Below are 41,471 nucleotides of genomic sequence, written 5' to 3'. Positions count from 1 at the left end.
TTCGGACCCATTTCAATGGTCCTTGGTCACCGTTTTCTCTGAAGTCACCACCGCAATCTTGTTTCCAAGGAGCCAGAACCGCATTACAATGCTGTTTTCGGTGCGCTTCGTGAATGAAGCGGTTTAATGCCCGGCAATTATTTAAAATTCAGGTTTTACCAAGGACAGGAAGGATCCTCTGCCGTATTTGCCCGGGAGGCATCCTCTTGATTTGGAGGTATTGTAGCCGAAGCCCGGCGCGATCAAAATGGATTAATTACGCACGGGTATTTGTTGCAGGCACACAATCGCGCCAAACCGGGCGGATCGGACCGACCAGCCTGATCCGCATTATCTCGACTATATAGGGATCTTGATCCACCAAGGGGGACAGTGGTGACTGTCCCCCCGATCAAAATGAAACAGGGCAGGACCCGACGGCCCTGCCCTGATCTGAAATACCCGAACCCGGAGCCGCTTACTCGTACCGGAGCAGCTGGACCCCCTCGTTCCATTTGTTCACGGCCAGGAACTTGCCGTCGCGCGAAACGTAGGGCGCGCCGAACCGGGCGGGGAGGGGTTCCTCCTTCCAGGTCTTGCCGCCGTCGGCCGTGCGCAGGGCCATCATGCCGCTCTTCCCCTCGAGGCCGAGGACGACGACCCCGTGGCCGGCGTCGGTGAAACGTACGGCCGCCTGCGGGATCTCGTTGATGAAGGGGCCGCCCGCGAATCCCTGGATTTTCGGGGCGCTGAGGCCCAGGGGACGCGCGGTCCAGCTCTTGCCCCCGTCCGTCGTGACGTGGAGCACGCCCGCGTCGTCAAGGAGGTACCCTTCCGCGGGGGTGCGGAGCGACACGGCCGCCACCTTGGCCACGCCCTGGGGCAGGGCGAGGGGCTTCCATGTCTGGCCGCCGTCGGCCGTCATTTCGAATTTGTCGCCGAAGCCGAGCCAGCCCGTTTTTGCGTCCGCGAAGGCCATGATGCACCCCATGCCCCCCGCCTTTCCTTCAAGGGTTTTCCAGGTCTTGCCGCCGTCCGTGCTCACGCTGACGGTCTTCATCCCGCACTGCCATACCGTCTGGACATCCACGATGTCCACGAAGTAGAGTCAACCGCCGCTGGTGTCGGCCACCGTCCAGGTCTGGCCGCCGTCGAAGGTGAGGTGCGCCTTGCCGACGTCCCCGGCCCCGCCCGTGAACCCTATCTTCCCGTCGAGGAACGAGGCCATTCTCATCTTCTCCCCGACCTTCGGTTGGGGATCGACCATTTTCCACTCCCCGGCCTGGGCCGAAGGCTGGAAGGCCGCGAGCCCCCCTCCCACGGCCAGGACCGCCGCCAATACGCCCGTCATCAGGCTCCATCGGCCATGTTTCATCTTTGTTTCCCTCCAGAAGTAATTGTTGTTTCATTCCCGGCCGACACGACCCGGCCGGAATGGCGCAGGTCCTTCGGTTCTGACCCTCAATGATGCCAGACTTGATATTACTACAGAACGGGCCGGGCGCGGCCCCGACCCGACTTTTTCGCAAATATCGCCCGCCGGGCTCATGCTTTCCCCCCGCCCGCACGATATGAACCCCGAGGGCGGTCGGCGCCTCCCGGGGGGGAGATCCGTCCGCCGCGCGGGAGTTGTGAGGAAATGGGCACGAGATTCTACCTGGTCGACGACGAACCGGCCGTGGGCCGCGTCGTGAAGGCCGTCCTGGCCCGCGCGGGGATCGACGCGATCCTGGAAACCGACAGCGCCCGGGCGGCGGAGCGCCTCCCGGGCGAGAAGTTCGACGCGGTGTTCCTGGACGTTCACATGCCCGCCCCGGACGGCTTCCAGCTGGCTCGCCTGCAGCGCTCCGGCGGATTCAACATGCACACGCCCATAGTCATGATGACGGGGGACGAGGATCCCGGGGTCATGAACCGCGGGTACGAGGCCGGGGGCAACTTCTTTCTCTTCAAGCCGCTGGACCGGCGCCGGATCCTGCGCTTCGTCAAGGCCTCCGAGGGCTTCATCCTGCGCGAGCAGCGCCGCTTCCGCCGCATCCTGCTCGCCCTCCCGCTCGCCATGGAAACGGAGAACGGAACCGTGCACGCCACGACGGAGGACATCAGCCTGAACGGGCTCCTGGCGCGCGTGTCCCGGCCCGTCCCCGCAGGCAGTGCGGTGCGCCTTTCGGTCTTCCCCCCCGGGACCGACGTCATCACCATCGAAGCCAGGGCCCTGCGGATGGTCGGCAGGGACCGCCTGGCCTGCATCTTCGAGGGGATGAGCCGGGAGGACAACGACGCCCTGCACCGCCTGCTGATCCCCCTCATCCGCTGATCCCGAACTTCCGTCCGGGGGCATTCCGGCCGCAGAATTTGGTGTCGCCGGTTCGTTTTCATAGTAAAATCGTCTCCATCGCGGTATCGCGCCCGAAACCTTCAGCGGGAGAAAGAAGACGGCCATGCCCCATCTCTTTGAAACGGGAATGTCGACCCTGCCCCGCCGCCTGGCGCTCACGAGTATGGGGTGGCTGGCGTTGATCGCTCCCGGGGCCCTCACCTCCTTCGGCGCCCAGGACCCGCCCGGGGAGGCCGGCGCCCAGGCGGAAATCCATTCGATCATGAGCGAGGAGTACGACGCCTTCGAGTCCGCCAGGAGCGAACCGGACCCCGAGCGGCGCGCGGAGCGGCTGTTCGAATTCATCCAGAAGCACCCCGAATCCCCCCTCATCAAGCAGATACGGAACGAGGACTATGACGGCGTCGTGCGCGTCGAACAGGAGTACCGCGCCTACTATACGGTCCTCGGGGAGCCGGACGCGGAAAGGCGGGCGGCCGCGCTGTTCGAATTTCTCGCGCGCAGCCCCGACTCGGGCTTCGCGGCACGGGCCGGGGACGACTTCCTCGCGGCCCTGAGTTCCCTCTACCAGGACGGAAAATACGAGGCGGTGTTCGAGTTGGGGGAGCGGTGGCTCCGGGGTAGCCCTGCGGATGTGAGGGTGTCCTCCTTCGCCGGAAACGCCGCCCTGCAGCTGGGCCGGCACGCGGAGTGCGCCGCGCGACTCGAGCCGGTGTACGAGGCCTCGCCCGCTCCCGCCCTGGCGCGGCAGATCCTGGCCTGTCACCTCGAAGCCGGTCACCGGGAGAAGACGGTCGAATGGGCCGAAAAGACCTTCGCCATGCCCGAGTTCGCCGGCGATTACGCCCTCCGGTATGACCTCGCCACGCGCCTTTACGCCGCCGGCGATCTCGAGCGGGCGGCCCGTTACGCCCGCCTCGCGCTCGAATCGATCGACCGGGCGGCGATGTCCGACGGGGAAAACCGGGACCTCGTGCGCAAACTCGTCCGAGTCTGCCGCCACATCGTGGCCGCCTCCCTGGCCGAAAGGGGGGACCACGCCGCGGCGGTCGCGGAATATGAAAAGGCCCTGGCGTCGGAGAAATACGCGGAAGGGTTTTACGGCATCGGCCTGAGCCTGGACAGCGCGAAGGATATCGAAGGCGCCCTCCCCTACTATGCGGCCGCCGAACTGATGGGGGGCCCCGTCGCGCCCAGGGCGAAGGAACGGCTGGAGATCGTGTACCGGACGCTGCACAACGACTCCCTGGTGGGGATCGACAAGGTCTACCGCAAGGCCCGCTCCCTGCTCGGCGAAACCCCGGAGTAGGCGGCAGGGGGCCTGGGCTGTGTGACGAAACTGGAGGAATACATCCTGATGAAAGCGACGACCAAGGCAACGCCCATGATTGCGGCCGCCCTCCTCTGGACGGGGCTGTCCGCGGCGCAGGAACCGGCCGGGGACGGAGCAAAATCCCGCCGCCCGAACATCCTGCTCGTGATCGCCGACGACGTCGGCATGGACGCCACCACCAACATGTACCCGGGCATGATCGCGGACCTCGTCCGGCGGTACGGTCCGGAGGGCTTCGACCATCCCGATTACGGCAGGATCGACGGCAAACCCGCTTCCACCCCCGTGCTGGACCGCTTCGCCCGGCAGGGGATGCGGTTCGCCAACGTGTGGGCGCACCCTTTCTGCTCCCCCACCCGCGCCGCGGTGCTCACGGGGCTGTTCGCGGCCAAAACCAAGGTGACGACCTACGCCGACGCCCTCTCATCGAAACACACGAGCTTCGTCCGGATGCTCAAGGAACAGGGGGGGTACAGCACCGCCGCCTTCGGCAAGTGGCACATGGCCGGGCTGCCGGGCAAGCCGGTGGACTATCCCGGCATGAAGCCGAAGCAGGCGGGGTTCGACCTTTTCAGGGGGAACCTCCACGCCGCCATCAATTCGTTCTGGGACTACGAGTACCTGGTCCAGGACGCCGCGACCCCGGCGGACCGGTGGCGCTCCGAGCCGATGCCGGTGAAATCGCTCCGCGCGATCGCTCCCACCAACTACGCCCCCGTGGTCAAGGTCGCCGACACCATCGAATGGATCACCGCCCGCGAAAAGGAGGGCCGGCCCTGGTTCGCCTGGCTGGCCTTCAACCTCTCCCATACCACCATCATCCAGCAGCCGAGCGCCATGGCCGTGCCGAACGCCGACACCCTCGACGCGCCGAGCCTCGCGGAGATGAAGGCGTGCGGGGGTACCTTCGGCTCGAACACCGTCGGTTCCTGCAGCGGCGAGGCTCTCAACCGGGCGATGACCAACTCGCTCGACACGGTCTTCGGCCGGCTCCTGGAGGCGGTCGACGCCGTCGCCCCCGGCACCTACGTCATTTTCGTCAGCGACAACGGCACCCCGATGTACGGCCGGCCGCAGCTGGACTTCATCGACAACATGTACATCACGCGCAAGGAGCGCGGCAAGGGGACAGCCTACGAGAGCGGGGCCCGCGTCGCCATGGCCGTCCGGGGACCCTCGATCCCGGCCGGCGGCGAGAGCGCCGAGTTCGTCCACGTGGCCGACCTCTTCTCCACCGTCCTGGCCCTGGCGGGCCTCACCCCGCCCGGGACGGTGTCCGACAGCACGGGCGCCGCGAAGGTGCCGCTCGACGCCGTGTCGCTCGCCCCGATCCTGTTCAACAGGGAGAAAACCGTCCGTGACCCGGACCGGGACTACATCCTCACGGAAACCGAGAATCTCATGACGGGGGGCACCAAAATGGTGGGAGCCCGCAACGCGACCTACAAGGTCGTCTGCACCGGCGGCGCCGACGACTGCCTGTTCTACAACCTGAAGCGCGACCCGCTCGAGGAGTACCCGCTCTCGAGGCCCGCCGGCTGCGCCGATTACGAAAACGGCGGGTGGACGCCGGCCGATCCCGAATGGCACTACTGTCACCTGGCGGGCGTCGTCGCCCGGGATTCCTTCCTGTCGGAGGACATCCGCTGAAATCCTGTGCCTTCCTCCCCACGACGCGCGCGGAGATGCAGGCCCGCGGCTGGGACGCACTCGACGTGCTCCTCGTCACCGGGGACGCCTACGTCGACCACCCCTCCTTCGGGGCGGCCGTCATCGGGCGGGTGCTGGAGGCCGAGGGGTGGCGCGTGGGCGTCGTCGCCCAGCCGGACTGGGCCGACCCGGCGTCGCTCGCCGTCATGGGGCGCCCCGGCCTCTTCTGCGGGGTCACCGCGGGGAACCTCGACTCGATGCTGGCGCACTACACCGCCGCGCGCCGCAGGCGGAAGGAAGACGCCTACACCCCCGGCGGCGCCGTCGGCCGCCGCCCCAACATGGCCACGGTGGTGTACGCGCAGCTGGCGCGGCGGGCGTTTCCGGGAGTCCCGACGGTGCTCGGGGGGATCGAAGCCAGCCTGCGCCGGACGGCGCACTACGACTACTGGCGGGACCAGGTGCGCCCCTCCATCCTCGCCGACGCGAAGGCCGACATCCTGGTGTACGGCATGGGGGAGCGGGCCGTCGTCGAGATCGCCCGCCGCATCGCCCGGGGCCTCCCCCTGGAGGGGATCGCGGGGACGGCCCGGATGCCGGGCGCCCGGGAGTCGGACACCGACCGTTTCGCCGACTGCGTCCTCCTGCCGTCGCTCGAGGAGTGCCGCGCCGACATCCGGAAGGTGCGGGAACTCACGCGGCTGACCGAACGGGAGCAGAACCCCTTCTGCGGCAGGCCGCTCGTGCAGCGGCACGGGGCGCGCGCCGTGCGGATCGAGCCCCCGGCGCCCCCCCTCAACACGGCGGACATGGACCGCGTCTACGGCCTCCCCTTCGCGCGGGCGCCGCACCCCTCCGGCGGGGAACCGATCCCCGCCTTTACGATGATCCGGGATTCGGTGACCGTGGTGCGCGGCTGCGCCGGAGGCTGTTCCTTCTGCGGGCTGGGCCTGCACCAGGGCCGCTTGCTCTCGAGCCGCTCGGAGGAATCGATCCTGGGGGAGGTGCGGATCATGGCGGCCTCCCCCGGTTTCAGCGGCACCGTCACCGACCTGGGGGGGCCGACGGCGAACCTGTACGGCTGCGTCAACGGCGCGGTCGCCGCCTGCCGCGTCTGCCGCCGGGCGAGCTGCCTCTTCCCCTCCCTCTGCCCGCACCTCGAACTCCACCCGGAAGCGGCGATCCGCCTCATGCGGCGGGTGGAGGAGGTCGCGGGGGTGCGGCACGTGTTCATCCAGTCGGGCATCCGGATGGACGTGGCCCTCCGAAGCCCGGAATATGTCCGGGAACTGGCGCGCCATCACGTGTCGGGCCATCTGAAGGTGGCCCCGGAGCACCTGCACCCCCGGGTCCTCCGGAAAATGCGCAAGCCGGGCCCGGAGACCTTCCACGCCTTCCGCGAGGCGTTCGAGGCCGAAAGCCGCGCGGCGGGGCGCCGGCAGTACCTGGTGCCCTACTTCATCTCCAATTTCCCCGGTTCGACGGAGAGGGAGATGGAAGCCGTCGAACATTTTGTCCGCCGGGAGGGGTGGAAGCTGCAACAGGTCCAGGATTTCATCCCGCTGCCGATGACGCCGGCCGCCGCCGTTTACGCGGCCGGTCTCGATTACGAAACCGGCGAGCCGGTCCCGGTGGTGCGGGGACTGGCCGGACGGCGCGCGCAGATGCGGCAGCTGCGGCCGCGCAATCCCGGGCGCAGGCGCGGCCGGCCTCCTCACTCCTCCGGGTAGGCGTAGTCGAGGCCGAGGCGCTGGAACCAGCTTTTTTCCAGCTTCTTGATCTCCGCCAGGAGGCCGGGCGCAAGCGGCGGCGGGGTATGCCCGAGGAGCCCGAGCGTTTTCTCCCGCAGGAGCTCCTCGCTGTGGCGCACGGGGGCGGCCGGTGCGGCCTTCGCCCCCCGGCTCCGGTCGAGAACCGAGGGCGCCCAGAAGTCCCGGAAATGCTCGAAGGTGTGCTCCTCGGCGAAATAGCTCCCCCCCGGCCCCACCTTCCCGACCAGGTCCAGGGCGAGGGTCTCGTCGCTGACCTCCAGCCCCTGCGTCATCGCCCCCGTCATCCCGATCAGCTCGTCGGTGAGGACCATCAGCTCGGGCGAGATCATGGTCGCGTGGTCCATCAGGCCCACGTCGTGGACCATGTTGGCGCCCGAGAGAACCGAAGCCAGGCACTGCTGCGCCGCCTCGATGCCGGCCTGGAGCCCGAGGACCTTGGCGTCGGTGCAGCCGGCCGTCCCCAGCATGGGCAGGTCGTAGTGGTGCGCCAGTTCCGTGGCGGCGATCACGAGGAGATTGAGTTCCGGGGAGCCGTAGGGGTAGATCGTGGTCTTCATGTCGATGACGTTCGGCATGCCGCCGTAGACCACGGGGGCGCCCGCCCTCTTGAGCTGGATGATGGCGAGGTGGCTCAGGACCTCGGCGTTCATCACGGCCAGGGTCCCGGCGAAGGTGGCGGGGGCGGTGGCTCCCGCCATCGGCATCGAGTAGACCACGTTGGGGACCCCGTGCTCCGCCAGGAGCAGGCTCTTCTCCAGCGCGTCCCGGCCGTGGACCAGCGGGCTGATCGGCTCCACCGACCCGAAGAAGAAGGGGCGGCGGCGCAGCTCGTCGGCGCCCCCGGCCACGAGGGCGCACACCTCGAGCTGGTCCCGCAGGCTCTGGAGGTTGGCCATGGAGGACCCGAGCGGCTTATCGCTGTTTTCGAGCTGGATCATGAAGGACACCTTCCCCGCCAGGACCGCGGGGAGCCCCTGGGGGTAACCCGCCCACATGCTCGTGAAGGACCACGCCAGGTTGGGGAGCGCGTCGATGAGGCGGGCATTGGCCACCACGTCCGAAATCCGGCAGGGGCGCCTCCGCCCGTCCCGGGGGTCCAGGATGTCGGGCTGGTCCGGGGTCCCGCCGAAGGTGCAGCGGCTGCCCGAAAGGGTGACGTAGGGGGTGCCGTCGCGCTTGTGGAGCACGATGGCGCCCGGCGCGCTCGCCAGGGCCTTCTCGATCACGTCCCCGGGGATGCGGACCTTTCGGGGATCGGACACGTCCGCTCCGGCGCCGTCGAGGAGTTCCAGGGCCTCCGGGCAGTCGACCGTCACGCCGACGCGGGACAGGATCTCGAGCGTCGCCTCGTGGATACGCTCGAGCTGCCCGTCATCCAGGCGGCGAAATGTGGGAGGGGTGAGTTCCAGGGTGTAGCCTTCCATCGGTGTCCTTTCTTTTGGGGGAATTGGTCCATGCAGGTCGTTGCCCCGGGTCAGGACACCGGCCGAGAATCATTTAGTATACTAAATATTTCTACACAAAGCAAATCCTGCCGCCAATCGATGGCCGTCATCCAGGTTTCCATGGGAGAACGGTCTGAGGGAAACAGTCCGGGTTCGGCTGCGGGAGGCTGGAATTGCGGCTTTCGCCCACTTGCGGCGACAGCAACGCCGGGCGCTAAAATTTCCCCCACCAGCGGGCAAGGAAACTGAATGCACCGAAAAAGCCGGAGCCTCCCTCCGGAATCCAGTGGGGCACGCTCCAGACGCTCGCATAGAGAACAACCACGGCGATGGGCACCTTCGGCAGGAACACCTTTTCCCTGCGGGATTCGGTCAGGAGCACGATGCCGGCCAGCGTGAACCCTGCATGAATCCACCGCCCCCAGTCGGTGGCGAAGACAAACAGCGGCACAAGCGGGATCATGCATGCCAGAAGCCACAGGCTCAGGCGCCTCGGTTTACGGGCCAGAAACAGGGGGACGAGGGCGGCCGTTAGGGGGAAAAGGTACAGCAGCAGGTACCGGGGCAGGGGAATGACGACCCGGTCCCAGGCATGCTCGGAATCCAGGGCAAGCCAGCGGATGGCCCCGCCGCAGATCTCCGGGTTCAAGCCCCTCCCCTGCAGCGAGAGGCAGATCTCCTGTGCCGTCCGTTCCGTTCCGCGGAAGGCGGCGGAGAACAGGAGCCCCGCCGCCGCGAGCGCCAGGAAGCCCGCGAGGTACATCTTCCCGGCGGCTCTCTCCCCCGGGTTGGCCTGCAGGAACCTCCAGAGGAGACAGACGAAGAACAGGACGCAGAGCGAGACCAGTTCATGGGAGAACACCCCGAGTGCATAGCATCCGAGCGATGCCGCGGCATACGGGTGACGCAGCCGGCCCTTCATGGATCCGAGGGCCAGGAGGCTGAACGAAAGAAATACCAGGATCTCCTTCCTGAAGCCCGCCTCCATGTCATAGAGAGGAAACAGGAGGATGAATGCCGGGGAAAAGAGCAACGCCAGCCAGCCGGCGCTCCGGCGCTCGGAGAAAAAGAGCCGCAGAACGAGAACGGCGACGGTGGAGTGAACCAGCACCTGGAGCCAGAACGTACTCCAGAGGAGCGGGAACCCCAGCCCCGACAGGCCGTGGAGGAGCTGTCCCGTCAGTCCGCGCCGGACCCACCCCCCCTCGAAATTGATCAGCCAATCGGCCGTCTTCCATTCGTGTCCACCGCGCCCGACCTGAACACCGTAATGGGCGCAGACCGCCACGAGGCACAGGCCGGCCAGGGCCACGATCGCCGGCCGCCAGGCGTTCACCTCAAGGTCCCGGCCAGCGAAAGGGCGGGAACAAAGGGCGCGCATCAGGTGTCCCCTTCCATCGGAATCATCCGGGGTGGACGTCATCCCCGGTAGATGATCACTGCGAACGTCACGATCCATCCCAGCAGCGCGGCTTTCATGCAGGGATCCCCGTAGAGCAACTCCGTCGGGTCCGCGCTTTCCTTCCTGATGCAGGTCAGATGCAGGTAGCGCAGGATGCCCAGCAGCACGAAGACGGTTGTCAGATAAAGCCTTTCGCTCTGAAACCTCTGGGCGGCCCCCGATGAAACCGCATAGACGCTGTAGGCGACCAGGAGGATGAGGGCCAGCGCAGCCGTGGCGGCATCGACGAAAGGTCTGTAGCTGCCGGCCGCCCGGCGCGTCACGAGGCCGGATCCGGTCAGCAGAAGCACATCTTCCCTGCGCTTGCCGACCGCCAGGAACAGGACCAGCAGGAACGACAGGGCAACGATCCAACGCGAGATCTCGACTCCGCCGACAACCCCCCCGACATATATGCGGATCACGTAGCCGAAGGCCACGATGATGACGTCCAGTACGGGAATGTGTTTCAGTCCCAGGCTGTAGGCGAGATTCATCAGCAGGTACAGCCCGATCAGGAGGAACGAGGGAGGTCTGAGCTGGAAAGCCAGGACCAGGCCGAAACCGCCCAGGAGCGCCGCCGCGGCAGCGGCCGCCCTCACCGACACCAGATCGGCGGCCAGTGGCCGGTCCCGCTTCACTGGATGACGACGATCCATCTTCCTGTCCCGTGCGTCATTGACGATATAGGCGGCGCTGGCGACAAGACAGAACGCCGTGAAGGCGATGCCCGTGCCCGCCAGGAGCCCGGGATCCATTATGCGGCCGGCAAAGAACGCGGGCAGGAACACGAAGAGATTCTTCACCCATTGCCGGGGCCGCAGAAGCCTGAGCAGGCCGCTATACCTCCGGATAGGACTCAAAATGCCTTCCCCACTTCGTGTTCCTTGCATGAATCCGCTGCAGCCTCTTCCCTCTCAGGGGCCACCAAAGATAGTCGTGGTAGAGGTAGGAGCCGAAGATCAGGGTGTAGACCAGCGGCGTGCGGACGAGGATTTTCTGGAGCGCCTTCAAGGGCCCGAACCAGATGGCGTCTCCCACCCTGCTCGCCATGTTGTCGCCCACCGAGAAGCCGAAATTCGCCTCGGCGATGTCATGCCCGAGGACGTCGATCTCCTCCATTTTTCCCGTTCCCCAGCCGCTTTCATCCGCCAGGCGGATATAGTCGATGGCCATCGGGTCGAACCCCATCATCCTTGCGGCGACCGCATCGATGGCGGCCGAGTCGGCGCTCGCCAACATGAAATCCTTTTCCACCGGGACCATGGTCCTGGGACCGGGGCCGTTGCCGCAGAGCGTGGCGTCCATGACCGAAAAAATGCCTGAATGGATTTCCTTCTGGATGGCCAGCAGGTCCGCGAGGGTTTGATGGATCCAGCTGTGGGTATAATGCCGCTTCGTGTTCAGGAGCCCGCCGAACGCGTTCTTCATGGCCCCGGTGGTGGTCGTGTAGATGTGGGTTTTGAGCGTGGGCAGATGAAGGATGTTTTTCCCCACGAAATATTCGGGGATCCTGATCCCCTCCGGGTATATCCGGTGCAGTACGCGCATCGGGGCGTTTGGGGTGTAGCGTATCCAGGAAATGTCACGCGGGTCGAAATTGAAGAGTTCTTTGACGCCATATTTCCGGTAGATCGGTGTGAGCCGGTTCAGCCGCCCCCCTTTGTGCGGGTTGGTGACAACGGTGTCGTTATGGACCGCCACGATATCGCGATATCCGGCATCCCTCAAAGCCCGGATCACGCCCTCCAGCTGCCAGGGTGTGGTGTTTGCGCTCAGGAAGGGCAGATGCCAGGTGATGTTGTCCTTCAGAATGGTCGCGCGATCGCGCGGCAGGGCCTCCCGGAACCCGGCCAGTTCCATCAGACGCTGGATATCCTGCATCACCCGCTGGGGCGAAGTCTTGACGACGGCTACGCTGGATCTGCTCATATTCCCCCGGGGTGACGATTTAAAAACGATCCCCGTCGCTCCCCGTCATGGCCGCCACCTTGTAACATTCGGCCAGGGTGGGATAGTTGAAGACGGTCTCGAGGAAGTAGTCGCGGCCCCCGCCGAAGGCGAGCACGGCCTGCCCGATGTGGACGAGTTCGGCCGCCCCCTCCCCGAGGATGTGGACCCCGAGGAGGCGCCCGGTCCCGCGGTGGAAGAGGAGCTTCATCAGGCCGCGGGTGTCGCCCACGATGTTCGAGCGCGCGATCTCCCCGAAGCGCGCCAGGCCGGTCTCATAGGGAACCCCCTCGGCCTTCAGCTGCGCCTCGGTCGCCCCCACGGTGGACATTTCGGGGATCGTGTAGATGCCGGAGGGGAGCGGCCGCGCCATCGGCGGGGCGGGTGCCCCGAGGGCGCAGCAGGCGGCCCGACGCCCCTGTTCCATCGACACGGAGGCCAGGCTCGGGAACCCGATGACGTCCCCGGCGGCGAAGATGCCGGGAGTGCGGGTCCTGAAATGGTCGTCGACCCCGATCCTCCCCCGGGCGTCCGCCTCGAGTCCCGCCTTTTCCAGGCCGAGGCCCTCGACGTTCCCCTGCCGCCCCACCGCGTAGAGCAGCATCTCCGCCTCGAGCGCCCCCCCTCCCAGTTCCACGCGCACCCCGCCGGGCGCCCTCTCGATCCGGCCCTCCTCCCCCAGCCGGAGCGAAACCCCCAGTTCGCCCAGGTGGGCCCTGAGCCCCTCCACGATGTCCCGGTCGAGGAAATCGAGCAGGCCCTCCCGCTTATCCACCAGCACGGTGCTGATGCCCAGGACCGCCGTCATGCAGGCATACTCCACCCCCACCACCCCGGCCCCCATGACGATGATCGAGCGCGGCAGGGAGGGGATGGAGAGGAAGCTCTCGGAGTCCACCACGGCGGCGCCGTCGAACGGGACCGACGCGGGGCGCGCGGGGGTGGAACCGGAGGCGACGAGGATGGAGTCCGCCCGGACCTCGTCCGTATCGGCGCACCCCTCCAGGCCCAGCCGGCGGCTGTCGAGGAAAAACGCCTCCCCCCGGAGCACCTCCACGCCGCTGCGGCGCAGCTGCCGGTCGAAGACCCCGCTCTCCAGTTCGACCACCTGGTAGGTCCTCCGGCGCAGGTCTTCGGCCGTAATCGTCTCCTTGACCGTATACCCGGCGCCGTAAAAGCCGCGCTGGCGGTACCCGGTGAGGTGCAGCACCGCCTCGCGCATCGCCTTGCTGGGAATGGTCCCGGTGTTGACGCACTCGCCGCCGGCGGCGTACCGCTTCTCCACGATCGCCACCCGCGCGCCCAGCCGCCGGGCCTGGATCGCCGCGGAGTGCCCCGCGGGGCCGCTGCCGATGACGGCGAGATCATAGTGTCGGGTCATGCGTCCTCCGGATCGAACCGGTCCCGTCGACCGGGAACCTCAGAGCAGCTTAATGCATGGGAGGGGGAAAGAAAAGGCGAAGGCGCCCGCGGGCGGCCGGAGGGCTCAGAGGCCCTTCCGCCGGTGGACGATCAGGCGCGGGTTTTCGGACCGCCACCGGTAGTAGCCCTTGACCTCCTCGAGCGTCATGAGGGTCCAGGGCGACAGGGCCGAAATCCCGTTCTTGCTGAACACCAGGTTGTCCGCGATCTGCACGACGGCGTGGAAGAAGTCGCCCGACTCGTCGACGAAGGCGATGATGTCCCCCAGTTCCAGCTCCCCCTCGACGATGAAGTAGTCCTCCCGGAGGGTCCGGAGGGCGACGGCGTCGTCGAGAAAACGGTCGTCGGGCCGGGACGAGAAGAAGTTGAGCGCCGTCCAGAGGCAGTTGGCGACCGTGGGGCGGTCCAGGTCCGCCACCGACAGCTGCGGGTAGCTGTAAAGGCGGTCGCGGGCGAACGGGGGGAGGAGGTGGACCACGTCCACCGTCTCGCTCTCCCCGCGGGAGATCGATTCCAGCAAGGGCCTGATTTCGGTGCGCCGCCCCCCGCGCCCCCAGTACTCGACGAGCGCGTCGAGATCGCCCGGCGCCCCCACCGAAAGGCCAGCCAGGACCGTCCGCTGCCGGAACAGCCCCTTGCCCAGCCGCCGCAGCTCCTCTTCACCGATCTCCGCGCGCACCAGTTCGATGTCGGAGAAGAGCATGTAGTCGCCGTCGCGGTAGACCAGGGGCTCCACCAGGCCCCGGGTGCGCCCGTCGATCATCGCGCCGCCGAGCCACTCCTCCAGGCTCGCCCCCCGGAACCGGAAAGCCTGCACCTGGTCTGGATTGAATCCGTTGCCGGCCAGCAAGTGGTAGAGTCGGCCGCGCAGCCCCGGCTCGAGTCCCCGAACCCAGGCCGGGTCGGGCAGGAGGAGCACCCCGCCGGTGCGCCGCTCGGTCCTCATCTTTCCCCGCAGCCGGTCGGCGTCTTCCCCGGGCACCCCCACCGCCCGCAGGAGAGCGACGGCCCCGTCGGCGTCCGTCCCGGGGAAGAACCAGGCGGGGTGCGGCGAAAATCCCCAGTCGGTGAACACCAGTTCCATGGGAGGGGCGATGACGATGGGGAGGAGGGTCAGTTTCCCCCATCGCCCCACGCGTCTTTCCTGCGCCGGGTCCGGGGGGCGGCCTTCGGCCGGCGCCTCCGGCTTGAGGAGGAAGGCGGCCACCGCGAGCCAGGGCGCGACCAGGATGACGAGCAGGGAGATGAACCACGGTCTCGGGATGGCCAGGTACGTCACCGCGCTCCTGGCGGACCCCGCCCTCTCCGCCTCGGCGGCGGCGCCTCCCCCGCCCCGCAATGTGCCCATGGGTCTTTTGATCTTCACGTTCATTAGATACTGTGCCCGCCGGCGGATGTTACGGAATTTGATCGAAAACTATGGGGGTAGTTGCCGGTCCCGGCCCGCACGGGGATCCTGCCGGGGATGAACCTATTGTCTATCCGCGGCATCAGGGATATAAACAGATTAGGGGATGTTTCTGTCCCGCGGCTGGGCGGGGCGATTGGGTGGACAGCGCCTGATGACGGATCTTGCCATATACGGGTTTGGAGCGTTCGGCCGCGAACTGGCCGCGATCGTCCGCTCGATCAACGAGGCGGCGCCCCGGTGGAACGTCATCGGCTATTTCGACGACGGCGTGCCCGAGGGCCGATCCAACCGCTACGGCGGCGTCATCGGCGGCCTCGGGGCCCTGAACCGTCATGAAAGGCCGCTGGCCGTGGTCATGGCGATCGCGTCCCCGGACACGGTGCGCGCCCTGGTTTCGAAAATCACCAACCCCCTGGTCCATTTCCCCAACCTGGTCGCCCCCACCGTGCTCTTTTTCGACCGGGAGAGCGTCGGGATGGGCCGGGGCAACATCCTGGGCCACAACTGCCGCATCAGCTGCGACGTCGAGCTCGGCGACTTCAACCTCCTCAACGGGGAGGTCTCCCTGGGCCACGACGTGAAAACAGGGAGCTTCAACGTGATGCAGCCCGATGTGCGCCTCTCGGGCGCGGTGACTGTCGGGGACGGCAATTTTTTCGGCGCCCGCGCCCTGGTGCTCCAGGGGGTGGCCATCGGCCGCGGCACCCGGATCGGGACCGGGAGCGTGGTGATACGCAGGACGCGCGACGGGGTGACCTATTTCGGAAACCCGGCCAGAATCATGAAGAATCTTTGACCTTTTTGGATGGGATCCCATGAAGCAGAAATTCATCGAACGGTTCAGGGAAAGCCTGCAGCTCGAAGACCGCGACATCCACATGGACGACGAATTCCGCGAATACGAGGAGTGGGATTCGCTCGCCTACCTGTCGCTGATCGCGATGCTGGACGAGGATTACGACCTGCGGCTCGAGGAAGCCGAGTTCCGCGAGCTGCGCACCGTGGGGCAGGTGTACGGCGCGGCGACCGGGGCATAATGGCGTACCTGGACTTCACGGGAGCCGGCATCACCGCGCTGGCCGCGGCGGTCCCGCGCACCGTCATCGACAACTACCGGTACACGGGGCACTTCCCGGCCGCCGATGTCAGGGAGATCGTGGACAAGATCGGCGTGCGCGAGCGGCGGTTCGCGGATCCGTCGACGACGGCGTCCGATCTCTGCTTCGCCGCGGCCGAAAGGCTGCTGGCCGACAACCGGGTCGACCGGGAGGAGATCGACCTGCTGGTCTTCATCTCCCAGACCCCCGATTACCGCATGCCCGCCACCTCCGTCCTGCTTCAGGACCGCCTCGGCCTCCCCCGGTCGACCCTCGCCTTCGACATCAACCTGGGGTGCTCCGCCTTCCTCTACGGCATGGCGGTGGCCTATTCGCTGATGCTCGCCTCCGGGCTGCGAAGGGGCCTGGTCCTCGACGGGGAAACCCGTTCGAAGGTCTATTCCCCCAAAGACCGCACTACGGCCTTCCTGTTCGGGGACGCCGGCGCCGCCGCCCTCGTCGAGCGGGACACCAGGTTCGGCGCGTCCCACTTCTCGCTCCACTCGGACGGGTCGCGCGGCGACCTCATCAGGATCGACGCCGGGGGATACCGCCGCCCGAGTTCGGCCGAAACCGTCAGGGAGCGGGTGGTGGACGGGCACGGGAACGTCCGCAGCGAGGAACAGGGGTACATGCACGGGGCGGACGTGTTCACCTTCGTCAACCGCGAGGTGCCGCGCGACATCCGCGCCCTCCTGGCGCGCACGGGGCGCGGCCTGGACGGGTTCGATTACATCGTCCTGCACCAGGCCAACAGCTTCATCAACGCGCACGTGGCCCGCAGGCTCGGGCTCGACCCGGAAAAGGTCCCGTCCACCATCGGGAAGTACGGCAACACCTCCTCGGTCTCCCTCCCGCTGACCATCGTCAGCGAGCTCCGGGGCCGGATGGACGGGCACCGGCTGCTGCTGATGAGCGCGTTCGGGGTGGGGATGACCTGGGGGTCGGCCATCGTCCCCTTCGTGGACTGCCGGATCAGCGAGATGGTGGAAGTATGAACCCCTTCGGCCTCGAGGGAAAACGGGTCGTCGTCAGCGGGGCGTCCTCCGGGATCGGCCGGCAATGCGCCCTCGCCTGCGCCGCCATGGGGGCCTCGGTCGCCCTCATCGGCCGCGACCGGGAACGGCTCGGCCGGACGCTCGCCTCGATGGACCCCGCGGGCGGCCATCGCCTCTTCGCCGCCGATCTGACCGATGAAGCCGCGGTCGTCGCCCTCGCGCGCGCCCTCGGCGAAACGTGCGGCCGGGTGCACGGCCTGGTCCACTGCGCCGGCGCCTCCGCCACCCTCCCCCTGCGTTCGACGACACGGGCGCGGATCGACGCGCTGTTTCACGTCAACGTCTACTCGGCCCTCTATCTCACCCGGGAGATCGCGAGGGCCGGCTCCTTCGCCGCGGAAGGTGGCAGCGTCCTGTTCATCTCCTCGGTGATGGGAAGCCGCGGCGAAACGGGAAAAACCCTCTACTCCATGACGAAGGGGGCGCTGCTGGCCGGGGCGCGCTCGCTGGCCTGCGAGCTGGCCCCCAGGAGGATCCGGGTCAACACCGTTTCCCCCGGCGCCGTCATCACCCCCATCAACGAAACCCTCCCCCACATCGCCGATCCGGAAAAGCGGAGAAAGCTCGAGGAGCGGCACCCGCTGGGGCTGGGAACCCCCGAGGACGTCGCGCACGCCTGCGTCTACCTCCTCTCGGACGCCGCGCGCTGGGTGACGGGCGCCGACCTGGTCGTCGACGGCGGCTATTCGGCCAGGTAGGGCCGGGCACCCATTCCCATTGTGCGGGCCGCACGAAAAAGGATACATTAGGGCATCGGCCGGAGGCCGCCCCGCCGCGCGCCTCCGGGAGGATAGGGGGAGCGTGCCATGAGGAAGTTCCTGAGGGTTGCAGCCTGTCTTTGGCCCCTGCTCGCGGCGGCCGCGTGCGGCACCCGCACCGGTCCCCCCGCTGCCGACGAGGTCCCGGCCGGGGATGCGGCCGGCGGGTTCAGGGTGAAGGTCGCGTGCGACCGGGAGTGCCTGGCCGGATTCATGACCCGATACCTCAAGGCCCTGGTCGCCCACGAGCCTTCCCGCCTCCCCCTCACCCCGGGGGCCAAATACACCGAAAACGGGATCCGACTGAACATCGGTCAGGGGCTCTGGCGGACCGCCTCGGCCATGCCCACCTACCGGGTGGACGTGATCGACGAGGAGGCGGGGGCCGTGGCGCTCCTCGGCAACATCAACGAAAACGGGAACCGGAACTTCCTCGCGACGCGGCTGAAGATCGAGGCTGGGGGGTGGATCTCCGAGATCGAAAGCATCGTGGTCCGCAACGACTCCATGGTCGTACCGGTGGCGGCCGGCGCCCGTTACGTCACGCATACGGAGCCGCACCCGCGCATGATGGAGCCGGTCCCGGCCGATGGGCGGCGGTCGCGGGCCGAACTGGTCGCCGTCGGCAACAGCTATTTCACCGGCCTCGACACCGACAACCACGGCGGGAACGTCCCTTTCCACCCCGACTGCCAGCGGAGGGAAAACGGCATCATCACCTCCAACAACCCCGATTTCCCGGCTGGCTCGATGCAGGCCCTGGGTTGCCGGGAGCAGTTCGACACAGGTTTCTCGGTGATCACCACCGACATCCGCGAAAGGCGCTTCGAGGCGGTAGACCCGGTCACGGGCCTGGCCATGGCTTTCGGCTTTTTCGACCACGACGGGAGCGTCGCCCGCTATTCGCGAACCCCGGACCGGGAGATGGTCGATGTCCGCCCGATGCTGCGCCAGCCCTACTCTTCCATGATCGCCGAGATCTTCAAGATCGAGGAGGGCCGGATCCGCCGGATCGAGGCGCTGCTGACCACGGTGCCTTACGGCATGGAATCGGGCTGGTAAGCCCCCCTTTTTTCCGTTGAATTCAGTCGGGCGGAAGGATACACTCCCTAATCAGGATTCAATTCCTAATTAGGATTTCATCGTGAAAGTCACCCGGGACGACGTACGGAGGCGTATCGAGAGTTTCGAGCAGGTGTGCCACAGCCGGGGGGCGAAGCTGACGCACCAGCGCCTCGAGATTTTCCGGGAGGTCCTCGAATCGGGCGACCACCCCGACGCGGAGCGGGTGTTTCGGGGGGTGAGGCGCCGGATGCCGACGGTGTCGCTCGACACCGTCTACCGGACCCTCTGGTGGCTCGAGGACCTCGGGCTCGTCACGACCCTCGGGCTCTCGCGGGAGCGGGCGCGCTTCGACGCCAACCTCGGCCGCCATCATCATTTTGTCTGCACCCGGTGCGGGCTGACGCGCGACATCCACAGCGACGCGTTCGACAGTCTCGACCTGCCGGACTCGGTGAAAACCCTCGGCCGCGCCGAAAGCATCCAGGTGGAGGTCCGGGGACTCTGCATTCAATGCGCCGCAGGCGACGATCCGGGCGCGAAAAACCAAGGGAGGGGAAAAGATATATGAGCGAGGAAAGCAAGTGCCCGGTGACGGGCGGAAAGCAAAAACCGATGACGGGCAGAGGCAAATCGGTCCGCGACTGGTGGCCCGACCAGCCGAACCTCCGGATCCTGCACCAGCACTCCCCGGCGGCCAACCCGATGGGGGCCGACTACAACTACGCCGAGGAGTTCAAGACCCTCGACCTCGGGGCCGTCAAGCAGGACCTCTTCAAGCTGATGAAGGACTCGCAGGATTGGTGGCCCGCCGACTGGGGTCACTACGGCCCGCTCTTCATCCGCATGGCGTGGCACAGCGCCGGCACCTACCGCACCCACGACGGGCGCGGCGGCGCCGGTTCGGGCAGCCAGCGCCTGGCGCCGCTGGGCAGCTGGCCCGACAACGTCGGCCTCGACAAGGCCCGCCGCCTCCTCTGGCCGATCAAGCGCAAATACGGCCGGAAGATCTCCTGGGCCGACCTGATGGTCCTGGCCGGAAACTGCGCCCTCGAATCGATGGGGTTCAAGACCTTCGGCTTCGCCGGGGGGCGCGTGGACGTCTGGGAGCCTGAAGAAGACATCTACTGGGGGGCCGAGGAGGAGTGGCTCGCCACGAGCGACAAGCCCAAGAGCCGCTACAGCGGCGAGCGGGACCTGGAAAACCCCCTGGCGGCCGTGCAGATGGGGCTGATCTACGTCAACCCGGAAGGGCCCGACGGCCAACCGATCCCCGCGGCCTCCGCAAAAGATGTGCGGGAGACCTTCGCCCGCATGGCGATGAACGACGAGGAGACCGTCGCCCTGGTCGCCGGCGGGCACACCTTCGGCAAGTGCCACGGCGCCGGTCCCGCGACCCACGTGGGCCCGGAGCCCGAGGCCGCCCCCGTCGAGCAGATGGGCCTGGGGTGGAAGAGCACCTACAAGAGCGGCAAGGGGGGGGACGCGATCGGCAGCGGACTGGAAGGAGCCTGGAAGCCGAACCCGACGACGTGGGACATGGGCTACCTGAAGGTCCTCTTCAAATACGAGTGGGAGCTCCTCAAGAGCCCCGCCGGGGCCTACATCTGGCTGGCCAAGGATGTCGACGAGGAGGACATGGTCGTCGACGCCCACGACCCTTCCAGGAAAAACCGCCCCATGATGACCACGGCGGACCTTTCGCTCAAGTTCGACCCGGTCTACGAAAAGATCGCGCGCCGCTACCTGGCCAATCCCGCGGAGTTCGCCGACGCCTTCGCCCGCGCGTGGTTCAAGCTGACCCACCGCGACATGGGCCCCCGCGCGCGCTATCTCGGCCCGGAAGCGCCGGCCGAGGAGCTGATCTGGCAGGACCCGGTCCCCGACGTCGACCACCCGCTGGTCGACGCGAAGGACGTCGCCGCCCTCAAGGCCAAAATCCTGGCCTCGGGCCTTTCCGTTGCGGACCTGGTCTCGACCGCCTGGGCGTCGGCCTTCACCTTCCGCGGCTCCGACTACCGCGGCGGCGCCAACGGCGCCCGCATCCGGCTCGCCCCCCAGAAGGACTGGGAAGTGAACGAGCCCGACAGGCTGGCCAAGACGCTCAAGACCTGCGAAAAGATCCGCGGGGAGTTCAACGCCTCCGCCCCCGGCGGCAAGAAGATCTCCCTGGCCGACCTGATCGTCCTGGGCGGGTGCGCGGGCGTCGAGCAGGCGGCCGGGAAGGCGGGGCATGACATCGCCGTACCCTTCACCCCGGGGCGCACCGATGCCTCCGAGGAACAGACCGACGTGGAAGCCTTCGCCGTGCTCGAGCCGAAGGCGGACGGGTTCCGCAACTACCAGAAGAAGCGCTACGCCGTTTCGGCCGAGGAGATGCTGGTGGACAAGGCCCAGCTCCTCCGGTTGACGGCGCCCGAGATGACGGTCCTGGTGGGCGGCCTCCGGGTGCTGGGCGCCAACTTCAAGCAGTCGAAGCACGGCGTCTTCACCCGCCGGCCGGAAACCCTGACCAACGACTTCTTCGTGAACCTCGTCGACATGGGGACGGAGTGGAAGCCGGTCGGGGAGGACGTCTACGAGGGGCGTGACCGCAAGACGGGCGACCTCCGCTGGACCGCCACCCGGGTCGACCTGATCTTCGGTTCGAACTCCCAGCTCCGGGCGATCGCCGAGGTCTACGCCTGCGACGACGCCGGGGAGAAATTCGTGCGCGACTTCGTGGCCGCCTGGACCAAGGTGATGAACCTGGACCGGTTCGACCTGGCCTGATCCGGCCCCGTCTGACCGGGGGGCGTTTCGGAATTTTCCGAAACGCCCCCTATCGGGCTTCTTCCGCCTCCCGCCGCAGCCGGGCGCGCAACCGCTCGAGCGCCGGCTCGAACTCCCGTCGCAGCGCCTCGAGCGCCCGGAGGTACCCTTCGTCCCGCTCCATCACCGGCACCACCGCCGAACCCGAAATCCCGAGCGCCGCGAGCCGTTCCCGCGCCCCCGCAGCCTGTTCTGCCGCCAGCGCGGCACGGCGTCCCTCGAATTCGTCGAGTGTCCGTTTCCACCCCGCCGCGGCCTCTGCGTCGTCCCCCTTCCCCGCCAGCGCGCCTAGTCCCGCCAGCGCCCGTTCGGCCGCCGCCGGGTTCCCGAGCCCGATCGCCCCGGAGAGGCATTCCATCAGCCCCCGGCGCACGATGCGCCCGGCGTCCCCCTCGTGCCGTCCCGCTTCGACCGCCAGTTCCTGCGCCGCGAGGATCCCCTCGAGGTACCTGTGCCCGATCGCCTCCCCGAGCGGGCGGTACTCCTTCTCCCGCTGCCGGGCGATCTCCTCCGCGGAGAGTTCGGGCAGTTTCGACACCCGCTCCATGGCGAGTTCCAGCGCGCTCTTGATCCCTTCGTCCTCCAAAACGCTCTCCCTAAAGATATCTGAGGATGTACTCGAAATTATCCCGGACCGCCTCGCGGCCGCGGAGGAAGCCCGAATGCCCGTAGGGGTGCCCCGAGAGCAGCTCCTCGACGTCGAGCGCGGCCATCCGCTCGATGCTCCGGAAGAGCTGGTCCGGGTCCCCGCCGGGGAAGTCGGTCCTCCCGGTGCTGCGGTAGAACACGCAGTCCCCGGCGATCAGCACCTTCCGCTCGGGCCAGTAGAGGGTGACATGCCCGGGGGAGTGCCCGGGCGAATGGAGCACCTCGAGCCGGCATTCCGCTCCCAGTTCGAGCGTCCCCTCCTCCAGGTGTATGTCCGCTTTCCCTCCCATGCGCCCGAACAGCTCCTCGTCCTGCCGGTGCATCGCCACCTTCGCCCCCAGCCGCCGGAGTTCCACGGCTCCCTCGACATGGTCGGGGTGCCCGTGGGTGAGGATCACGAGCCCGATCGCGGAGGGATCGAGACCGTCGCGCCCGATTTCCGCGAGGAGCCGCTCGAGCGCCGGCTCCCCCGTCGAGGGGGTGAGGATGTGTCCGGGGTCGACCAGCACGTGCCGCCCGCCCGGCAGCACGCCCGGGAAGAGGCAGCTGTTGCAGTTGTTGTCCCGCCCGTTCCAGAGATAGACGTGAAAACGATCGAATACCTTCATGTTGTCTCCGCCGGCCTTGCCTGCCGGCTTGAATGTCCGGGCTGGATTTTACTACAGTTGACGGGCGGACCAAGGCGAAAAGCCGGAACCGGAAAGCCGGAACGATCCCGACCATGACGACAAGCAGCGTGGACAACTCGCTATACCGCAACCGGGCCGGTTCCTGGTGGGACGACGACGACGGCGCCTTCAGCACCATCCGCCATTTCATCAACCCCGCCCGCTGCGGCTGGTTCCGCCGCATCCTCGAGGCCCGCCCCCCGGCCGGCCCGGGGGCGCCGACGCTTCTCGACGTCGGCTGCGGCGGCGGGTACCTGGCCGAGGAGTTCGCCCGCTCGGGCTGCCGCGTCACCGGCCTCGACGCCGCGCCCGAATCGCTCGCGGCCGCGCGCCGCCACGCCGCCGCGTGCAGACTCGACATCGATTACGTCGCCGGCCGCGCCGAGCGCCTCCCCTTCCCGCCGGCCTCCTTCGACCTGGCCGCCTGCTGCGACGTCCTCGAGCACGTCGACGGCCCCGAAGCCGTCGTCGCCGAAATCGCCCGCGTCCTCCGCCCCGGCGGCCTCTTCTTCTTCGACACCATCAACCGCACCCTCCGCAGCCGCGTCGCCGTCATCGGCGCCATGCAGCGCTGGCGCGCTACGGCCTTCGTGCCCCCCGACACCCATGCCTATAAAAATTTCATCAAGCCGCGGGACCTGAAACGGATGCTCGAGACAAACCACCTCACTCCCGGCGCGATGCGGGGCCTCTCCCCCCGCTGCCACCCGCTCTCCGCCCTCCTCGCCCTGCGCCGCCGCGCCCGTGGCGCCATCTCCTTCGAGGAACTGGGCCGCCGCCTCGCCTTCGGCCCGAGCCGCGACCTCTCGATCTCCTACATCGGCTACGCGATCCGGCGCGAGCCGGCCGGCGGCTAGGTCCACTCCTTCCACCGCTCCGGCCGGTACCCCACCGTCGCCGCGCGGCCGTTTCGCACGATGGGCGTCTTCAGCAGGCGCGGGTCCCCCAGCAGCTGCTCGGCGACGTCGTGGATGACGTACGCGAGGTTCCGCTCCTCGTAGGCGCGCCCCTCCCGGTCGATGAGGTTGTCGATCCCCACCGCCGCGCCGACGGCGGCGAGCTCCCCCTTGCCGAGTCCCTTGCGCGCGAGGTCCACGAACTGGAACGGGATGCGCCTTTCCTGGAAATAGCGCTGCGCCTTCTTCGTGTCGCGGCACTTCAGGGTGCCGAAGATCTGGATGTTCATTCGGGTCTCCCGTCCGGCGCGCCCGGGGGCGTCTAGAAGCCGGGGATGATCGAAAACTCCCACCCCCAGCGCCGCTGGGGACGGTCGTTGGCGTGGACGTAGCTGAGCTGGGCGATGAAGAAGCCCAGGGCGTTGAACCGGAGGGAGCCCCCCCAGCTCGAGACGGGGCGTCGCGGGATCCCGAGCGCGCTCGAGATCTTCTTCGAGCGCCAGGCCAGGCCCGCGTCGTAGAACACGGCGGTCTCGACCGGCGGGAAGGCGCGGCTGGGGATGATGCCGAGCGGCCCCAGGGTCTGCAGGCGCGCCTCCACGTTCCCCACCAGCATCCGGCTTCCGAAGATGCGGTCGAAGGCGGGGCAGGAGAGCGCGCCGCCGGTCCCCTGGGTACACTCCTTCGGCGAGAAGGATCCCGGTTCGTAGCCCCGCACGAGCGACGGGTAGCCGAGCGAAAGTTCACCGAGGCGCCCGTCCTCCGAATCGCCGCCGTATCGCCCGTAGTGGAGGACCCGCCCGGCCAGGCTCAGCGGGCCCGCGATCCGCGCGTATCGGCGGTAATCGACGAGCAGGGTCGAGAAATTGAGCGAGCCCCCCGATATCCCCGCCTCCAGGCGGTAACGCTCCCCCATGATGGGGCTGGTGCCGCCGAACACGGAGGTGTCGTAGACCATCGCCGCGCTCCCGATCCCCAGGTTGAGGGAGTCGGGGGCGTCTATATCGTACCGCTCTTCGCCCAGGAACTCCCCCGTCACCCCCGAGTAGACCTCGATCGTCCCCTCGGCGTCGTAGGAGATGTTCTGGAACCCGCCGGAGAATTCGAAACGCCGGGCGCGGCTCACGGGGCGCGCGAGCGTCACGGCGGCCTGGCGCGAAATTTCCCAGAACCGCACCGTCCGGTCGAGCACGTAAGGCTCCCCCTCGATCGTTTCGAAGGTGCGGCCGTAGGCGCCGGTCAGGTAAGGCACCTGCCCGCCGCTCAGGCCCCAGTTCCACCTCGATTTCCGGTTCTCGTACGCGGCGATGCCCGAGAGGCTGTTGAGGAAATTGCCGCCGTCGATGGTCGTGGCGGTCTGGAAGGCCGTCATCAGGTTGTGGTGCCCGAGCAGGTCGCTCCAGTAGAACCCGATCCCCCCGCCGACCATCGACCCGAAGTTGCTGAACCCGACGCTGACGGAGGGGGGGGCGACGTAGTCGAGCCCCAGGCTGGGCTCGTAATCGGTCTTCTCGAACCCGGCCGGGGCCGCAAGCCCGGCCGTGGGCTGGGCCAGGTACGGCCGGATCACTTCCCTTCCGCGCTCCCGGGGGGGGAGGCCCCCCGCCCCCAGCGCGGCCACGGCTTCATCCACCGGGCCTCCCGCCAGCGCCTCCTCCCCCTCGAGGCGGTAGAGGGCGTAGTCCCCCCCGGCGTAGGCGCTGTAGACCAGCCGCCCGGCCCGCGTCGCCACCGAGAAGGCGGGGCTCCACTTCGAGATGCCGCTCACCCCCGTCTGCAGGCGGGTCAGCTGGCGGATGTCGCCGCTTTGGAGGTTCAGCCGGTACACGTTGGGGATCCCGTCCCGGTCGGAGACGAAAAAGAGCTCGCCGCCGTCCGCGCTCCACTGCGCCCCCAGGTGCTTGCCGGAGGGGAAGGCCTCGACCGGCCGGATCTCCCCGGTCGCGACGTCGATCAGGCCGAGGCGCAGGTCGCCGAAGGAGAGGCGCGAGAGGTCGGAGCTGAAGCGGTCGGTCGAGAACACGATGGAGCGGCCGTCGGGCGACCAGGCCGGGTGGAGCGCCGAGTACGCGTCGTCCGTCAGCCGCCGGGTGGTCCCCCGCCCCAGGTCCAGGATGAAAAGATCGGTGTACCCGCCCGCCATGCCCGAAAATACGATGGAGCCCCCGTCGGGCGACCAGGAGAGGCTGAAAAGGTCGGAGAGGTCGCCGAGCCGGTGCCGGCGGGTGACCTTGTCCGAGGCCAGGTTGTAGATCGAGACCTCCGGCCGGCCGGAGCGCACGCTCCCGAAGGCGAACTCCCGCCCGTCGGGGCTCCAGGCGCCGGCCGCGTTGACGAACTGCAGGCTGTCGAAGTGAGGGTCGAGGACCGTGCGGGTCAGGGTGCGCCGGACCCGGCCCGTCCGGGCGTCGGCCAGAAAGAGGTCGATCGAGAACAGGTTTTTCTCGGAGAAGAAGGCCACCCAGGCGCCGTCGGGGCTCAGGGAGGGGCTCACGTTGATCGCGCCCCCCCGCTCTTTTCCGATCAGTTCGCGCGCCGGGTCGAGCGGGACCGTCGCCTGGAGCACGGGGCGATAGATGGATTCCATCGCGGCGTGCCAGTCCCGGCCGAGTTCGTCGAGGCCGATCCCGAGCACCGCGGCGATGGCCCCTTCGGCGTTCCCGTCGCTCGCGGCCGCCTTCAGGACCTCCCCGATCACCTGGTCGCCGTACCGGCCCGCCACGTAGCTCCAGAAGGCCTGCCCCCAGCGGTAGGGGAAGTATTCGGGATCGTCCAGTTCGGAGACGGCGGGGAGCTGCCCCCGCAGGACCGCGTCCCTCATCCACATGGCGGTGTGGGGGTCGGCCGCCCCGATCGTCAGGTATTCGGCCATCCCTTCCACGAACCAGAGGGGGAGCATCAGCGCGGTGGGGACGCCGCTGCCGCCGAGGGTGCTCGTGCGCGAGGAGATGTCGAACTGGAAGGCGTGCACCAGCTCGTGGCCGAGCACGTGGTCGGTGTCCCCGAGCGGGCCCGCGAGCGGCATCACGATCCGGCGCCGCAGCCCTTCCGTCACGCCCCCCGTCGTCTCCCCGATCTCGTTGCCGATCACGGTGGTCCCCCGGAAATCGGTGTGGCTGGCGTAGAGGATGATGGGCTGCCGCGAGGAGAGCTCGTGGTTCAGGACGGCGCCCAGGCGCGCGTACCAGCGCTCGGCCATCCGGCCGAAATCGACGGCGGCCGCCTCGTGGTCGTCGTAGTAGTGGATGTCGAAGTGATCGGTCTTGAGGACCTTGAAATCGGGGCTCCGGTACCGGACCCGGTTCTGCCCGAAATACTGCGCCTGGGCGGCGGTGGCGACGAGACCTATCCAGAACAGAATCGAAACGATGCGGGTCATGGCGATCAGCTCCCGGTTGAAGTTTCGGTCCGGAATCCGGCTTTTCTCCATGTATAAGTCAGACCCGGCCCTTTGTCAAAGGGGGGGCGCCCCGCCGGCCGCTACCGGGCCGGCAGCTCGATCCGGCGTTTGCGCGCGTCGTCCTGGCGCCGGTAGAGGAGGAGCGTATGCCCCACCATCCCGACCCGCTCCGCCCCCGTCTCCTCCAGGAGCCGGGCGGCCAGCGCCTCCTTCTGCTCCTTCTCCTTGAAGCTGACGAACCGGACCTTGACGAGTTCGTGGCGCGCGAGGCCGTCCTTCACCGATTCGACGACCCCCGGCACGAGCCCTTCCTTCCCGATCATGACGATGGGCTTGCGCTCGTGCGCCAGCCCCCTGAGGTACGTCTTCTGAAATCCCTTCAATTCCGGCATGGTGTCCTTCCGCTGGTTTTCCCGGTCGGGAAAAGGTGTCATTATAAAAAACGGGACGCCGGGGCGGCACGGAATCCGTCCATGCGTCGCACCCGGTCTGCCCGACCTCAGCCGGCGGCCATGATCTCATCCCGCCACAGTCGATTCAGGAAATCCTCCCAGTGTATTGCCCGGATGTCCGCCTGCCGCGAGGCAACGGGGTCCTGACTTACCAGGAAATAATCAGTAAAAACCCGTTCCTCGGCAAGCGCCTTGAGCCCTTTAAAATCCCCAGGCGTCAAATGTGCGGCAGCCTTGACCTCCACCGCGGTCTTTTCCCCGATCAAGAAATCCACTTCGTGGCCATGCGTGGATCGCCAGTAGGTCAGCGGGAGCTTGTTCCTGCGGTAACTCAGGTACGCTCGAATCTCCATCCCGATGAACTGTTCGAAACTCCTTCCGAACAAATCGGAATTGCGGTCGATGGTCCGGGTTCCGGTAAGGGTGTGGGTGACTCCCGGGTCGAAGAAATAAAATTTTCCCGATTTGATTGCCTTTCTCTTCCTGGATTCGCTCCATGCAGGCAGGAAAAATCCAACCAAGGTATCGTCCAGGAGGCTCACATATTCCCTCACCGTAGTCGCGGCCACCTGGCAATCATTCGCCAGTTTGGTGAAATTGATCACTTCACCGTTTGCAAGGGCGATGGACCGAAGGAAACGGGTAAAGGGCGGCAGGTTCCGTATCAGCCCTTCAGCCATAATTTCCTCCTTCAGATACGTATTGACGTATGCGTCGAGTTCCTCTTCCGGTAATGGACTGAGATAGACCGTCGGCAGCCCACCATAACGAAGGTATCGCTGCAGATTGAAATCCGGGGCTTCCTTCCAGGTCAGGGGGAATAATCCGGCTTCCCAGACACGGCCGGCCAGCAGATTGGCCTGCCCCCTCCTCAACTTCCTGGCGCTGCTGCCGGTCAGAAGAAACCGGATTTCGCGGCCTTCAATCAGCCGGTGGACCTCATTGAGCAATTCAGGGATGCGCTGAATTTCATCGATGACAACCAGCGCGTGATCGCCGGCATCGATAAGGGATTCCAGGTCATAGGGTGCGGAGGACAACCTCAGGAAAATCCGCGAATCCAGGAGGTCGATAATGGTGGCCGAGCCCGAAAGCTGTTGCCTGACCAGCGTGGATTTCCCGATCGCCCGGGGGCCGAACAGAAAGAAGGATTTTCTGTCCAGCAATTCAGTCAGTTTGAGAGTTCGATCGACAGCCATGAAACCACTCTACCGCCGTTTGACCGGACAATCAACGATACCATCGTCAATTATCCCGATCGCACCCTCTGCCTGCGGACTCCCTCCTCTTGATGCTGTAGGCGAAGTCAGCGCGGCCCTGACCTCCACCGCCGCCCCCCGGCCGGAGAACGCGCTTCCTCCGGGAGTATAATGATTGTATGGAATCCCGGGTTGATGCAAAGAGCCGCCATCGCCTCCCGGGCACCGACACAGGACACAACGGATGGAGGACAACCATGAGCATACGGAACACCCAGACAAGAAACGGCGTCGCCCGGGGCGCAGGCCTGGTCCTGCTGGCGGTCTTTTTCGCGGCGGCGGCCCCGGCCCAGGTTGACCTGGGGAAACGGGATCCCGGGGCCATGCGTGACCGGCTCGCCCGGCAGGTCCGGTACGAGCTGGCCATGCTCGCGGATCATTCGGTCTTCGACAACCTCGCGTTCCGGATCGATGGGATCGACGGGGTGGTCCTGACGGGGCAGGTGGTGAGGCCCAACCTCAAGCAGGACGCGGAAAACGCCGTGCGCTCGATCGAAGCGGTCGGCAGGGTCGAAAACAAGATCGAAGTCTTGCCCCTGTCGCCCAGCGACGACGCCATCCGGCGCGCCGCCTTCCGGGCCATCTATTCCCAGGAGGGGCTCGATCGCTATGCCGTGCGGGCGGTCCAGTCGATCCACATCATCGTCAAGAACGGTCATATCACCCTGGAAGGGGTGACGGCAAACCGGATGGACAAGGACCTCGCGGGGATCGCCGCGCGGGGGGTCCCCGGAGTCTTCAGCGTCACCAACAACCTGACGGTGGAATCGGAATAGGCCCGTGCCTTTTCAGATCAGCCCGCCACCGCCCGGACGGCTTCCGCCATGATGCCGAGCCCCTCGCGCAGTTCCGCCGCGGTGATGGTCAGCGCCGGGAATACCCGGATGCCGACCCCCTGGGTCTGGCGCACGAAGAGCCCGCGGGCGAGGCATTCGTCGCTCACCTTCTTCGCCGTGTCGGCGTCCGCGAACTCGACCAGGATCAGCAGCCCCTTCCCCCGGATTTCGCGGATGGCGGCTGGGTGGTCGCGTTTCCACCCCGCCATGACGTCGAGGCAGATCCGGCCCATCTCTTCCACGTGGGCGGAGACGTTGTTTTCCCGGAGGTAGCGGATGACGGCGGCCGAGACGGCGCAGCCCAGGGGGTTCCCGCAGTAGGTGCCGCCGTGGTCCCCGATCTCGAGCTTCCGGGCCACCGCGTCGGTCATGGCGAACCCGCCGAAGGGGAAGCCGCCGGCGATCCCCTTGGCCATGGTGAGAAAGTCCACCTCCACCCCCATCTCGCCGGTGACGAACATCGGGCCGGTGCGGCAGAACCCGGTCTGGACCTCGTCGGCGATCATGAGGGTGCCGTTTTGCCGGCAGAGGCGGGAGGCGGAGCGGAGGTATTCGCGGGAGGGGATATGGACCCCGCCCTCTCCCTGGACCGGCTCGATGATGAAAGCGGCCACGTTGCCATCCAGCGCCTGCTCCAGCTCGGCCAGGTCCCCGTAGGCGACGAAGCGGTAGTTGGGCATCAGGGGATTGAATTTCTCCCGGTGGCTCGCCTGCCCGGTGGCCGAGGCGGTGCTGATGGTGCGGCCGTGAAAGCTCTGGTGGGTGGAGATCACGTCCAGCCGGCCCGTCACCTTCCGGGCCAGCTTGATGGCCGCGTCGTTGGCCTCCGCCCCGGAATTGGAGAAAAACACCCGGCAGAGGTTCGGCGGCAGCACCTTCATCAGTTCCGACAGGAGTCCGGCCCGGGCCGGGGAATAGGTGAGCCCGGAATTGGGTCCCTGGAGGATCTTGCGGCTCTGGCGCTCGAGCGCCTCCGCGATCACCGGGTGGGCGTGGCCGATGCAGGTCACGCCCCAGCCGGCGGTGAAGTCCAGGTAGCGGGTCCCGTCCTCGTCCCAGACGTATACCCCCTCCCCCCGGTCGATGGCAATCCTCTGCTTGACGAAAAACGGGGCCATGTATCGATCTTCGGTTTCAAACGTGTTCTGACTGGACATGATGATTCCCCTTCAGACGATGATGATTCCAGAGTTGTCCCGGCAAACTATACATGAATGAAAAGGTACCGCAGAACGAAGTGAACCGCCACCACCCAGATCAGCCCGTTCGCCTCCCTGCCCCTCCCCGCAGCCAGCTTGAGGACCGGGTAGGCGATACAGCCGAGGGCCAGTCCGTCGGCGATGCTGTAGCTGAGGGGGATGCCGATCAGGACTAGGAAGGCGGGGATCCCCTCGGTCGCGTCCTGCCAGTCGATCTTGACGACGTTGCGCACCATCATCGCCCCGACGATGACTAGGGCCGGGGCGGTGACCGGGTTCACCGATCCCCCCTCCGTCATCCAGCCGCCGCCGATCATCCCCACCAGCGGGGTGAAAAAAAGGGCCGCGAGGAAAAAACAGCCGGCCGATACCGCCATCAGCCCCGTCCTCCCCCCCGCTTCCACCCCCACGCAGCTCTCGATGTAGGAGGTCACGGTGCTGGTGCCGCTCGCGGCCCCCACGACGGTGCCGACGGCGTCGGAGACCAGGGCGCGGTTGGCGTTGGGGAGCCGGTTGTCCCGCATGATGCCCGCCTGCTCCCCCACCCCGATCAGGGTGCCCACGGTGTCGAACAGGTCCATGAAAAGAAACACGACGATGAAGGCGATGAAATCGGGGCGCAGGACGTGGCGGAAGTCGAACTGGAAGAAGGCGTGGTCCGAGGGGAGCCCGAACACGCCGGCGAACCGGATCTTGCCCCACAGGACCCCCAGGGCGGCCGAGAAGAGGATGCCCCAGAGGATCGCGCCCCTGACCCGGCGCGCCTGCAGGACGGCCGTCACCAGCAGCCCGCCGAAGAAGACGGCCACGTGGGGCTGGGCGAACGACTTGTTGAGCATCACCAGGGAGCCGGGCGGGGCATCGAGGATGACGCCCGCGTTCCTGAGCCCGATGAAGGCGATGAAGAGGCCGATCCCCAAGGCGATGCCGTTCTTGAGGCTGGGGCTGACGGCGTCCATGACGGCCTTGCGGAAGCGCAGCAGCGACAGGAGGAGAAACAGCACCCCGGAGATGAAGACGATGGAGAGCGCCGTCTTCCAGCCGTCGGCCACCCCCGCCGCCGTCACCCCCATCACCACGGTGACGAAAAAGAAGTTCTCCCCCATCCCCGGCGCCTGCGCGATCGGCAGGTTGGCGCATAGGCCCATCAGCACCGACGCGACGAAGGCGGCCAGGCAGGTGGCCAGCATCGCCGCGTCGAAACTCAACCCAGTCGGCTGCCCGGCGAAATCGGTCGAGAGCACCGCCGGGTTGACGAAGATCACGTAGGCCATGGTCAGGAAGGTGACCAGCCCCGCCACGATCTCCGTGCGCGCGGTCGTGTGGTGTTCCCTGAGCTTGAACAGTCTTTCGAGCATCGCGCCCCCTCACGCTGAACCCGACAGTATACATCGTATTGCAATTTCCCTCCTCTTTCGTGACAATACCGATGTCCCGGGAAACCGACCGATCGGCGCAATCGGACGGCGCAGTCGCATGGAGGCCCTGACATGAAGATGAAATTTCCAGCCGTCGTCCTGCTGGCGTTCGGGGCCCTCGCGGTCCCTTCCGGCCGCGGGGCGGAGCGGCCCGCAGAATGGATCCAGCTCGCGCCCCCGGCGCCCGGGGACACCGAAACGGAGCGGTTCGAAAACGAGCGCGTGTCGAACGTGCGTCATCCGAGCCTGGGTGTCTTCCGGTCCACCCTCGGGAACGCGCCGCGGCCGGCCGTGGTCCTCTGCCCCGGCGGCGGCTACTCCATCCTGGCGATCGTGAAGGAAGGGTACGAGGTCGCGCGCTGGTTCAACGCCCTCGGGATCGACGCCTACGTCCTCAAGTACCGCCTCCGGGAATTCGGGTATCCCGCGCCGCTGCAGGACGCGGCCCTGGCGATCCGCTTCCTGCGCGCGAGCGCCGCAGAGCGCGGGATCGACCCCGCAAAAATCGGGATCCTGGGCTTTTCCGCCGGCGGACACACGGCCGCGATGGCGACGACGCTCTACGCCTCCCCCGACGCGCTCACCGGGGGGGCGCTCGACAAGGTTTCGGCCCGGCCCGACTTTTCGGTTCTCGCCTACCCCGTCGTCACCATGTCCGATCCCCTTACCCACAACGGATCGCGCGCCAACCTTCTGGGGGACTCCCCGGCGCCGGAGACGATCGCGAAGCTGTCGCTCGAGCGCCAGGTAACCGCGGACACGCCGCCGGTGTTCCTCTTCCACTCCGCCGATGACGAGGCCGTCCCGGTGGAGAACAGCCTTCATTTCGCCCTGGCGATGGCGCGCCACGACCGCCCCTTCGCCCTCCATGTCGTCCCCTCCGCCCCGCACGGGATCGGGATGCGCCCCGGCTTCGGCCTGGCTTCCGCCTGGCCGTCGGCCCTGGCCGCCTGGCTCGCCGATCGGGGGCTGGTCGCCGAACATCGGGCCCCTGGTACGCAGGCACAAAAGGAGGAAAAGGGTCATGAGTGAGCCGGGATGTTCCACCTGCAGCTTTCGCGCCCGCTACGACGCGAAGCCAAAATCCCTCCTGGGCCGTTTATGGCGCTGGCACGCCAATTTCTGCCCCGGGTGGAAGGCCTACATGAAGTCGCTCCCCCCGGAGGAGAAGAAGGCGCTGGTCGAGGCCTACCGTTTCCCGGCCGGGAAGTTCGACTGACCCCGCTCCGCCGGCCGCACACGACCGCGGGATAGTGCGTGAAATCCCCGCCCGATCGTAATAAGATCGCCCGTGCCGGCCCGCAGCGGCCGGCACGTGAACGCCCTTTTAACGGAACAAGGAGAATCCGAATGCTGTCTTTGAAACAGAATGTCCTGGAAACCATGAAAAACGGCAAGCCCGACGCCTTCGTCAACGAGTGGGAACCCTTCCCGCAGGTATGGGACCCGGTCTTCTACCACCTGTTCAACGTGGCTCCCGGGGGGGAGGCCATCAATCCCTGGGGCGTGAAGATCTACTGGGGGAAGAACGAGCCCGGGATCATGCCCATCGTCAACGCCGAGACCAAGGTCTGCCCCGACGTGACCCGGTGGCGCGAATACGTCAAGGCCCCCGACCTCTACGCGCTCGAGCTGGACTGGACCCAGGCCAAGGCCGACGCCGAGAAGATCCGGGCGGAAGGCAAGTTCGTCCATGTCTGGCTCCCGACGGGGGTCTTCGAACAGCTCCACTTCCTTATGGGGTTCGAGGACACGCTCATGAATCTCCTGGAGGAGCCGGAGGCGATGCACGAGCTGACCGCCTACATCAAGGACTGGAAGCTGCAGCAGATCCAGATCCTCGTCGACAACCTGCACCCCGACGTCATGAATTTCCACGACGACTGGGGGGCCAAGCACGCCCTGTTCATGCACCCCGACGTCTGGCGCGAGTTCTTCAAGGAACCCTACAAGGAGATCTACGGCCTGATGAAAAAGCACGGCGTCATCACGATGCACCACGCCGACTCCTTCTGCCAGCCGATCGCCAGGGACATGGTGGACGTCGGCATCGACATCTGGGAGGGGATCCTGCCTTCCAACGACATCCAGCAGGTCAAGAAGGACACCGATTACAAGCTCACGCTCATGGGGGGGATCGACGCCTCCATCGTCGACCGCGAGGACTGGACCGAGGAGACCGTGCGCGCCGAGGTCGCCCGCGCGTGCAAGGAATATCATGAAGGCGGAATGTTCATCCCCTGCCTGACCTACGGGGGGGAAGGCAGCATCTTTCCCGGCGTCAACGACTGCATCATGGACGAGATCCGGAACCAGAACAAACTCTACTTCAAATAGCCCCGCTTTCCCCGAACCCTCGGGATCCTGGGCGTGGGGGGCGGCGCCGGCGCTGGTGCCGGCGCCCCCCCTCAAGGCTTATGCACAAGATTGCCCGGGTGCTCATCCATCAACCGGAACATCTCCGTTACCGCGGCCCTTCGATCGGTAAGAACAGTTATTCTCAGCAGCTCGCGCACCAGCGCACTGAGCGTCGTCCGGTGCCGCCGTGCATATTCGCACCCGGCCTCGAGCGTCTCCTCGTCAATGGCCACCGCCTGCAAAATCTTCGCCAGCAAACATCCGGCGAAGCCCGGCTTCCCGGGAAGTATTCAAGGTGTCACGCTCCCCAAAACACCGTTTTTGTTTACAATAATTATCATTTATGTTAATTATTGTATATGAAGTATGGGTCGCTGGTCGAGTTAGTCGGCTCCATGGAATGCTTTGATCTGCCTTTGCTTGTCCAGGCCTTCGACGAACCGCGCGAAGCCATCCGGGTCCAGTTATCCCGGTGGATGAGTGACGGCAGGATCATGGGCCTGCGTCGCGGTATCTACACGCTCCCCGACGCCTACCGCGGCGCAACCGTGCTGCCGGCAAGCCTGGCCAATCAGCTCTACCGGCCCTCCTATCTGAGCGGCGTGTGGGCCCTGGGCTTCTACGACATGATCCCCGAGAGAGTCGTATGGCTGACCAGCGCGACCTCCCGGGTTCCCCGCCGTTTCGACAACGCGTTCGGCGTTTTCGAATATCGCCATATCAAACAGGAGGCGTTTTTTGGATATGCCGCGGTCCCCTACGGCGACCGCTCCCTGTGGATCGCCGAACCCGAAAAGGCGCTGCTGGACCACTGGCATCTCACCCCCGGCGAGTGGACGCGCGCGCGCCTGGAGGAAACGCGCTACCAGCACTGCCAGCAGGCAGACAGGGACAAGCTTCAGGCCTATGCCGATCGGTTCCGGAGTCCGCGTCTGCATCGGGCCCTTGAACGCTGGCTAGCCGTGACGGCCGCGGAAGAGAAAGGGACGGTGACCCTATGAAGGAGCAGGCGCTGTCGCTCGTACGTGGAACGAAAGACCCGGGGCAGGGACTCAACCTGCTGCGCGAATACCTGCAGACGCTCATCCTGCGCTCTCTGCATGAGTGCGAGGCTTTCCGCAACCTGGCATTCGTCGGCGGCACCGCGCTGCGCTTTCTCCATAACCTGCCGCGCTATTCGGAAGATCTCGATTTCTCGCTGGAGTCTGAAAACGGCTATGCGGGCATGGAGTGGATGGCCAAGATCAAACGCGATCTCTCCCTGGCGGGCTTCGATCCCCACGTCACCTGGAACGACAGCACGACCATTCATACCGGATGGGTCAGGCTGGCAGGGATTCTTTATGACACCGGCATTTCCGGAGCGCCGGGGCAGAAACTGGCCATCAAGCTGGAAATCGACACCCGACCGCCCGGAGGCGCCCGGTGTGAAAAAACCATCATCACGCGCACGGTGACTTTTCTCGTCCAGCACTACGATCTGCCGTCCATGATGGCGGGCAAGCTTCATGCGGCCATCACGCGCAAATACGTCAAGGGCCGCGACTGGTACGACCTGCTGTGGTATCTGTCGCAACGCCCGCCGGTTGAACCGAACCTCCCCTTGCTTCAGAACGCCCTGGACCAGACTCATCGTCCGGCCAAATACGATGCCCGCGAGTGGCAGAGCCTGGTGATCCGGCGCCTGGCGTCCATCGACATCAAGGACATCGCCGGCGACGTCCAGCCCTTCCTGGAACACCCTCAGGACGCTTCCCTCCTGACCAGGGAGAACCTGTCCGGATTGCTTTCAGCCCGCAAATGATGCTTTTGTCGCTTCACCCGTCGCCGATCCCGCGTATGCCGCCTGCTCCGGCTATTGCCGGATCTCGGCCAGGATGCTGTGGTCGGGGTCCAGCAGTACCTTTTCCGGCTTCATGGGCAGCTTGACGACCGCGTTGTACGGCTCGGTGCCGTTGATCTGGATGTTACCGAGATAGCGCTGGGTGCCATCGACGAGGGCAAACAGCGGCAGCCGCATCCGGAAATCGCTGGAGACGTCCGACTGCACGAGCGTCATCGCCAGTTCGGTCTGCCCGGCGCCCGCATCGGAGAGCTTGTAGCTGAAGGTGTAGCGCGGGATTTCGGAGCCGTAGACCCACTGGTTGAAAAACCAGTCCATGGGCTCCTCCATGTGCTTTTCGACGATCCGCTGGAAGTCCTTCGTGGAAGCATTCTGTTCCGCATGACTCCTGGCAAAATCGCGCATCATGGCGATGAAGCGGTCGTCCTTCTCCTTGTTGGTGAACATGAGCGCGCGCAGCATTTCGAGGACATAGGCGCCCTTGTAATAGATGAGGCGCGAGTTTCCGGGCTGATCATATTCGTCGAGCTGATGATTCAACCAGATGGGTCCGGCATCGACCGGCCGGTAACCCGAATTGTTCTTGGAGAGCAGCCAGTTCCGGCGCAGATCCCAGTAGGAACTCCATTGCTTCGGATCGAGCTGGCGCAGGTAAAGGGCCGCCGCGTGTTCGGCGAATCCTTCGGAAAGCCACTGGTCATGATAGGTCTTCCATCCGACCAGGTGCCCCCACCACTGGTGCGCCATCTCGTGAACCGCGATCAGGTTGTAGAATTCGCGATCCTCGGGACTTACCGCAAGCTGCAGGTTGTGGCGCGTCGTGGCGTCCAGGAAAGCGTCGTAGGGCAGGAAAACCAGGTTCGGCCAGCTCTGGCCGAAGCCGCGCACGGGCTGTTCGGTGATCGATACCGCCTTGAAGGGAAGCGGGCCGTAGAGGATCTCGCAAAGCCGGAAAGCCTGCATGCTGACGCTCGCGGCGTGTTTGACGTTCGCCGCCGTACTGAACCCCCCCGTCATGATTCCATGAACGAGCGGCTCCGACGATTCGCTCAGACGACGCCGCTGGTCCGCCAGTTCGATCAGCGACAGCCCGGCCTGAACTCCCTTGAGCTCATCCGGCACCTCCTTGCCGGCATAGGCGGTGACCTCAAGATTGGCCACTTTCTGCGACGAATCCACGAATTCCCCATAGTTGAACCCAAAAACACAGAAAGGGATCTCGGACTGCCAGACGGTGATCCGTTCGTCCTTGACGGTCTCGGACGAGATCCGTGCGCCACTGGCGACGAATTGGAACTTTTTGGGAGAACGAGCACGCAGCCTGAAATGGGTCCTGTCGTTGAACGCTCCGAACCCGGGGATCCACGATTCACGGGACGTGACATAATACAGTCCCCTTCCCTCGCGATGCACGATCTGGCTGTCCCCGGTCGAGTCTTCCAGGTAGGCCATCGTGATCGTGTACTTCTCTCCCGGCCCGGCAGGCTTCGGAAGAATGAGCCAGGGGTCACTGTCGAGATCACGCGCCTCCTGGATGAAGGCGAGCCTGGCCCCGCTGCCGTCTTCGATGGAGCCGATGCGCAGGACGCCGTTGAGATGAAAGGGAACGACCCGGACGGGGGCTGCGACGGCAAATTCCATCTTCACGGCGGCCGAGACGCGATTGTCCCGGGTGAGATCCAGTTCAATCTCCATCGACTCGCAGTCCGCGAGGAGAGTGTGATGGTCTGCGACCGTCCCTCCGGAATACTCGGACGCGAGATGGAATCCCGCCACCCACTCGTAATAGTTTCCCGGATTCACGTGGAGCAGGGTGACCTCCTCGCCACGGCCGGCGGCGGGAAGCAGCAGCGAATCGCGGTTCCAGCTGATGTGATAGAGCAGATCGCCTTGATCCTTCGCCTTGAAATCGGCGAGGAAAAACCCCCTGCTGCCGCTGTCGGTGAGGTCGGAGAGCATCCGCGCCGCGAGGTTGCGCATGACGGGGTTTCCCCGGCGCCGGTTGTCCACCCAGTCGTTGAATTGTTCTCCGTACCGCTTCCGGGAGGCCTCAATCAGGGGATCCCCCGCCGCCTGCACCGGCCGCCGGGTAACGAGCCTGTCGAGCTCCTCCATGCTGTCGTCGGTAAAGAAGAAGACGGCTTCCTGAAAGGTGTCCTTCAGATAAGGGCTACCGGTGTATCGCGCCATCTGTCTCCGGTCGATATCCGAGGGTGGCTGCAACTCGAAGGTGCCTTCGCCCCGGAAATGGGCGGCGAGAATATGCCCGCCAACGGGCGCGGCAAAAGTGATCCGGCCGCTGAGAAAGGTGAAGGTGGCCGAATCGCGTTGGAAGACGACATTTTCCGTTTCGGCTACTTCGGTGCCGGCATGGATGGCGCGCAGCTCGTTATAAACCGCCATCAGTTCTTCGGCCGGAGCCTCGGACAGATCAGCGCCAGCGGCCAAAAGCGCGAAACCCAGGATGGACGACAGGAACAGGCTCATTCGTTTCACTCTCTTCACTCCGGTTGCAAAAGTCTGCCGAAATATGGACCCGCGCTGCACAGATAACCAAGATGGTATCGCAATATTCAAATAAAATGCCGCTTTTGTCAAACTTTCAGCGACCCGTTCATGCTCCAAACGCTTTCGGCCCAAAGGCCTCCCGGGGCAGCTTGAGCAGTCGCTCGTTCCGCCACACGCGCACGATTCTGTTGCGCAGGGCATCTCGCCGATAATCCATGCGGGAAGGAGGATGAATCAGCTCCCGCAAAAACGGATGCTTGAATTCCGGAACCGTGCGGCCCATATCCGGATGATCGGGGAGTCCTTCAATGCGATGGAATATCCCCGCCGCGAGCGGCTGGCTGACTTCCGGCGCACCCTGCTCGATGTACCACGCCTGCAATTCCTCCAGATCCCGCACGGCGGATTCGGCAAATCCGACGGGGATGCTTCGAGGCACGGGATTACTCCAGACCCAGGCGCGCTTTGGCTTCCCGGATACCGATTTCGCGCTTTACCTCCAGGTCCGCCAGTCCCTCGACGACGGCGCGCATGAAAGCCCGCTCTTCTTCAGACTTTTCGTATTCGGCGACGGACTGGACGACGGCAACCCCTCGCCCTTGGATGGTCAGCAGGACCGCGCGGCGAGTGGCCGCGACCTGCTTCAACACACAGCCGGGGTTGATTTCAAAGTCACCGACAGTGACCAAATCCTTGGAAAACTTTTTATTCATGACCGTACCCTCGGCTGGACCGTTTACCAAGTCTTTTGATAGCACCGGTTTCATGACCATTCTATAGCATCGAACTGTCACCGACATCGAAGGATCCGTCTCTCGATAAAGGGCGATTGAAGGACTCCGGTCGCCCTTCTCACGGGCATCATGATTCCCGAAAGCACGGGACGAGGACCACAAAGAGCAGATGCCCTCGCGACCAGCCCAATACCCGCCTATTGACCTTCGGCCTCCTTGGGTTGCGAACCAGCAAATCCAGCCCTTATGTCTGTTTGTTTCGGGCAAAAACACCTTTTCATTTCCGCTTTTCTCGATATACTTGATAATATACTTGGAGATATATATGGGCAAACCGCTGATGATCCAGGAAGAGGATGATCGCCGCATCGATGTCCTCAAGCGCCGACTGAAGATCGCCCGCAAGGTGGACATCGTCAGGGCCGGGCTCGAGCTGCTCGAGAAGGAAGCGGATCGCCGGGACCGAATCCTGCGCTGGAAACGGGCCGCCGCGATGGCCGCCGCCACCAGCCGGGAGGTGAATGCCGACTTCCAGCCATACTCCAGGCTGAAAAGGAGCTGACGGTGAACCCCCGTCAATGGCATCTATATGTCGTAGATCTTGAGCCACGTGTCGGGACAAAACCCGGCAAGCAGCGTCCCTGCCTCGCCATCCAGCCGTTGGAATTCGCCGAGGCGGGGCTTGGCAGCACAGTCGTTCTGCCCCTGACTACGAGACTGACTGACGGTGATGCCTTCCCCCTGCGCGTGCGCATTCCGTTGGGGACGTGCGGGCTGGAGTCCGACCGCGACGTCCTCGTGGACCAGGTCCTGGCCTGGGACAATTCGCTATTCCGCAGAGAACTCGGAGTTTTGCCCGAAGCCCTCATCGAAAACACAAAGGCTGCGCTCAGGGACTTTCTCGATCTGTAGAGCCAATCTCCTCAAGACCGCAGCAAGAGATGGACAGTGCCCCTTCGCGGGTTTATGACGCCTTTCTGTTAAGGGCGGAAGAAACAATATAGGCCGATCGCGACATCCCGTGCTGTTTTGCCAGTCGATCGATTTCCTCCATCTGGCTTTTTCGAGCCGTGATATTGAATCGTCCGACCTTGTCCGAGATAGTTACATCCACCAAAAAAGCTATAGCGTCTTTCAACGCCTTATCGCGGGTTAGATTGTCAAGATTGGAAGCTTCCGGGATCTCATCCCCATCCTCCAGCATTCCTTCCATATGCAGGGTCAAAGCCTCGACTGCGTTTCTGCGCGCTTCCTCGAGAGTTTTACCGGCAGTTATGCATCCGGGAAAATCCGGGAAACTCACCCCGTAATCTGATTTTTTCTCTTTGTGCAGATAGGCGATGTATTGCATTTATATACATCCTTCGTTTCCATGGAGCCGCCCTTTATCAATCGCGGCTGTGCAGATGTTTTTCAAGCTTGATTCCGGCTTGTTTTTCAATACTCTTCAGCGTCCCCCCCGGGATATCTCTTTTAGGATGCGGGATCGTAACGCGCCCTTTTCTCTCCGGATGCTTAAGCTGCTTATGGCTGCCGACCTGATTGACCTCGTACCATCCACCCTTTTTGAGCAGCCTGATTACCTCCCGACTATCCATAGCCCCCCGCTTAGCATGCACATAATACACACCTTGTACACACTTCGTCAAGGAATATAAGAGCGGTCGAATCGATGCAAGAGACAAATTTGAACATGCAGCCCGTGAAAACCAACCGGCTCATACT

At 65.6% G+C, this 41,471-nt stretch carries 42 protein-coding genes; 20 read left to right on the top strand and 22 right to left on the bottom strand.

The features are described 5' to 3' along the window. Positions 1–457: 457 nt before the first annotated feature. Both GXY47_02230 and GXY47_02225 read right to left on the bottom strand, forming a co-directional pair. Entirely contained in the window at positions 458–1,078 is a 621-nt protein-coding gene (locus tag GXY47_02230; protein NLV29948.1) for a hypothetical protein, read from the bottom strand. Between the two features lie 9 nt (positions 1,079–1,087). After that, on the bottom strand, positions 1,088–1,354 hold the full coding sequence (locus GXY47_02225; protein ID NLV29947.1) for a hypothetical protein: 267 nt from the start codon (positions 1,352–1,354) through the stop codon (positions 1,088–1,090). A gap of 264 nt (positions 1,355–1,618) precedes the next feature. On the opposite strand from GXY47_02225, the gene GXY47_02220 reads away from it, so the two are divergent. The 4 genes from GXY47_02220 to GXY47_02205 all read left to right on the top strand — a co-directional run bounded on the left by GXY47_02220 (position 1,619) and on the right by GXY47_02205 (position 7,030). Next, on the top strand, positions 1,619–2,296 hold the full coding sequence (locus tag GXY47_02220) for a response regulator (GenBank protein ID NLV29946.1): 678 nt from the start codon (positions 1,619–1,621) through the stop codon (positions 2,294–2,296). Positions 2,297–2,420: 124 nt separating this feature from the next. Continuing rightward, complete coding sequence (locus GXY47_02215; GenBank protein NLV29945.1) at positions 2,421–3,626, top strand: hypothetical protein; 1,206 nt, start codon at positions 2,421–2,423, stop codon at positions 3,624–3,626. Between the two features lie 21 nt (positions 3,627–3,647). Then, positions 3,648–5,300, top strand: coding sequence for a sulfatase-like hydrolase/transferase (locus GXY47_02210; protein NLV29944.1), 1,653 nt, complete (start codon positions 3,648–3,650; stop codon positions 5,298–5,300). Between the two features lie 35 nt (positions 5,301–5,335). Further along, positions 5,336–7,030, top strand: coding sequence for a YgiQ family radical SAM protein (locus GXY47_02205; GenBank protein ID NLV29943.1), 1,695 nt, complete (start codon positions 5,336–5,338; stop codon positions 7,028–7,030). On the opposite strand, the gene GXY47_02200 is transcribed toward GXY47_02205, so the two are convergent. The 6 genes from GXY47_02200 to GXY47_02175 form a co-directional block, all read right to left on the bottom strand. Further along, the gene (locus GXY47_02200) at positions 7,015–8,496 is read right to left on the bottom strand and encodes a trimethylamine methyltransferase (protein NLV29942.1); all 1,482 of its coding nucleotides are present in this window, start codon (positions 8,494–8,496) and stop codon (positions 7,015–7,017) included. The genes GXY47_02205 and GXY47_02200 overlap by 16 nt on opposite strands. 235 nt (positions 8,497–8,731) lie before the next feature. Continuing rightward, positions 8,732–9,853: a hypothetical protein gene (locus tag GXY47_02195; GenBank protein ID NLV29941.1), complete on the bottom strand. Its 1,122-nt coding sequence runs from the start codon at positions 9,851–9,853 to the stop codon at positions 8,732–8,734. An 83-nt stretch (positions 9,854–9,936) separates the two neighbouring features. Next, entirely contained in the window at positions 9,937–10,764 is an 828-nt protein-coding gene (locus GXY47_02190; protein ID NLV29940.1) for a UbiA prenyltransferase family protein, read from the bottom strand. 34 nt (positions 10,765–10,798) lie between these two features. Further along, complete coding sequence (locus GXY47_02185) at positions 10,799–11,890, bottom strand: DUF362 domain-containing protein (protein NLV29939.1); 1,092 nt, start codon at positions 11,888–11,890, stop codon at positions 10,799–10,801. A 19-nt stretch (positions 11,891–11,909) separates the two neighbouring features. Beyond that, positions 11,910–13,289, bottom strand: a complete 1,380-nt coding sequence (sthA, locus tag GXY47_02180; protein NLV29938.1) for a Si-specific NAD(P)(+) transhydrogenase — start codon at positions 13,287–13,289, stop codon at positions 11,910–11,912. A 105-nt stretch (positions 13,290–13,394) separates the two neighbouring features. Then, positions 13,395–14,678: a hypothetical protein gene (locus GXY47_02175; GenBank protein NLV29937.1), complete on the bottom strand. Its 1,284-nt coding sequence runs from the start codon at positions 14,676–14,678 to the stop codon at positions 13,395–13,397. 214 nt (positions 14,679–14,892) lie between these two features. On the opposite strand from GXY47_02175, the gene GXY47_02170 reads away from it, so the two are divergent. The 7 genes from GXY47_02170 to katG all read left to right on the top strand — a co-directional run bounded on the left by GXY47_02170 (position 14,893) and on the right by katG (position 21,488). Next, complete coding sequence (locus tag GXY47_02170) at positions 14,893–15,537, top strand: acetyltransferase (GenBank protein NLV29936.1); 645 nt, start codon at positions 14,893–14,895, stop codon at positions 15,535–15,537. A 19-nt stretch (positions 15,538–15,556) separates the two neighbouring features. Next, positions 15,557–15,778 (top strand): acyl carrier protein, encoded by a 222-nt coding sequence (locus GXY47_02165; protein ID NLV29935.1) that lies wholly within the window; start codon positions 15,557–15,559, stop codon positions 15,776–15,778. After that, entirely contained in the window at positions 15,778–16,836 is a 1,059-nt protein-coding gene (locus tag GXY47_02160; protein NLV29934.1) for a ketoacyl-ACP synthase III, read from the top strand. The genes GXY47_02165 and GXY47_02160 overlap by 1 nt, the downstream gene beginning before the upstream one ends. Beyond that, complete coding sequence (locus tag GXY47_02155; GenBank protein ID NLV29933.1) at positions 16,833–17,594, top strand: SDR family oxidoreductase; 762 nt, start codon at positions 16,833–16,835, stop codon at positions 17,592–17,594. Before GXY47_02160 ends, GXY47_02155 begins: the two co-directional genes overlap by 4 nt. Positions 17,595–17,702: 108 nt before the next feature. Next, positions 17,703–18,716 carry a hypothetical protein gene (locus GXY47_02150; protein NLV29932.1) on the top strand — a complete coding sequence of 338 codons (1,014 nt, stop codon included), beginning with the start codon at positions 17,703–17,705 and terminating at the stop codon, positions 18,714–18,716. Positions 18,717–18,798: 82 nt separating this feature from the next. Continuing rightward, positions 18,799–19,287: a transcriptional repressor gene (locus GXY47_02145; protein ID NLV29931.1), complete on the top strand. Its 489-nt coding sequence runs from the start codon at positions 18,799–18,801 to the stop codon at positions 19,285–19,287. Then, a complete protein-coding gene (gene katG / locus GXY47_02140) occupies positions 19,284–21,488 on the top strand; it encodes a catalase/peroxidase HPI (GenBank protein NLV29930.1) in 2,205 nt (734 codons plus the stop codon). Before GXY47_02145 ends, katG begins: the two co-directional genes overlap by 4 nt. A gap of 49 nt (positions 21,489–21,537) precedes the next feature. Here katG and GXY47_02135 read toward each other — a convergent pair whose 3' ends face one another. Continuing rightward, positions 21,538–22,113 carry a hypothetical protein gene (locus GXY47_02135; protein ID NLV29929.1) on the bottom strand — a complete coding sequence of 192 codons (576 nt, stop codon included), beginning with the start codon at positions 22,111–22,113 and terminating at the stop codon, positions 21,538–21,540. Positions 22,114–22,123: 10 nt separating this feature from the next. Next, positions 22,124–22,783 (bottom strand): MBL fold metallo-hydrolase, encoded by a 660-nt coding sequence (locus GXY47_02130; GenBank protein NLV29928.1) that lies wholly within the window; start codon positions 22,781–22,783, stop codon positions 22,124–22,126. 113 nt (positions 22,784–22,896) lie between these two features. Between GXY47_02130 and ubiG the strand changes: the two genes are divergently transcribed. Continuing rightward, complete coding sequence (ubiG, locus tag GXY47_02125; GenBank protein NLV29927.1) at positions 22,897–23,700, top strand: 3-demethylubiquinone-9 3-O-methyltransferase; 804 nt, start codon at positions 22,897–22,899, stop codon at positions 23,698–23,700. Here the strand turns inward: ubiG and GXY47_02120 are convergent. The 4 genes from GXY47_02120 to GXY47_02105 all read right to left on the bottom strand — a co-directional run bounded on the left by GXY47_02120 (position 23,697) and on the right by GXY47_02105 (position 28,790). Beyond that, a complete protein-coding gene (locus tag GXY47_02120; protein ID NLV29926.1) occupies positions 23,697–24,029 on the bottom strand; it encodes an ArsC family transcriptional regulator in 333 nt (110 codons plus the stop codon). The genes ubiG and GXY47_02120 overlap by 4 nt on opposite strands. A 32-nt stretch (positions 24,030–24,061) precedes the next feature. Beyond that, positions 24,062–27,118: a peptidase S9 gene (locus GXY47_02115; protein NLV29925.1), complete on the bottom strand. Its 3,057-nt coding sequence runs from the start codon at positions 27,116–27,118 to the stop codon at positions 24,062–24,064. A gap of 101 nt (positions 27,119–27,219) precedes the next feature. Next, positions 27,220–27,531: a YhbY family RNA-binding protein gene (locus tag GXY47_02110; protein ID NLV29924.1), complete on the bottom strand. Its 312-nt coding sequence runs from the start codon at positions 27,529–27,531 to the stop codon at positions 27,220–27,222. A gap of 107 nt (positions 27,532–27,638) precedes the next feature. Continuing rightward, positions 27,639–28,790: an ATP-binding protein gene (locus GXY47_02105; GenBank protein ID NLV29923.1), complete on the bottom strand. Its 1,152-nt coding sequence runs from the start codon at positions 28,788–28,790 to the stop codon at positions 27,639–27,641. A 257-nt stretch (positions 28,791–29,047) separates the two neighbouring features. On the opposite strand from GXY47_02105, the gene GXY47_02100 reads away from it, so the two are divergent. Beyond that, on the top strand, positions 29,048–29,626 hold the full coding sequence (locus tag GXY47_02100; GenBank protein NLV29922.1) for a BON domain-containing protein: 579 nt from the start codon (positions 29,048–29,050) through the stop codon (positions 29,624–29,626). 17 nt (positions 29,627–29,643) lie between these two features. Here the strand turns inward: GXY47_02100 and GXY47_02095 are convergent, their stop codons facing one another. Together GXY47_02095 and GXY47_02090 are read right to left on the bottom strand one after the other, a co-directional pair. Further along, entirely contained in the window at positions 29,644–30,843 is a 1,200-nt protein-coding gene (locus GXY47_02095) for an aspartate aminotransferase family protein (GenBank protein ID NLV29921.1), read from the bottom strand. Positions 30,844–30,890: 47 nt separating this feature from the next. Beyond that, on the bottom strand, positions 30,891–32,243 hold the full coding sequence (locus GXY47_02090) for an NCS2 family permease (protein NLV29920.1): 1,353 nt from the start codon (positions 32,241–32,243) through the stop codon (positions 30,891–30,893). Positions 32,244–32,375: 132 nt separating this feature from the next. Between GXY47_02090 and GXY47_02085 the strand changes: the two genes are divergently transcribed. From GXY47_02085 to GXY47_02075, 3 genes are all read left to right on the top strand, one after another. Continuing rightward, complete coding sequence (locus tag GXY47_02085) at positions 32,376–33,335, top strand: alpha/beta hydrolase (GenBank protein NLV29919.1); 960 nt, start codon at positions 32,376–32,378, stop codon at positions 33,333–33,335. Next, positions 33,328–33,522 (top strand): hypothetical protein, encoded by a 195-nt coding sequence (locus tag GXY47_02080; protein ID NLV29918.1) that lies wholly within the window; start codon positions 33,328–33,330, stop codon positions 33,520–33,522. The genes GXY47_02085 and GXY47_02080 overlap by 8 nt, the downstream gene beginning before the upstream one ends. Before the next feature lie 131 nt (positions 33,523–33,653). Next, a complete protein-coding gene (locus GXY47_02075) occupies positions 33,654–34,640 on the top strand; it encodes a uroporphyrinogen decarboxylase (URO-D) (protein ID NLV29917.1) in 987 nt (328 codons plus the stop codon). Between the two features lie 71 nt (positions 34,641–34,711). Here GXY47_02075 and GXY47_02070 read toward each other — a convergent pair whose 3' ends face one another. Further along, complete coding sequence (locus tag GXY47_02070) at positions 34,712–34,918, bottom strand: hypothetical protein (GenBank protein ID NLV29916.1); 207 nt, start codon at positions 34,916–34,918, stop codon at positions 34,712–34,714. 102 nt (positions 34,919–35,020) lie between these two features. Here GXY47_02070 and GXY47_02065 point away from each other — a divergent pair, with 102 nt between their 5' ends. Next, entirely contained in the window at positions 35,021–35,662 is a 642-nt protein-coding gene (locus GXY47_02065) for a hypothetical protein (GenBank protein ID NLV29915.1), read from the top strand. Further along, positions 35,659–36,465 (top strand): nucleotidyl transferase AbiEii/AbiGii toxin family protein, encoded by an 807-nt coding sequence (locus GXY47_02060; GenBank protein NLV29914.1) that lies wholly within the window; start codon positions 35,659–35,661, stop codon positions 36,463–36,465. Before GXY47_02065 ends, GXY47_02060 begins: the two co-directional genes overlap by 4 nt. 51 nt (positions 36,466–36,516) lie before the next feature. Here GXY47_02060 and GXY47_02055 read toward each other — a convergent pair whose 3' ends face one another. From GXY47_02055 to GXY47_02045, 3 genes are all read right to left on the bottom strand, one after another. Next, the gene (locus GXY47_02055; GenBank protein ID NLV29913.1) at positions 36,517–38,991 is read right to left on the bottom strand and encodes a M1 family metallopeptidase; all 2,475 of its coding nucleotides are present in this window, start codon (positions 38,989–38,991) and stop codon (positions 36,517–36,519) included. A gap of 127 nt (positions 38,992–39,118) precedes the next feature. Continuing rightward, on the bottom strand, positions 39,119–39,451 hold the full coding sequence (locus GXY47_02050) for a type II toxin-antitoxin system RelE/ParE family toxin (GenBank protein ID NLV29912.1): 333 nt from the start codon (positions 39,449–39,451) through the stop codon (positions 39,119–39,121). 4 nt (positions 39,452–39,455) lie between these two features. After that, complete coding sequence (locus tag GXY47_02045; protein ID NLV29911.1) at positions 39,456–39,725, bottom strand: type II toxin-antitoxin system Phd/YefM family antitoxin; 270 nt, start codon at positions 39,723–39,725, stop codon at positions 39,456–39,458. Positions 39,726–40,071: 346 nt separating this feature from the next. On the opposite strand from GXY47_02045, the gene GXY47_02040 reads away from it, so the two are divergent. Continuing rightward, positions 40,072–40,308, top strand: coding sequence for a hypothetical protein (locus tag GXY47_02040; protein NLV29910.1), 237 nt, complete (start codon positions 40,072–40,074; stop codon positions 40,306–40,308). Positions 40,309–40,310: 2 nt separating this feature from the next. After that, a complete protein-coding gene (locus GXY47_02035; protein ID NLV29909.1) occupies positions 40,311–40,658 on the top strand; it encodes a type II toxin-antitoxin system PemK/MazF family toxin in 348 nt (115 codons plus the stop codon). Between the two features lie 52 nt (positions 40,659–40,710). On the opposite strand, the gene GXY47_02030 is transcribed toward GXY47_02035, so the two are convergent. Further along, complete coding sequence (locus GXY47_02030) at positions 40,711–41,097, bottom strand: CopG family transcriptional regulator (GenBank protein NLV29908.1); 387 nt, start codon at positions 41,095–41,097, stop codon at positions 40,711–40,713. Positions 41,098–41,134: 37 nt separating this feature from the next. Next, positions 41,135–41,344 carry an addiction module toxin, HicA family gene (locus GXY47_02025; GenBank protein ID NLV29907.1) on the bottom strand — a complete coding sequence of 70 codons (210 nt, stop codon included), beginning with the start codon at positions 41,342–41,344 and terminating at the stop codon, positions 41,135–41,137. Between the last annotated feature and the right edge of the window lie 127 nt (positions 41,345–41,471).

The organism is Acidobacteriota bacterium (assembly GCA_012729555.1).
In the GTDB taxonomy this organism is placed as follows: domain Bacteria; phylum Acidobacteriota; class UBA6911; order UBA6911; family UBA6911; genus UBA6911.
This window is presented reverse-complemented; position numbering and strand designations above follow the sequence as displayed.

Coding starts and splice junctions, on each gene's coding strand:
- GXY47_02225 (NLV29947.1), bottom strand. CDS start 1,354: ATGAAACATGGCCGATGGAGCCTGATGACGGGCGTATTGGCGGCGGTC.
- GXY47_02220 (NLV29946.1), top strand. CDS start 1,619: ATGGGCACGAGATTCTACCTGGTCGACGACGAACCGGCCGTGGGCCGC.
- GXY47_02215 (NLV29945.1), top strand. CDS start 2,421: ATGCCCCATCTCTTTGAAACGGGAATGTCGACCCTGCCCCGCCGCCTG.
- GXY47_02205 (NLV29943.1), top strand. CDS start 5,336: ATGCAGGCCCGCGGCTGGGACGCACTCGACGTGCTCCTCGTCACCGGG.
- GXY47_02200 (NLV29942.1), bottom strand. CDS start 8,496: ATGGAAGGCTACACCCTGGAACTCACCCCTCCCACATTTCGCCGCCTG.
- GXY47_02185 (NLV29939.1), bottom strand. CDS start 11,890: ATGAGCAGATCCAGCGTAGCCGTCGTCAAGACTTCGCCCCAGCGGGTG.
- sthA (NLV29938.1), bottom strand. CDS start 13,289: ATGACCCGACACTATGATCTCGCCGTCATCGGCAGCGGCCCCGCGGGG.
- GXY47_02175 (NLV29937.1), bottom strand. CDS start 14,678: ATGGGCACATTGCGGGGCGGGGGAGGCGCCGCCGCCGAGGCGGAGAGG.
- GXY47_02170 (NLV29936.1), top strand. CDS start 14,893: ATGACGGATCTTGCCATATACGGGTTTGGAGCGTTCGGCCGCGAACTG.
- GXY47_02165 (NLV29935.1), top strand. CDS start 15,557: ATGAAGCAGAAATTCATCGAACGGTTCAGGGAAAGCCTGCAGCTCGAA.
- GXY47_02160 (NLV29934.1), top strand. CDS start 15,778: ATGGCGTACCTGGACTTCACGGGAGCCGGCATCACCGCGCTGGCCGCG.
- GXY47_02155 (NLV29933.1), top strand. CDS start 16,833: ATGAACCCCTTCGGCCTCGAGGGAAAACGGGTCGTCGTCAGCGGGGCG.
- GXY47_02150 (NLV29932.1), top strand. CDS start 17,703: ATGAGGAAGTTCCTGAGGGTTGCAGCCTGTCTTTGGCCCCTGCTCGCG.
- katG (NLV29930.1), top strand. CDS start 19,284: ATGAGCGAGGAAAGCAAGTGCCCGGTGACGGGCGGAAAGCAAAAACCG.
- GXY47_02130 (NLV29928.1), bottom strand. CDS start 22,783: ATGAAGGTATTCGATCGTTTTCACGTCTATCTCTGGAACGGGCGGGAC.
- ubiG (NLV29927.1), top strand. CDS start 22,897: ATGACGACAAGCAGCGTGGACAACTCGCTATACCGCAACCGGGCCGGT.
- GXY47_02120 (NLV29926.1), bottom strand. CDS start 24,029: ATGAACATCCAGATCTTCGGCACCCTGAAGTGCCGCGACACGAAGAAG.
- GXY47_02115 (NLV29925.1), bottom strand. CDS start 27,118: ATGACCCGCATCGTTTCGATTCTGTTCTGGATAGGTCTCGTCGCCACC.
- GXY47_02110 (NLV29924.1), bottom strand. CDS start 27,531: ATGCCGGAATTGAAGGGATTTCAGAAGACGTACCTCAGGGGGCTGGCG.
- GXY47_02105 (NLV29923.1), bottom strand. CDS start 28,790: ATGGCTGTCGATCGAACTCTCAAACTGACTGAATTGCTGGACAGAAAA.
- GXY47_02100 (NLV29922.1), top strand. CDS start 29,048: ATGAGCATACGGAACACCCAGACAAGAAACGGCGTCGCCCGGGGCGCA.
- GXY47_02095 (NLV29921.1), bottom strand. CDS start 30,843: ATGTCCAGTCAGAACACGTTTGAAACCGAAGATCGATACATGGCCCCG.
- GXY47_02090 (NLV29920.1), bottom strand. CDS start 32,243: ATGCTCGAAAGACTGTTCAAGCTCAGGGAACACCACACGACCGCGCGC.
- GXY47_02085 (NLV29919.1), top strand. CDS start 32,376: ATGAAGATGAAATTTCCAGCCGTCGTCCTGCTGGCGTTCGGGGCCCTC.
- GXY47_02080 (NLV29918.1), top strand. CDS start 33,328: ATGAGTGAGCCGGGATGTTCCACCTGCAGCTTTCGCGCCCGCTACGAC.
- GXY47_02075 (NLV29917.1), top strand. CDS start 33,654: ATGCTGTCTTTGAAACAGAATGTCCTGGAAACCATGAAAAACGGCAAG.
- GXY47_02065 (NLV29915.1), top strand. CDS start 35,021: ATGAAGTATGGGTCGCTGGTCGAGTTAGTCGGCTCCATGGAATGCTTT.
- GXY47_02060 (NLV29914.1), top strand. CDS start 35,659: ATGAAGGAGCAGGCGCTGTCGCTCGTACGTGGAACGAAAGACCCGGGG.
- GXY47_02055 (NLV29913.1), bottom strand. CDS start 38,991: ATGAGCCTGTTCCTGTCGTCCATCCTGGGTTTCGCGCTTTTGGCCGCT.
- GXY47_02045 (NLV29911.1), bottom strand. CDS start 39,725: ATGAATAAAAAGTTTTCCAAGGATTTGGTCACTGTCGGTGACTTTGAA.
- GXY47_02040 (NLV29910.1), top strand. CDS start 40,072: ATGGGCAAACCGCTGATGATCCAGGAAGAGGATGATCGCCGCATCGAT.
- GXY47_02030 (NLV29908.1), bottom strand. CDS start 41,097: ATGCAATACATCGCCTATCTGCACAAAGAGAAAAAATCAGATTACGGG.
- GXY47_02025 (NLV29907.1), bottom strand. CDS start 41,344: ATGGATAGTCGGGAGGTAATCAGGCTGCTCAAAAAGGGTGGATGGTAC.